This window comes from Nocardia sp. NPDC050793, from assembly GCF_040654065.1.
Classification (GTDB): Bacteria; Actinomycetota; Actinomycetes; order Mycobacteriales; family Mycobacteriaceae; genus Nocardia.
Window position 1 is genome coordinate 971,547 of record NZ_JBFAHG010000001.1, and the last position, 54,255, is coordinate 1,025,801.

60 protein-coding genes and 1 pseudogene (2 of these 61 running past the window's edge) are annotated in these 54,255 nt (G+C 69.7%); 32 read left to right on the top strand and 29 right to left on the bottom strand.

Annotation, left to right across the window (positions count from 1 at the left end):
• Positions 1–985, bottom strand: the 5' portion of a protein-coding gene (gene moaA / locus AB0H50_RS04440; protein WP_357446535.1) for a GTP 3',8-cyclase MoaA. Its footprint begins 74 nt before the window's first position; the window shows 985 of its 1,059 coding nt (coding positions 1–985); its start codon is at positions 983–985; its stop codon lies off the left edge, out of view.
• Between the two features lie 114 nt (positions 986–1,099).
• Between moaA and glp the strand changes: the two genes are divergently transcribed.
• From glp to AB0H50_RS04460, 4 genes are all read left to right on the top strand, one after another.
• Positions 1,100–2,305 (top strand): gephyrin-like molybdotransferase Glp, encoded by a 1,206-nt coding sequence (glp, locus tag AB0H50_RS04445; protein WP_357446538.1) that lies wholly within the window; start codon positions 1,100–1,102, stop codon positions 2,303–2,305.
• 120 nt (positions 2,306–2,425) lie between these two features.
• Positions 2,426–3,445, top strand: coding sequence for a bifunctional molybdenum cofactor biosynthesis protein MoaC/MoaB (moaCB, locus tag AB0H50_RS04450; RefSeq protein WP_357446541.1), 1,020 nt, complete (start codon positions 2,426–2,428; stop codon positions 3,443–3,445).
• Positions 3,432–3,866, top strand: coding sequence for a molybdenum cofactor biosynthesis protein MoaE (locus AB0H50_RS04455; protein ID WP_357446544.1), 435 nt, complete (start codon positions 3,432–3,434; stop codon positions 3,864–3,866). The genes moaCB and AB0H50_RS04455 overlap by 14 nt, the downstream gene beginning before the upstream one ends.
• 94 nt (positions 3,867–3,960) lie before the next feature.
• The gene (locus AB0H50_RS04460) at positions 3,961–4,968 is read left to right on the top strand and encodes an AraC family transcriptional regulator ligand-binding domain-containing protein (RefSeq protein ID WP_357446547.1); all 1,008 of its coding nucleotides are present in this window, start codon (positions 3,961–3,963) and stop codon (positions 4,966–4,968) included.
• 4 nt (positions 4,969–4,972) lie between these two features.
• Here the strand turns inward: AB0H50_RS04460 and AB0H50_RS04465 are convergent, their stop codons facing one another.
• The 5 genes from AB0H50_RS04465 to AB0H50_RS04485 form a co-directional block, all read right to left on the bottom strand.
• Positions 4,973–5,164: a hypothetical protein gene (locus AB0H50_RS04465; RefSeq protein WP_357446550.1), complete on the bottom strand. Its 192-nt coding sequence runs from the start codon at positions 5,162–5,164 to the stop codon at positions 4,973–4,975.
• A gap of 180 nt (positions 5,165–5,344) precedes the next feature.
• Complete coding sequence (locus tag AB0H50_RS04470; RefSeq protein WP_357446553.1) at positions 5,345–6,379, bottom strand: CobW family GTP-binding protein; 1,035 nt, start codon at positions 6,377–6,379, stop codon at positions 5,345–5,347.
• Positions 6,380–6,464: 85 nt separating this feature from the next.
• On the bottom strand, positions 6,465–7,853 hold the full coding sequence (locus AB0H50_RS04475) for an N-acetylmuramoyl-L-alanine amidase (protein ID WP_357446555.1): 1,389 nt from the start codon (positions 7,851–7,853) through the stop codon (positions 6,465–6,467).
• Positions 7,854–8,062: 209 nt separating this feature from the next.
• The gene (locus tag AB0H50_RS04480; protein WP_357446558.1) at positions 8,063–8,473 is read right to left on the bottom strand and encodes a Rieske (2Fe-2S) protein; all 411 of its coding nucleotides are present in this window, start codon (positions 8,471–8,473) and stop codon (positions 8,063–8,065) included.
• An 83-nt stretch (positions 8,474–8,556) separates the two neighbouring features.
• Positions 8,557–9,036, bottom strand: coding sequence for a sigma-70 family RNA polymerase sigma factor (locus tag AB0H50_RS04485; protein WP_357446561.1), 480 nt, complete (start codon positions 9,034–9,036; stop codon positions 8,557–8,559).
• 301 nt (positions 9,037–9,337) lie between these two features.
• On the opposite strand from AB0H50_RS04485, the gene AB0H50_RS04490 reads away from it, so the two are divergent.
• Both AB0H50_RS04490 and AB0H50_RS04495 read left to right on the top strand, forming a co-directional pair.
• Positions 9,338–9,703: a hypothetical protein gene (locus AB0H50_RS04490; RefSeq protein ID WP_357446564.1), complete on the top strand. Its 366-nt coding sequence runs from the start codon at positions 9,338–9,340 to the stop codon at positions 9,701–9,703.
• Positions 9,704–9,804: 101 nt separating this feature from the next.
• The gene (locus AB0H50_RS04495) at positions 9,805–10,206 is read left to right on the top strand and encodes a PaaI family thioesterase (protein ID WP_357446567.1); all 402 of its coding nucleotides are present in this window, start codon (positions 9,805–9,807) and stop codon (positions 10,204–10,206) included.
• On the opposite strand, the gene AB0H50_RS04500 is transcribed toward AB0H50_RS04495, so the two are convergent.
• Positions 10,201–11,067 (bottom strand): cyclopropane mycolic acid synthase family methyltransferase, encoded by an 867-nt coding sequence (locus tag AB0H50_RS04500; protein ID WP_357446570.1) that lies wholly within the window; start codon positions 11,065–11,067, stop codon positions 10,201–10,203. The two genes, AB0H50_RS04495 and AB0H50_RS04500, sit on opposite strands and share 6 nt — an antisense overlap.
• Before the next feature lie 349 nt (positions 11,068–11,416).
• On the opposite strand from AB0H50_RS04500, the pseudogene AB0H50_RS04505 reads away from it, so the two are divergent.
• Positions 11,417–12,520: pseudogene (locus AB0H50_RS04505) on the top strand (transcription termination factor Rho, short form); the annotation flags it as partial.
• 450 nt (positions 12,521–12,970) lie between these two features.
• Here AB0H50_RS04505 and AB0H50_RS04510 read toward each other — a convergent pair.
• The gene (locus tag AB0H50_RS04510) at positions 12,971–13,408 is read right to left on the bottom strand and encodes a DoxX family protein (RefSeq protein WP_357446573.1); all 438 of its coding nucleotides are present in this window, start codon (positions 13,406–13,408) and stop codon (positions 12,971–12,973) included.
• A 102-nt stretch (positions 13,409–13,510) separates the two neighbouring features.
• Here AB0H50_RS04510 and AB0H50_RS04515 point away from each other — a divergent pair, with 102 nt between their 5' ends.
• Both AB0H50_RS04515 and AB0H50_RS04520 read left to right on the top strand, forming a co-directional pair.
• Complete coding sequence (locus tag AB0H50_RS04515) at positions 13,511–14,080, top strand: TetR/AcrR family transcriptional regulator (RefSeq protein ID WP_357446576.1); 570 nt, start codon at positions 13,511–13,513, stop codon at positions 14,078–14,080.
• A gap of 80 nt (positions 14,081–14,160) precedes the next feature.
• Entirely contained in the window at positions 14,161–14,538 is a 378-nt protein-coding gene (locus tag AB0H50_RS04520) for a hypothetical protein (RefSeq protein WP_357446579.1), read from the top strand.
• A 23-nt stretch (positions 14,539–14,561) separates the two neighbouring features.
• Here the strand turns inward: AB0H50_RS04520 and AB0H50_RS04525 are convergent, their stop codons facing one another.
• From AB0H50_RS04525 to AB0H50_RS04560, 8 genes are all read right to left on the bottom strand, one after another.
• Positions 14,562–16,949, bottom strand: a complete 2,388-nt coding sequence (locus AB0H50_RS04525) for an NACHT domain-containing protein (protein WP_357446582.1) — start codon at positions 16,947–16,949, stop codon at positions 14,562–14,564.
• Between the two features lie 355 nt (positions 16,950–17,304).
• Positions 17,305–18,633, bottom strand: coding sequence for an MFS transporter (locus tag AB0H50_RS04530; RefSeq protein ID WP_357446585.1), 1,329 nt, complete (start codon positions 18,631–18,633; stop codon positions 17,305–17,307).
• Positions 18,634–18,906: 273 nt separating this feature from the next.
• Positions 18,907–19,671: a 3-oxoacyl-ACP reductase gene (locus AB0H50_RS04535; RefSeq protein WP_357400158.1), complete on the bottom strand. Its 765-nt coding sequence runs from the start codon at positions 19,669–19,671 to the stop codon at positions 18,907–18,909.
• 38 nt (positions 19,672–19,709) lie between these two features.
• Positions 19,710–21,071, bottom strand: a complete 1,362-nt coding sequence (locus AB0H50_RS04540) for an aldehyde dehydrogenase family protein (RefSeq protein ID WP_357446588.1) — start codon at positions 21,069–21,071, stop codon at positions 19,710–19,712.
• A gap of 14 nt (positions 21,072–21,085) precedes the next feature.
• Positions 21,086–21,835 carry a gamma-glutamyl-gamma-aminobutyrate hydrolase family protein gene (locus AB0H50_RS04545; protein ID WP_357446591.1) on the bottom strand — a complete coding sequence of 250 codons (750 nt, stop codon included), beginning with the start codon at positions 21,833–21,835 and terminating at the stop codon, positions 21,086–21,088.
• Entirely contained in the window at positions 21,816–23,180 is a 1,365-nt protein-coding gene (locus AB0H50_RS04550; protein WP_357446594.1) for a glutamine synthetase family protein, read from the bottom strand. Before AB0H50_RS04550 ends, AB0H50_RS04545 begins: the two co-directional genes overlap by 20 nt.
• 92 nt (positions 23,181–23,272) lie before the next feature.
• Entirely contained in the window at positions 23,273–24,760 is a 1,488-nt protein-coding gene (locus AB0H50_RS04555; RefSeq protein ID WP_357446597.1) for a phosphatase PAP2 family protein, read from the bottom strand.
• 24 nt (positions 24,761–24,784) lie between these two features.
• A complete protein-coding gene (locus tag AB0H50_RS04560) occupies positions 24,785–25,690 on the bottom strand; it encodes an NADP-dependent oxidoreductase (RefSeq protein ID WP_357446600.1) in 906 nt (301 codons plus the stop codon).
• Positions 25,691–25,720: 30 nt separating this feature from the next.
• On the opposite strand from AB0H50_RS04560, the gene AB0H50_RS04565 reads away from it, so the two are divergent.
• From AB0H50_RS04565 to AB0H50_RS04575, 3 genes are read left to right on the top strand one after another with little or no spacing between them, the layout of a single operon-like run.
• Positions 25,721–26,179, top strand: a complete 459-nt coding sequence (locus AB0H50_RS04565) for a hypothetical protein (RefSeq protein ID WP_357446603.1) — start codon at positions 25,721–25,723, stop codon at positions 26,177–26,179.
• A gap of 9 nt (positions 26,180–26,188) precedes the next feature.
• The gene (locus tag AB0H50_RS04570; protein WP_357446606.1) at positions 26,189–26,503 is read left to right on the top strand and encodes a hypothetical protein; all 315 of its coding nucleotides are present in this window, start codon (positions 26,189–26,191) and stop codon (positions 26,501–26,503) included.
• Entirely contained in the window at positions 26,443–27,090 is a 648-nt protein-coding gene (locus AB0H50_RS04575; protein ID WP_357446609.1) for a discoidin domain-containing protein, read from the top strand. Before AB0H50_RS04570 ends, AB0H50_RS04575 begins: the two co-directional genes overlap by 61 nt.
• 7 nt (positions 27,091–27,097) lie before the next feature.
• Here the strand turns inward: AB0H50_RS04575 and AB0H50_RS04580 are convergent, their stop codons facing one another.
• Positions 27,098–27,997, bottom strand: coding sequence for a bile acid:sodium symporter family protein (locus AB0H50_RS04580; protein ID WP_357446612.1), 900 nt, complete (start codon positions 27,995–27,997; stop codon positions 27,098–27,100).
• Between the two features lie 211 nt (positions 27,998–28,208).
• Between AB0H50_RS04580 and AB0H50_RS04585 the strand changes: the two genes are divergently transcribed.
• The 6 genes from AB0H50_RS04585 to AB0H50_RS04610 all read left to right on the top strand — a co-directional run bounded on the left by AB0H50_RS04585 (position 28,209) and on the right by AB0H50_RS04610 (position 31,855).
• On the top strand, positions 28,209–29,375 hold the full coding sequence (locus AB0H50_RS04585) for a thiolase family protein (RefSeq protein WP_357446615.1): 1,167 nt from the start codon (positions 28,209–28,211) through the stop codon (positions 29,373–29,375).
• Positions 29,375–29,512, top strand: coding sequence for a hypothetical protein (locus AB0H50_RS04590; RefSeq protein WP_357446619.1), 138 nt, complete (start codon positions 29,375–29,377; stop codon positions 29,510–29,512). Before AB0H50_RS04585 ends, AB0H50_RS04590 begins: the two co-directional genes overlap by 1 nt.
• 145 nt (positions 29,513–29,657) lie before the next feature.
• The gene (locus AB0H50_RS04595) at positions 29,658–30,182 is read left to right on the top strand and encodes a YbaB/EbfC family nucleoid-associated protein (RefSeq protein WP_357446622.1); all 525 of its coding nucleotides are present in this window, start codon (positions 29,658–29,660) and stop codon (positions 30,180–30,182) included.
• On the top strand, positions 30,172–30,513 hold the full coding sequence (locus AB0H50_RS04600; protein WP_357446625.1) for a WXG100 family type VII secretion target: 342 nt from the start codon (positions 30,172–30,174) through the stop codon (positions 30,511–30,513). The genes AB0H50_RS04595 and AB0H50_RS04600 overlap by 11 nt, the downstream gene beginning before the upstream one ends.
• Positions 30,514–30,519: 6 nt before the next feature.
• Positions 30,520–31,473 (top strand): hypothetical protein, encoded by a 954-nt coding sequence (locus AB0H50_RS04605; protein WP_357446628.1) that lies wholly within the window; start codon positions 30,520–30,522, stop codon positions 31,471–31,473.
• Between the two features lie 136 nt (positions 31,474–31,609).
• Positions 31,610–31,855, top strand: a complete 246-nt coding sequence (locus AB0H50_RS04610) for a CsbD family protein (protein ID WP_357446631.1) — start codon at positions 31,610–31,612, stop codon at positions 31,853–31,855.
• A gap of 105 nt (positions 31,856–31,960) precedes the next feature.
• Here AB0H50_RS04610 and AB0H50_RS04615 read toward each other — a convergent pair whose 3' ends face one another.
• Entirely contained in the window at positions 31,961–32,350 is a 390-nt protein-coding gene (locus AB0H50_RS04615; RefSeq protein ID WP_357446634.1) for a MarR family transcriptional regulator, read from the bottom strand.
• Between the two features lie 80 nt (positions 32,351–32,430).
• Between AB0H50_RS04615 and AB0H50_RS04620 the strand changes: the two genes are divergently transcribed.
• The 3 genes from AB0H50_RS04620 to AB0H50_RS04630 all read left to right on the top strand — a co-directional run bounded on the left by AB0H50_RS04620 (position 32,431) and on the right by AB0H50_RS04630 (position 34,693).
• Positions 32,431–32,958 (top strand): DoxX family protein, encoded by a 528-nt coding sequence (locus AB0H50_RS04620; RefSeq protein ID WP_357446637.1) that lies wholly within the window; start codon positions 32,431–32,433, stop codon positions 32,956–32,958.
• A 153-nt stretch (positions 32,959–33,111) separates the two neighbouring features.
• Complete coding sequence (locus AB0H50_RS04625; RefSeq protein ID WP_357446640.1) at positions 33,112–33,699, top strand: helix-turn-helix domain-containing protein; 588 nt, start codon at positions 33,112–33,114, stop codon at positions 33,697–33,699.
• Positions 33,700–33,820: 121 nt separating this feature from the next.
• The gene (locus AB0H50_RS04630) at positions 33,821–34,693 is read left to right on the top strand and encodes an NAD-dependent protein deacetylase (protein WP_357446643.1); all 873 of its coding nucleotides are present in this window, start codon (positions 33,821–33,823) and stop codon (positions 34,691–34,693) included.
• A gap of 100 nt (positions 34,694–34,793) precedes the next feature.
• Here the strand turns inward: AB0H50_RS04630 and AB0H50_RS04635 are convergent, their stop codons facing one another.
• Positions 34,794–35,342 carry an SRPBCC family protein gene (locus AB0H50_RS04635; RefSeq protein ID WP_357446646.1) on the bottom strand — a complete coding sequence of 183 codons (549 nt, stop codon included), beginning with the start codon at positions 35,340–35,342 and terminating at the stop codon, positions 34,794–34,796.
• A gap of 111 nt (positions 35,343–35,453) precedes the next feature.
• Between AB0H50_RS04635 and AB0H50_RS04640 the strand changes: the two genes are divergently transcribed.
• Positions 35,454–36,041 carry a TetR/AcrR family transcriptional regulator gene (locus tag AB0H50_RS04640; protein ID WP_357446649.1) on the top strand — a complete coding sequence of 196 codons (588 nt, stop codon included), beginning with the start codon at positions 35,454–35,456 and terminating at the stop codon, positions 36,039–36,041.
• On the opposite strand, the gene AB0H50_RS04645 is transcribed toward AB0H50_RS04640, so the two are convergent.
• Complete coding sequence (locus AB0H50_RS04645) at positions 36,038–36,364, bottom strand: plasmid stabilization protein (RefSeq protein ID WP_357446652.1); 327 nt, start codon at positions 36,362–36,364, stop codon at positions 36,038–36,040. The genes AB0H50_RS04640 and AB0H50_RS04645 overlap by 4 nt on opposite strands.
• A gap of 233 nt (positions 36,365–36,597) precedes the next feature.
• Between AB0H50_RS04645 and AB0H50_RS04650 the strand changes: the two genes are divergently transcribed.
• Both AB0H50_RS04650 and AB0H50_RS04655 read left to right on the top strand, forming a co-directional pair.
• Complete coding sequence (locus tag AB0H50_RS04650) at positions 36,598–37,686, top strand: AI-2E family transporter (RefSeq protein ID WP_357447289.1); 1,089 nt, start codon at positions 36,598–36,600, stop codon at positions 37,684–37,686.
• A gap of 37 nt (positions 37,687–37,723) precedes the next feature.
• Complete coding sequence (locus AB0H50_RS04655) at positions 37,724–38,560, top strand: SDR family oxidoreductase (protein WP_357446655.1); 837 nt, start codon at positions 37,724–37,726, stop codon at positions 38,558–38,560.
• A 50-nt stretch (positions 38,561–38,610) separates the two neighbouring features.
• On the opposite strand, the gene AB0H50_RS04660 is transcribed toward AB0H50_RS04655, so the two are convergent.
• Positions 38,611–39,402 (bottom strand): ABC transporter permease, encoded by a 792-nt coding sequence (locus AB0H50_RS04660; RefSeq protein WP_357446658.1) that lies wholly within the window; start codon positions 39,400–39,402, stop codon positions 38,611–38,613.
• A 273-nt stretch (positions 39,403–39,675) separates the two neighbouring features.
• Between AB0H50_RS04660 and AB0H50_RS04665 the strand changes: the two genes are divergently transcribed.
• Complete coding sequence (locus AB0H50_RS04665) at positions 39,676–40,212, top strand: hypothetical protein (RefSeq protein WP_357446661.1); 537 nt, start codon at positions 39,676–39,678, stop codon at positions 40,210–40,212.
• Positions 40,213–40,233: 21 nt separating this feature from the next.
• Here the strand turns inward: AB0H50_RS04665 and AB0H50_RS04670 are convergent, their stop codons facing one another.
• The 4 genes from AB0H50_RS04670 to AB0H50_RS04685 form a co-directional block, all read right to left on the bottom strand.
• On the bottom strand, positions 40,234–40,782 hold the full coding sequence (locus AB0H50_RS04670; RefSeq protein WP_357447292.1) for a cytochrome P450: 549 nt from the start codon (positions 40,780–40,782) through the stop codon (positions 40,234–40,236).
• A gap of 24 nt (positions 40,783–40,806) precedes the next feature.
• Positions 40,807–41,586 (bottom strand): hypothetical protein, encoded by a 780-nt coding sequence (locus tag AB0H50_RS04675; protein ID WP_357446664.1) that lies wholly within the window; start codon positions 41,584–41,586, stop codon positions 40,807–40,809.
• A gap of 88 nt (positions 41,587–41,674) precedes the next feature.
• On the bottom strand, positions 41,675–42,229 hold the full coding sequence (locus AB0H50_RS04680) for a type 1 glutamine amidotransferase domain-containing protein (RefSeq protein WP_357446667.1): 555 nt from the start codon (positions 42,227–42,229) through the stop codon (positions 41,675–41,677).
• Between the two features lie 68 nt (positions 42,230–42,297).
• Entirely contained in the window at positions 42,298–43,338 is a 1,041-nt protein-coding gene (locus tag AB0H50_RS04685) for an Lrp/AsnC family transcriptional regulator (protein ID WP_357446670.1), read from the bottom strand.
• A 115-nt stretch (positions 43,339–43,453) separates the two neighbouring features.
• On the opposite strand from AB0H50_RS04685, the gene AB0H50_RS04690 reads away from it, so the two are divergent.
• From AB0H50_RS04690 to AB0H50_RS04700, 3 genes are all read left to right on the top strand, one after another.
• Positions 43,454–44,617, top strand: a complete 1,164-nt coding sequence (locus AB0H50_RS04690) for a lactate 2-monooxygenase (protein ID WP_357446673.1) — start codon at positions 43,454–43,456, stop codon at positions 44,615–44,617.
• Between the two features lie 65 nt (positions 44,618–44,682).
• Positions 44,683–45,267 (top strand): class I SAM-dependent methyltransferase, encoded by a 585-nt coding sequence (locus tag AB0H50_RS04695; protein ID WP_357446676.1) that lies wholly within the window; start codon positions 44,683–44,685, stop codon positions 45,265–45,267.
• Between the two features lie 24 nt (positions 45,268–45,291).
• Positions 45,292–45,741: a MerR family transcriptional regulator gene (locus AB0H50_RS04700; protein ID WP_357446679.1), complete on the top strand. Its 450-nt coding sequence runs from the start codon at positions 45,292–45,294 to the stop codon at positions 45,739–45,741.
• Here the strand turns inward: AB0H50_RS04700 and AB0H50_RS04705 are convergent.
• Positions 45,728–46,906 (bottom strand): cytochrome P450, encoded by a 1,179-nt coding sequence (locus tag AB0H50_RS04705; protein ID WP_357446682.1) that lies wholly within the window; start codon positions 46,904–46,906, stop codon positions 45,728–45,730. The genes AB0H50_RS04700 and AB0H50_RS04705 overlap by 14 nt on opposite strands.
• A gap of 98 nt (positions 46,907–47,004) precedes the next feature.
• Between AB0H50_RS04705 and AB0H50_RS04710 the strand changes: the two genes are divergently transcribed.
• A complete protein-coding gene (locus tag AB0H50_RS04710) occupies positions 47,005–47,817 on the top strand; it encodes an SAM-dependent methyltransferase (protein ID WP_357446685.1) in 813 nt (270 codons plus the stop codon).
• 69 nt (positions 47,818–47,886) lie between these two features.
• On the opposite strand, the gene AB0H50_RS04715 is transcribed toward AB0H50_RS04710, so the two are convergent.
• Together AB0H50_RS04715 and AB0H50_RS04720 are read right to left on the bottom strand one after the other, a co-directional pair.
• Positions 47,887–48,840: an ATP-dependent DNA ligase gene (locus tag AB0H50_RS04715; RefSeq protein WP_357446688.1), complete on the bottom strand. Its 954-nt coding sequence runs from the start codon at positions 48,838–48,840 to the stop codon at positions 47,887–47,889.
• Between the two features lie 394 nt (positions 48,841–49,234).
• Entirely contained in the window at positions 49,235–49,516 is a 282-nt protein-coding gene (locus tag AB0H50_RS04720) for a hypothetical protein (RefSeq protein WP_357446691.1), read from the bottom strand.
• A 388-nt stretch (positions 49,517–49,904) separates the two neighbouring features.
• Between AB0H50_RS04720 and AB0H50_RS04725 the strand changes: the two genes are divergently transcribed.
• Positions 49,905–51,458, top strand: coding sequence for an AIM24 family protein (locus tag AB0H50_RS04725; protein WP_357446694.1), 1,554 nt, complete (start codon positions 49,905–49,907; stop codon positions 51,456–51,458).
• 24 nt (positions 51,459–51,482) lie between these two features.
• On the opposite strand, the gene AB0H50_RS04730 is transcribed toward AB0H50_RS04725, so the two are convergent.
• Complete coding sequence (locus tag AB0H50_RS04730; protein WP_357446697.1) at positions 51,483–52,241, bottom strand: ATP-binding protein; 759 nt, start codon at positions 52,239–52,241, stop codon at positions 51,483–51,485.
• A 305-nt stretch (positions 52,242–52,546) separates the two neighbouring features.
• Here AB0H50_RS04730 and AB0H50_RS04735 point away from each other — a divergent pair, with 305 nt between their 5' ends.
• On the top strand, positions 52,547–52,801 hold the full coding sequence (locus AB0H50_RS04735) for a hypothetical protein (protein WP_357446700.1): 255 nt from the start codon (positions 52,547–52,549) through the stop codon (positions 52,799–52,801).
• A gap of 78 nt (positions 52,802–52,879) precedes the next feature.
• Positions 52,880–54,255: the 5' portion of an alkaline phosphatase D family protein gene (locus AB0H50_RS04740; RefSeq protein ID WP_357446703.1), read on the top strand. It continues 274 nt past the right edge of the window; 1,376 of the gene's 1,650 nt are visible here — the first part of the coding sequence; the start codon lies at positions 52,880–52,882; the stop codon falls past the right edge of the window.

Consider the following 54,255-nt stretch of genomic DNA (forward strand, 5'->3'; position numbering starts at 1 on the left):
TGTTCCACATCGCGCCGCGCCAGATGGTGGCCAGTTCGGCGTCGCCGGCGCCGGACCGCATGGCCTCGCGCAGATCGAATTCCTGGTCGCTGAACAGGCAGGAGCGCAGCATGCCGTCGGCGGTCAACCGGGTGCGGTCGCAGGTGTCGCAGAACTTGCGCGTCACCGTGGCGATGATGCCGACGGTGGCCGGGCCGCCGTCGACCAGCCACTTCTCGGCGGGCGCGGACGGGTCGGCGCGGCCGGCCTCGGTGAGGGCGAACCGGGCGCCGAGCACGTCGAGCAGTTCGGCGGCGGTCACCATGTTGGCGCGCGCCCACTCGTGGTCGGCGTCGAGCGGCATCTCCTCGATGAACCGCAGCTCGCACTCCTCTGCCAGGCACCACTCGAGCAGATCGGCTGCGCCGGAAAGGGTTTCGCGCATGAGCACGGCGTTCACCTTGAGCGGAGCCAGACCGGCGGTGCGAGCGGCGCGGATGCCGGCCAGCACCGAGTCCAGGCGGTCGCGGCGGGTCAGCTTCGCGAAGCCGTCGCGGTCGACGGTGTCCAGCGAGACGTTCACCCGGCTCAATCCGGCCGCCGCGAGCCCGCGAGCGCGGTGCTCGAGGCCAACGCCGTTGGTGGTCATGGCCAGCGGGATATCGGGCAGCCGCTCGTGGCAGCCCGCGAGGATCTGCTCCAGATCCCGGCGCAGCAGCGGCTCGCCGCCGGTGAACCGCACCTCGCGTACGCCGAGCTGTTCGACGGCGAGCACCACCAATCGCACGATCTCCGCGACGGTCAGCAGCTCGTCCTTCGGAATCGGCGGCAGCCCCTCCTCCGGCATGCAGTACGTGCAGCGCAGCGAGCACTTCTCGGTGATCGAGACCCGCAGATCGCGGGCCACCCGTCCGAAACGGTCGACCAACCAAGGCGTGTCGGGGCGTCCGTCGAGCGAGGGGCGCCCTGATCGCACGGCGGGCATTCCCATCTCGACCAACGTCACCCTTCCAGTATGACCGGTCGCGCACGCGGAACCACGGGCAGCGCCCGGTTCGGCGGATCTCACGAACGCGCATGTCAGGGCGTGAGATGGAAAACCCGCACTAAGCTCTGCGCTATGAGTTCTCGGCCAGCCAGCGTCTCGGCCCGGTCCGTCGACGAGTATCGCGACAGCATCGAACAGCTGCTGCGCCCTCTCGCGGCGCGTCCGGTCGAATCCGTTTCGGTGCCCGCCGCGCTCGGCCGCAAGCTGGCCGCCGACATCCCCTCGCCGATCGACCTGCCGGTGTTCCGCAATTCGGCGATGGACGGCTACGCGGTGCGCGCCGACGACGTGGCGGTCGCCCCGGTGACGCTGCCGCTGGCCGGTGTCGTCGCCGCTGGTCAGCCGGGACGGGCCCCGTTGCCCGCCGGAGCCGTGCTGAAGGTGATGACCGGCGCGCCGATCCCGCCGGGCGCGGACTGCGTCGTCCCAGTGGAGGACACGCAGAGCGACGGCGGCGTCGTCACCATCGAACGCGGCCGTGGCGCAGGCGAGTTCGTCCGCGAACCGGGCACCGACGTGCGCGCGGGCGCGCTGCTCGTGCCCGCGGGCGTCGCGCTGACGCCGCGGCACATCGCCGCGCTCGCGGCGGTCGGGGTGCCGACGGTGCCGGTCTTCCAGCCGGTGCGCGCCGCGGTGGTCACCACCGGCGACGAACTGGTCCCCGCGGGCAAACCGCTGCGTCCCGGGCAGATCTACGACTCCAACGGCATCGCGCTCGCCGCGGCGCTCGCGGCCAACGGGGCGACGGTCGTCTCGGTCGAGCACAGTACCGACGATCCCGCGGTCTTCCGCCGCTTGCTCTGCGCCGCAACGCGGTCCGCCGATCTGGTGTTCACCTCGGGCGGCGTGTCCAAGGGCGACTTCGAGGTGGTCAAGGACGTGCTCGCCGCGCAGGGCGGGCTGTTCGGTTCGGTCGCGGTGCAGCCTGGCGGCCCGCAGGGCCTGACGGTGCTGGACGGCGTCCCGGTACTCAGCTTCCCCGGCAATCCGGTGAGCACCATGGTGTCGTTCGAGGTGTTCGCCAGGCCGATGCTGCGGCATCTGTCCGGCCTGCCGCCGGTGCGTACCAGCGAGGTGCCGCTGCGCGCGGCGGTGCGCTCCCCCGCCGGTCGGCGGCAATTCCTGCGCGGACGACTCACCGAGGACGGCGTCGAACCCGCCGTCGGCGCAGGCTCCCACCTGATCGCAGGCATGGCCTGGGCCGACGTGCTGATCGACATTCCCGCCGAGACGACCGAGCTGGCGGCGGGCGCGCCGGTGCGGGTGCGCGAACTGTGAGCAGGTGCGCGCCGCGCCTCGGCGCTGTGCCAGGCTGGGTGATATGAGGGAGCGGAGCGAGCGAATCATGTGTCAGTGCGCCTCGCGCATGCCGGAGCCGAGCGCCAGCGAGGCTCGGGCATGAGTGAGTTGTCCCATGTCGACCGGGAAGGTCGCGCCCGCATGGTCGATGTGAGCGCGAAGGCCGACACCACCCGTGTCGCCGTGGCGGCGGGCGCGTTGCGGACCACCGCGGAGGTCGTCGCGCTGGTCAGGGCCGACGACCTGCCGAAGGCCGATGTGCTGTCCACCGCGCGGATCGCGGGGATCGCGGGCGCCAAGAAGACCTCCGAACTCATTCCGCTGTGCCATCAGCTGGCGCTGTCCTCGGTGAAGGTCGAGTTCGGTTTCACCGACACCGACATCACCATCGAGGCGACCGCGAAGACCAAGGGGCCGACCGGCGTGGAGATGGAGGCGCTGACCGCCGTCGCTGTCGCCGGGCTCACCTTGCACGACATGGTCAAGGCGGTCGACCCCGCTGCCATGCTCGACGGCGTCCGGTTGCTGACCAAGGAGGGCGGCAAGCGTGGTCACTGGGAGCGGCCCGGCACGCCGGAGCCGAAGCGAGAGAACGCCGTTCGCCCCGTGGAGCAACCCGAGAGCAACAACCTCGGGGCTGATCGATCCGCGGTCGTGCTGGTCGCCTCGACCCGTGCGGCGGCGGGCATCAGGGAGGACACCACAGGTCCCGTGCTCGCGGACTGGCTGACCGGACTGGGCTTTGCGGTGCGCGGACCGCTCGTCTACGCCGATGCCGAGATCGGCGTCGGACTGGCCGACGCGCTGCGTTTCGAGCCGTCACTGGTGATCAGCACCGGCGGCACCGGCGCGTCTCCCACCGACGGCACCCCCGAGGCGACGCTGGCCGTGCTCGACCGCGAACTGCCCGGCGTTGCCGAGGCGATCCGCCAGCGCGGCACCGCGAAGTTCCCGTTGGCCGCGCTCAGCCGCGGCGTCGCGGGGCTGGCGGGGCGGTCGGTCGTCGTGAATCTGCCCGGTTCGCCGGGCGGCGTGAAGGACGGTATCGCGGTGCTCGAACCGCTCCTCGATCATCTGCTCGCACAAGTAGCCGGAGGCGGCGATCATGACCACGTCTGAGACCGCGGTGCGGGTGGCCCGCATCAGCGAACAACCGCTCGACCCCGCCGAGGTGGAGGCCGCGGTCACCGGCCCGGAATACGGTGCGGTCGTGGTGTTCACCGGCAAGGTCCGCAATCACGATGGCGGCCAGGCCGTTTCGGCGCTGGAGTACTCGGCGCATCCGGAAGCCGAGCGTTTTCTGCGGAATTGCTGCGCCGCGGCGGCCGCGTCAACCGGTCTTCCGGTGGCCGCGGTGCACCGGGTCGGCCCGCTGACCGTCGGCGATCTCGCCATCGTGGTCGCGGTGGCCGCCCCGCACCGGGCCGAAGCCTTCACTGCCTGCGCGGAATTGGTGGATCGGATCAAGCACGAGGTGCCGATCTGGAAGCGGCAGTTGTTCGCCGACGGCATGTCGGAGTGGGTCAACGCCTGCGGGTAATCATCTCGTGATGTGAATCCGATGACGGTTCGAACAGGTCGCCGTTAGCGTTCTCGCCCAGAGTTGTTCATCCGGATCTGCGGCAGGAGGACGTGTGGGCACCGATCAGGTGTTGTTGCATCGTTTCGTCATCTCGCAGCTCACCGCTGCGGGAGCCGATCGGGAGAAGCTGATCCGGGAGACCGGGCTACCGGAATGGACGATGGCGGGCGACGACATGCACCTGCCGAGCCACACCTTCTCCCGGCTGTGGGAACTCGGCGCGCACGCGCTCGGCGATCCCGCGGTGGCGTTGCAGGTGGCCAGGCGCTACGAGCTCACGAGCCTCGGACTCTACGACTACCTGTTCTCCACCGCGCCCACCCTCGGCGCCGGGCTCGCGACCTGCGGACCGTACGTCTCCGCGGTCTCCACCAACCACCGGTTCGACCTGCGTGCCGAGAACGAGCACGAAACCACCCTCTATCTCGACATCATCGACGGCGAGGGCGTGGGACGCGACCTGACCCAGCTGTGGGGTCTGGGTGCGGTGCTGAGCCGGGCCCGCCGGGTGGTGCGCGAACCGCTCGCGCCGGTCCGGGTCGCGCTGCGCCAGCAGGCGCCCGCCGATCATCGCGCCTACGTCGAGGTATTCGGTACGGCCGCCATCGAATTCGACGCTGCGGTCGACTCGATGACCTTCCGCTCCTCCGATATGGATCTGCCGCTGACGACCGCCGACCCGGTGCTGGCGAAGATCCTGCGCCCCCTGGCCGACGCCCTGCCACCGCCACCGCCGCTGCCCTCGGCCTGGCCGCAGCGGGTGGCCGAGGCGCTGGCCGTCGCGCTCGACGCGGGCGACGCCTCGCTGAACCGCGTCGCCCGGCGGCTGGCCATCAGCCCGCGCACCTTGCAGCGCAGGCTCATGGAGGCCGGGACGACGTGGCGCAAGGAACTCGACCGGGCGCGCGACGCCCGGTTGCGGCAGGCGAGCGCGGCGGGTTCGCTGAGCAAGGCGCGGCAGGCGCAACTGCTCGGCTATTCCGACGCCGGTTCGATGCGCCGCGCGGCGCGCCGGTGGAGCGTCGCCGAGCACGCACACCGATGCGAGCTGTTCGACTGACGCCTCACACGCGCAGGAAGCTGGCCGCGATACGCCAGAAGGTGGCGTCCTCGATCGCCTGGAAATCCCAGCTCTCGGTGATGCCTCTGGTGGCGGCGACGATCGCCGGTACGTCGAAGTCGTCGCGGGTGGCGGTTCCCTTGGCCTCCAGCGCGGCGATTACATAAGCGGTGGCGCTCTCGCACGTCTCGGACACCGAAATTCTCCCCTCGGTCGCACAAAGATACGGTCGATCACGGTCATGGACCGACGCCGTGCGCGGCGCATGGCGCCGACCCCGACACGGCGGGCGTGCGGTCAGTCTTGCCGACAACGCGGTCGCCGCGAAAGCGCCGAACGCGCCACCTTCCGGCAAAACGCGCCACCTGTGGCGAGGTCAGTGCGGGGTGTAGCGCCACACCCCGAGCAGCGCCTGTTCGTCGAGGAAATCGTCGGCGGTGTGCACGGTCTCGCGCAGGCGCGACAGCGCGGCGTCGGCGGGCATGCCCGCCCCGATCAGCACCAGCCTGCTGGTGCGCGGTTCGCCGCGACGCCACGCGCCCGGCTCGAAGACGATGTGCCTGCCGACCATGTGCAGCACGAACTTCCTGCGCTCGGCCGCGACGCCGAACGCCGCGAAGCCCTTGGCGCGGAACAGGCCCGGCGGCGGATCCTCGAGGAAGCCGATCAGCCTGCGAGGATCCAATTCCCGTTCGCTGGTGAAAGAGACACTGGTGTAGTCGTCGTGCAGGTGGCGGTGCTCATGATCGCCGTCGTGGTCGTGATCGGCGAGCAATTCGTCGAAGCTCAACTGTTCGGCGACGCGCGAGATCTCGCGCAGCGGCTCGTCGAACAGCAGGCCGGGATCGATGCGTCCCCTGGTGGTCGCGTACACCGGCACCGTGCCGACCAGTTCGGCGATCTCGCCGCGCAACGCGTCCAGCTCGGCCGCGCCGACACGGTCGGCCTTGTTGACCACCACCAGATCGGCCAGCCGCAGGTGGGTGAGCAGCTCCGGATGCCGTTCGCTGGTTTCCGGGAACTGTTCGGCGTCGACCACCTCGACCAGACCGCCGTAGCGGATGCGCGGATTGTCGCTGCCTACCACCATCCGGATGAGGTTGCGCGGCTCGGCCAGCCCGCTGGCCTCGACCACGATGACGTCGATGTTCGCCCGCGGCTGCGCCAGCCGGGTGAACAGCTCGTCGAGCTCGGTGACGTCGACCGCGCAGCAGACGCAGCCGTTGCCGAGCGAGACCATCGCGTCGACCTGCCCGGCGACCAGCATCGAATCGATGTTGATGGCGCCGAAGTCGTTGACGACCACCCCGATTCGGGTGCCGCGATTGTTCCGCAGCAAGTGGTTGAGCATGGTGGTCTTTCCCGAACCGAGAAAGCCGGCGACGATCAGCACAGGAATCCGGTCAGCCACCCGGACCACCCTAGTGCGGCGCGCGACGGCGCGAAAACGGCCGGACGCCGCCCGACGGATCGGGCGGCGTCCGGTGGGGCGAGGGCTAGCGCGCGGGGCCGAACAGTTTGCCCGCCAGGGCGTAGGCCAGGTTGATCAGCTCCGTGGTGATCGCGGTGTTGTCCATACCGAGTGTCTGTGCCAGCGGCATGAGCAGCTCCAGCACGGTGGTCGCCAGGCTGCCGAGAGCGCCGGAATCCGTGTCGGACTGGGAATTCGGCGTCGACTGGGTACCGGGCGTCGACTGGGTACCGGGCAACGCGTAGTTTCCCGGCGTCGCCGGGTTGTTCGGCGACACCTGGTTACCCGGACTCGCCTGGGTGCCAGGGCTCGTCTGGGTGCCTGGCACCGGCTGAGTGCCGGGAGCGGACCTGCCGCCGGGCGACGTTCCCTCGAGGGTCTGCGCCTGCGGCGTCGCGGCGCCGGGAGCGCTTTGCGTCGAGCCGTTGGATGTGCCGGGAGTCGTTCCGTTCGGCGCGCTCTGCGCCGCGCCGTTCGGTGTCGAGCCGCCGTTCGCGGTCGAGCCGTCGGCGTTCGGGGCGGACTGCTGGGCTGATGTGGACGGTGCCGGAGCATTCTGCCCTGGCGTCGACTGCACGGGCGCCGATGCGGGCCGGTCGGTGGCCGATCCGCTCGCCGCGGGCGGAGCGCCGAGCAAGAAGCTCACCAGCCCGGTGGTGATCGCGACAGCGTGCTTCAGCTGTCCGTCCGGACTCTCCAGCAGCGCGGCGTCCTCCGCGTTCGCGCCGTTGCCCATTTCGACGAACACGTTCGGCACGGCGGTCAGCGCCGGTCCCGCGATATCGGATCGCGTCTGGAGTCCGTCCTGCACTCCGGCATACGTGGCCGCGGGGAAACCTGCCTGCAAGTACGCGTCGCGCACCGACTTCGTCGCGGCCAGGCCGGGTCCGGACTGGACCTGGTCGACCTTGGCGTCCGGCACCGGCAGCTGCGGGACGATCAGGTGGAAGCCGCGGGAGGCGGCCGGGGCGCTGTCCGCGTGGATGCTCACCGCCACCGCGGCGCCGGAGTCGTTGGCGGCGCGGGCCCGTTCATCGATGCAGCCGCCCCAGCCACTGTCGTCCTGGCGGCTGAGCACCACCCGCGCGCCGAGGGTCTCCAGCGAGGTCTTGATCAGCTGGGCGACATTCCAGTTGATGGTGTGTTCCGGTACGCCGTTGACGGAGGTCATGCCGGTGGTCTGGCAATCCTTGGTGCCGCCGCGCCCGTTGTCCACCTGCCTGGCGAGGTTCTCGGCGTGGTTCGATCCCTGGTGGCCGGGGTCGAGGAATATCGTTCTGCCCGCGAGCTTGTCCGCCATGTCCGGCGCGGCCGGAACGGCTGTCGCGGTGCCGGGAACGAACCCGGCGAGCGTCGCGGTCACCGCGGCCGTGACGGTGGTGGAGATACCGGCCTTGATGATGCCTGGCTTCATGTTCGGTCGGCGCCCCGGGACGGAGCACCCCTCCCTTCCCACTAGTAACACCAAACCCAGTGGCCCACTCTTGCAACGCGCCACTCAGCGAAGCAAGGCCAGTTACCGAACTGTTACCAAGACAGATCTATGTATCGCACCTGTTCAGAAGCAATCACCATAGCCGCGCGACCGCCCCTGAGACCGATATGGCTTCCGATCAGCGTTCGTCAGGCGGTGACGATGCGGTCGCCGTCGACGCGGACGGAGCGGGGTGCGAGGGGGCGTTCGGCCGGGCCGGTGGCCACCGTGCCGTCGAAGCGGAAAGCGCTGCCGTGGCAGCGGCAGACGATGGTGTCGCGCTCGATCTTCGACACCGAGCATCCGAGGTGCGTGCAGGCAGCCGAGAATCCTTGGTACACACCGGCTTGCGGTTGGGTCACCACGGTGCCGCTCGCGATCACCGCGCCGCCGACCGGCACGTCGGCCACCTTCGCGACCTCGGTACCCGGCGCGACCCCCTGCGCGGCCGGTTGGGCGGGCGCACAGGCGGCGACGGTGACGGCAGCGGCGGCCGCACCGGCGCCCGCCAGCGCGGTCCGTCTATCGATACGCGGTTCACGGCGGTCTTCGGATTTCATCGGTCGGCTCCCCACCTGGTTCGGGCACTGCCGAACACGGTAGAGGGACCGGTCGACCGATCGCGAACCGGACCGCCGCCTGGTCAGGCGCCCAGCGGGAGCTGCCGCATCGATCGCAGCGCGTAGTGCACGCGGGTTTTCACGGTGCCGACCGGAACACCGAAGTCGGCGGCCACCTCCCGGTACGCGCGGTCGCGCAGGATCACCTCGACGACGGCCTCGCGCTGGGCCTTGGGCAGCCGCGACAGCAGTTCGGCGACCAGCAGCCCGTCGACGAGTCCGTCCACGAAATCGGGGTCGGCGCCTGGCATGGCGGCGAGGTCGCCGACCTCGTCCCACGCCGTGTCGAACGGCCGCGCCGCGCGGGCACGGGCGATATCGATGATGACGTTGCGCTCGATCGCCAGCAGCCAGGTGCGCACGCTGCCGCGGCGCGCATCGAACTGGGAGCAGGAACGCCAGGCCCGCAGCAAGGTCTCCTGCACCGCGTGCTCGGCCAAACCCGCGTCTCCGAGACCATGGCGCGCGCGCCAGTGCAGCAGTCCGCGATCGGCGGCGAGCACCCGAGCCAATCCTTCCTCGGTGCACAGGCCCGCGCAGTGGGCGCCACACGTTCGCCGCCTCTCCGTGAGCGCGCCCAATGGCCGAGTACCTCTCACACCATCGATATCGCGGCCGCCCGGTCCGATGACACAAGCGATCACCGATTACGGCGGATTCGTGCGAACAGCGCGCATCTGTGACGGAAATCGCTCGAATACCCCTTCTCCGGCGGACGACTCTGGTAGATCTGGCCACGAAGACGCGGGGATCTTCGCAGGTCAGCCGTCCAGTCAGGGCGTTGATATCGAGGAGAAACAGCGCATGCGCATGCTGGTGATCGCGGGGGCGATGGCGTCGGCCGCGACCTTGTTCGGGGCAGGAACCGCGGCGGCCGAGCCCGCCGACGTGATGCCGGGCGACGGCCTCTACATGGTCGGCGTCGACATCCTCCCCGGCGTATGGGAAGCGCCGGGAACCCCCGACCCCGCCTACGGCTGCGATTGGCGCAGGCTGTGGAAAGTCGAGGGGGACAACACGAATATGCAGTACATCATCGGCAACAACTTCACCCGGCTGAGCCCGGTCCGCGCCGTGATCAAGCCGACCGACGTCGCGTTCAAGACGGTGAACTGCGGCGGGTGGCGGAGAGTGGCGCAGCCGCCTTCGACGGGTTCGGCCGGCTTCTGATCGAGAGCCCCAGCGCGGATTCCTGCCAAGCACACGCGGATCGACGCCGATTACCCCGGAGGTAATCGACCGACGCGCCACCGCCCGGCAGCATTGTCGCCATGATCGACGAGACCGGCACCAAGCTCTTCCACCAGTCCATGCCGTTCACCGAGCGCCTCGGCGTCGAGGTGCTCGAGCACGGCCCCGAGCTGGTGCGCAGCCGGATCGCGTGGGACGAGTCGCTGTGCACGCTCGGCGGGATGCTGCACGGCGGCGTGCTGATGTCGCTGGCCGACGCGACCGGCGCGGTGTGCGCGTTCCTCAATCTGCCCGAGGGCAAGCAGGGCACCACCACCGTGGAGTCGAAGTCCAACTTCTTGCGCGCCGTGCGCTCCGGCCACGCGGTCGCCACCGCGCGCCCGCTGCACGCGGGCCGCTCGTTCATCGTCGTCGAGACCGAGATCCGCGACGACGCGGACAAACTCGTCGCAAAGGTGACCCAGACTCAGGCCGTTCTATAAACCCAGTTTCACCATCGTGAACTGCATGACGTCGACATGCCCGCAGCGGAAATGCGCCCCGCAGCCGGTCAGGTACTTCAGGTAGCGGGCGTACACCTCCTCCGAGGTGAGCGCCACCGCGCGTTCGCGGTTGGCCACCAGCGCCGCCGCCCAGAGATCGAGGGTCTGCGCGTAGTGCTCCTGCAGTGGCTGGATCCGCTCGGTGCCGAGTCCGGCCTGCCCCGCGAATCGGGTGACCTCCGCCGGTCGCGGCAGCTGCCCGCCGGGGAAGATCTCCTTCTTGATGAACAGGCTGAACCGCGCGTCTTCTCGGGTGAAGGGAATATTCATCCGGCGCAGGTCGTTGAGCGTGTAGCCGACGATCGTATGCAGCAGCATCCGTCCCTCCTCCGGCAGTATCCGGTAACAGCGCTCGAAGAACGCCGCATACCGCTCCCGCCGGAAGTGTTCGAAGGCACCGATGCTGACGATCCGGTCCACCGGTTCTTCGAACTCCTCCCAGCCCTGTAGCCGGACCTGGACCTCGGGCAGTCCGAGTCGCTCGATCTCGGCCGCCACGTGCTCGTACTGATTGCGGCTCAGCGTCAACCCGGTGACCGCAACACCGTATTGCTGCGCCGCGCGGAACATTGTTGCGCCCCAACCGCATCCGATATCGAGCAGGTGCAGTCCCGGCCGCAGGCCGAGCTTGCCGAGCGCGAGATCGATCTTGGCCTGCTGCGCCTGCGCCAAGGTCATGCCGGGGCGCTCGAAGTAGGCGCAGCTGTAGGTCATCGAGGGGTCGAGGAACAGCCGGTAGAAATCGTCGGATACGTCGTAGTGCGATTGGACGTCCCGGTAGAACGGCTCGAGTGCGCGCATGAGGGAACTCCCGTTCTGTTGCTGGTCATGAACGGGTACGGACCGCGCGGCGGGCGGGTTCATCCTTGCGCCGATCGTGGCGCGGCAGGTAACCTCGGCGCTGTCGCCCAGTGGTTGTAGACAAACTCCTCCCACGGACGACTCGGAACTCCCCGCTTTCCGCGAACTCGGATTCGCGACGAACGGGACCCATCCATCGCTCCCGCGCCCATCGCGCCGATCGGTATCGCGGCCACCGGATCTCCGCCGCACTCATGGCATTCGCCACCGCATCACTTCATCCCGGTAAGGAAACATCATGAAAGACAACAGCTCTCAGCACTCGACAACCAGCGGCGACCAGGCTGAACGGCCGGTCTCCGGCATTCTCGACGTCGTCGGCTCCACCGCCACCTTGCGCGTCGACGGCTACCTCCCGAGCGACGACGACCTGTCCGTCCCACCCCGACTCGTCCGCGAAAGCCGTTTACGCCGAGGCGATTTCGTCACCGGCACGGCGCAGGCCGGGCAGCGCGGCGCGAAGCGGGACATGCTCGTCCGCGTCGATACCGTCAACGGCCAGAGACCTGACAGCGCGGGGCAGCGACCCGCCTTCGAGAACCTGGTACCCCTCTACCCGAATCAGCGCCTGCGCCTGGAAACCGAGCCGCACGAGCTGACCACCCGCGTCACCGACCTCGTCATGCCCATCGGCAAGGGTCAGCGCGCCCTCGTCGTCGCGCCGCCCAAGGCGGGCAAGACCTCGGTGCTGCAATCCATCGCGCACGGGATCGCCAAGAACCACCCCGAATGCGAGCTCATTCTCGTGCTCGTCGGCGAGCGGCCGGAAGAGGTCACCGACCTGGCCCGCACCGTCCCCGCCGACGTCGCCGCCGCCACCTTCGACCGGCCGCCCCGCGACCAGATCGCGCTGGCCGAACTCGCCGTCGAACGCGCCAAACGCCTCGCCGAAACCGGCCGCGACGTGGTCGTCCTGCTCGACTCGCTGACCCGCCTGGCCCGCGCCTACAACAACGCCGCCCCGACCTCGGGCCGCGTCCTCTCCGGTGGCGTCGACGCCGCCGCCCTCGCTCTCCCCAAGCGCTTCCTCGGGGCCGCCCGCAATTTCGAGAACGGCGGCTCGCTCACCATCGTCGCCACCACCCTGGTGGAAACGGGCTCGCTGGCCGACACGGTGATCTTCGAGGAGTACAAGGGCACCGGCAATGCCGAACTCAAACTCGACCGCGCCACCGCGGCTCGCCGCGTCTTCCCCGCCGTCGATATCGCCCAGTCCGGTACCCGCAAGGAAGAGCTCCTGCTCACCCCCGCCGAACTCGCCGCCACCCACCAGTTGCGCCGCACCCTCGCCGCGGTCGACGGCAACCACGCCACCGAGCTGCTGCTGGAAGGCCTGCGTCAGACCCAGACCAACGCCGAGTTCCTCACCCAACTCCCCCGCCCTCGCGGCTAACCCCCTTAAGTCCCCTTTAAGCCGCTGTCAAGACCCCCAAGGCATTGTCTATTTCAGCCCGGCCGGGCCTGTCCTAGGAGGGGGGGACAGGGTCGGCCGGGCTCCTTTGTTGGGTGGGCCTTCTCGAGGAGTGCATCCTCACCCACGCGCGAGACAGCTCACGCAGCTGCCGCAGACCGGCATCGAAGTCCTGCGCGGGAATCCCGAGTAGCGGTGCGCCCCTTGGGTTTCCGGGCTGTATGCCCGCCTTGCGTGCGGCGGTCGCCAGCGCCAGCCGATGAATCGAGCGAATTCACGGGGACCTCCGCGCGGGCCGTAGCCACCATTGTCGGCCGACGGCAGGTAGGGCCCAAGCGGACGCTGGCGCGCTCCTGCGGGCGGCATCTCCCGAATCTCGCCGGACATCGGCGACCGGTCGGCCAGAGGCGCGGCGCGGCAGTCGAATTCACACTATCCGGCGATCACCAAGACGGTCGCGCCGAGGAACACCACCTGCACGAGGGTCCGCAGCGGCAGCGGCATCGTCTTGATGCCGACACCCCGGCGCGCGGCCCACACATTGGCGGGGAACATCACCAGGAGCAAGGCGGCGAGACCCGCCGCCGCGAGGGCCGCGGTGGCCGGGATCAACAGGCCGACAGCGCCCGCGATCTCCAGCACGCCGGTGAGCGTGACCAGCGCCGGGGCGGCGGGCAGCCGGGGCGGCACCATCTCGATCAGCGCCGAGCGGCGCGGTTGCTGGAAGTGCGCGCCTGCGGTGAGCGCGAACATGGCCGCGAGACCGAGCCGAACGGCGTCGGACCACGAATCGAGCCATGCGATCTCGCCGAGCAGGCCGATGAGGCGGGCCAGCGCGGTGACGACGGCGAGGACGACGAGGGGGGCCATAAGTATCTCCCTGGAGGTGACGACGAACCAATCTTGACAGTGGCAAGATTAAGGACGACCACCGAACTTGTCAACGACAAGATTGTCGGCCACTATCGGGGTATGGCGAAGAGCGGTTATCACCACGGCGACCTCCGCACCGCGATCCTGACCGCGGCGGCCGAGCAGATCGCCGCCGACGGCGTCGACGCGATCTCGCTGCGCGGACTCGCGCGACGCGCGGGCGTCTCGCACGCGGCGCCCGCGCACCACTTCGGCGATCGCGCCGGGTTGCTCACCGCGTTGGCGACCGAGGGTTACGACCTGCTCGGAGCCGAACTCGACAGTGCCGGGCCGGATTTCCGCGAGGTCGCGGTCGCGTATGTCCGCTTCGCGCTGAACCATCCCGGACACTTCGACGTGATGTTCCGCCGCGACCTGCTGCGCGCCGACGATCCCGAGCTGCGCGCCGCGCGCACCCGCTCCGGCGCCGCGTTACGTTCCGGCGTCGCCGAGCTCCAACCTGAACGCACCGACGGGAGCGAACGCGCCATCCAGCTGGCGGCCTGGTCGCTGGTGCACGGTTTCGCCGCGCTGTGGCGGGAGGGCGCGCTCACGGATTCGACGCTGGCCGATTCGACGGACCCGGAGGAACTGGCTCGCGCCATGCTCGCCACGGTCCAGTTCGACTGAGACACCCGTGGGCGGCGTATCTTCTTGCACAGCAACGACGAAAGGAGCAGGCGATCGACGCTGGATCCCGCCGACGCACCATGGAAGTCCACGCCTACCCCACCCGAGCGACCACGCCGGTGGATCTCCCCGCGGCCGAGCACATCGCCGCCGAGTACCTGTCCTCTCCCGAAGAGCGCGCGACCGGAATCACCAACGTGGTCACCGAATTCGAGGGCGGCTTCGTCGTCGTCGCGATCCACGGCCCCGTGCCCGAGGGAGACTCCCCGCTGCCGCCACCGGTGATCGGCGGCTCGGTCAGCGTGATCGACAAGGCCACCGGCGCGGTCTCCTACTGGCCCACCTACCCGGCCGAGCTGGTCGCCGAGCACTACGACCAGATGCTGCGCACGGGTCGGCTGGTCATCGCCGACGACTGGCCGAACCTGGACGAGGACATCGACCCAACCCGCGAATAGCCGCCCGCGCTACCGATTCGGGTTCAAGCGGCGCTCCCGCGTGGCCCGCCATCACCGCGCAGAACCGACGGCACCTGTCGACTTGGACCGACCTTTCCCGGAACATCCGGATGATGCGCGAGGTGGTCCTGGAAGTCGGCGTGCCGGAATTGATAGACCGCACCGGTGGTCCGCAGTAGACCGAGCCGATGGGCGTCGTCGAGAAAACCCATTGTCTTCCAAGGAAGTTCGCCCTTCAGCGCCAGCCAGCGAGATGTCACGACGAATCCGAACCAGGCGGGCTCGTGAGTCGACGCGACCGCGAGTCCGACGGCAACCCAGATCCCCAGCCCGCCTGCGACCCACACCAGCAGCCACAGTGCCAGACCGGCTATGGGCACCGCGATCCCCACGATCGCCAGCCCGCTCGCCAGCGCGAAAGCCAGACCGAACGCCAAGCTGACGATCGCGGTGAGGTTGCGTGAATTCCGGTAGGCGGAGGTCGGAGTCCGGGATGGTTCCTCACTTCCCGGAGACCTCATCCACTTGGTCAGCCCGAATGCCAGCCCTCCGGCCGGTCCCAACGCCATCCCCAGCGCCAGTTCCCAACCCGTCACATCCAACGCCAGTTCGACTATCAGCCCGAACGTGAGCCCGAACACCAGTCCGCCCACAAGGTCCCTGGCGAGGGCTCGTCCCCGGTTCCGGAATCGCAGATCGGCATATCCGGGTTCCGGCGTGCCGCGCACTTGCCGACCCACCTCCAGACCGACGCCCAGTGTGAACACCAGGCCGACCACCGATCCGATCACCACCCCGGCAAGCTCCAAACTCGCGGTCTCCCCTGCCGCGAGGGTCGTCACCCCGTGCAGCCCTTCCACCGCCACGACCGTAAGGACGATCATCGCCCCGACGACCGGCACGAACACCATGACGAACGCCGCCGCGGTCGCCAGTCCGAACAACAGCTCACGACCCAGGTGACCCGGCATCGACGTTCTTCGTACTTTCCGCCCGCTCCACAGACCCAGCACCACCGCCCCCGCCAGGCTGAGGATCAAGGCGGCCAAGCCGCCGCCTGCGTCACCGTCCATGAGCCAGATCGCCTGACCGACCCCCAGCGCGACGGTAACTCCGAACACCGCCACGATCACAGATGTCGTAACGCGAGTGGGGACGGCCTCGGGCAGGGACCACCAACGCAGGTCACGTTCGCCGCCCAACACCACCGCCAAGTACGCCAGCCAGTGCCGGGTCTTATCGGGGTCCCAGAGCCGACAGGGGTGCGACGGATTGCCGCGCGCCGGACGCTTCTGCGCGATGACGGCGGGAATAAGCTCCTCGAACAGGTGAGCCATGATCGCACGGGCGTCCGGATAGCGATCACGATCGAGAAGAGGGGCCGGATCGTTCTTCTTCTCGATGTACACGGTGCGCAACAGCCACAGGCCCAGCGGAGTCGCACACACCCCGCCCACCGGTGTGTCGTGAAAACCACGCAGCTCGTCGCGCACCGGAGCCCAGCGCGGACACTGATTGGGCGGAAGGCAGCGTCCGAGATAGCTCGCCGCTTCTCGAGCGGTGAGCGGCTGCGCCTCGATCACGGCGGCCGCGGTGAGCACGTCCGCTTCCGCGACAGCGTCGGCGTATTCGTCGGTGCGGCTGGTCAACACCACCGGATCCTTGGCGCCGAGCGCGGCGTTGAGTGTGGTGAGAAGCGCCGCTCGCTGGCGGGGAGCGAGTTCGTCCAGTCCGTCGATCACCGGCAGCACCTTGCCGTGGGTGACCAGCTCTTCAGGCATGTCCCGAGCGATAGCACGCATCGCCGGGTAGTCCTGACCGAGCCGGGCAGCGAGCCAGTCGTGAAAGTGTGGGAAGGCCTTGGGGTTCCAGCTGTTAGCGGTCAGCAGTACCGGAACTGGATCCATTGATGTGCGGACTTCGAGCAGTCGTAGCACCAGTTGCACCGCCAGGGTGCTCTTACCGGACCCCTGCGCACCGAGAATCACAAGCCGACGACGAGCAAGGCGTTCGAGAAACCATTCGGCGAGAACGTCGACCCGGGCACCGTCCCCTTCGAGGACCGGCCTGCCGCGAAAAATGAGATGTCTGAGGTCGGAAATATCGCGCCCACGCAACTCCCAGCGCACCTGCATCGGATCCGGATCGTTCAGACCGAGGATCTTCGCTTCCTCCTGCCATCGGATCCGTACGAGCGCGGCCAGCCGCTGTACGGCGTCTTCCAGCGGCGGCAATTTCGAAGAGTGCCCGTCCGAAAGGTAAGACAGATACAGGCCCGCAGCTGCGACGAGTAGGGAGCCGACACTAATGGCTACCGAAAGGGTCAGCCGGTGGAGAATGACGGCGAGAATGGCGAAAACGAAGCCGGCGGCGACAACCGCCGCCGCGATGAGGCGTTCACGCCGCCGCATCGTCTCTCCGGACCTTCGACCGAGGGGCGCCATCTTTCTTCACCCAATCGCGAGTTGACCTTCATCTCGGACGCGGCGACCAGCCTGCCCGGCCGCGCTACCGTCTCGTACAGACATCCTGTAACCGGCACGGACGGATGGCCTGAGTAATCGACTACGCGAATAGCTGGCTACCTCGATCCTGTGGGCAGGTGAGCCGTCGCCATCGCGGCCTGCCGCAAATGCAGGTACCGGCTGCCGCCCGCGCTGCCATTGCGGTCTTGCTGACCAGCGCGGGTTGCGCCTTGGGCAGCAGCTTGGTGTCGGCCACCGTGGCGGCGGGTCAGAGTCCGGAAGCCGAGACCCGCGGGCCGGGTCAGGTCGCGGGCTGAGCCACTGCGGGGAGCGATGCGCGGTCGGCGTCGGGGACGGTGGTCCCGCGCAGCGAGGTGCCCGCGGTCTCGCGGAGGAAGACCCAGGCGACCAGGCCGATCAGTGACGCCACGACCGTGTACGCGGCGGGGAACAGCGACCAGCCGGTCGATTCGATCGCGGCCTCGTTCACCAGCGGCGCGGTGCCGCCGAAAACCGCGGTGGAGACGTTGTAGGCGAAGGCGAAACCGGCGTAGCGCACGTGCGTCGGGAAGATAGCCGGGAAGGTCGAGCTGATGGTGGACAGCTGTGGCACGTACAGCAGTCCGAGCACGATGAACCCGACGATCGCCCACGCGGTCCCCTGCCCCATCAGCCAGTACATGGGCAGCGCGAGCACGGTGAGGCCGATCAGCGAGAACAACCACACCGGCCGCCTGCCGACCTGATCGGAGAGCCTGCCGAAGAACGGCAGCGCCAGCATCATCACCAGCTGACCGGTCAGCATCATGGCGGTGGTGGCGGACTCCGACATCCCGATGGTCTTCTGCAGGTAGGTCGGCTGGTAGGTGAGCAGCGTGTAGTTGACCACGTTGAGTGCGATCACCAGCCCGCCGAGGGTGAGGATCTCGCGCCGGTAGCCGGTCAGCAGCTCGCGCAGCCCGGTGGGCGGATGCGGGTTCTCGGCGACCTCCTGGAACACCGGCGACTCGTCGAGCTTGGCGCGCAGGTACCAGCCGGTCAGGCCGAGCGGGACGGCGAGCAGGAACGGGATGCGCCAGCCCCAGTCGTGCATGGCGTCCGATCCGAGCGCCAGCTGGCAGGCGAGCACCACGGCCGAGCCGCCGACGAACCCGGCCATTGTGCCGACTTCCAGGAAGCTGCCGAAGAAACCGCGCCGCCGGTCGGTCGCGCACTCCGCCAAATACGTCGCTGCACCGCCGTATTCGCCGCCGGTCGAGAAGCCCTGCAACACCCGCAGCGCGATAAGCAGCAACGGGGCGAACACGCCGACCGAGGCGTGGGTCGGCAACAGGCCGATCGCGCCGGTCGCGGCCGACATGAGCAGAATCGTGGTGGCCAGCACCGCTTTTCGGCCGAGCCGGTCGCCGATCGGACCCCACACCATGCCGCCGAGCGGACGCAGCACGAACGAGATGGCGAAGCCGAGCATGGTGCCGAGCGTGCCGAGCTCGCCGGGAAAGAACGCGTCGGTGAGATAGGTGGCCGTCGCCGCGTACACGCCGTAGTCGAACCACTCGGTGGCGTTGCCCATGGCCGACGCGGCCACCGAGCGCCGTAGCCGCGTCGGATCCTGTCCGCGATCGGTCATGCCCGTCTCCTCACCGGCCCGTCCCCTCGGGCCTCGATTCGTCCGTCCGGCTCCCTGAAAAACAGGAGCCGGGCACGGAACAAACCGATACCCAGGTTTCACGCGGACCAAACGGCGGCGAACCCGAGCGGTCGTCCAGTGCGCACCCGGCCACCTGCACCGCGACCGGTGAATGTGATTTGCGCCATATAGGCGGCGAAGGGACGTGATCGAAGGGCTACACGGCTGAGCGCCCGGACCGGCTCGAAGACCCGTCCGGGCGGCGCCGAAGCGCTAGATCGGCGTGACGTAGGCCCCTGAGATGCCGCCGTCGACGAGGAATTGCGAGGCGGTGATGAAGGAGGCGTCGTCGCTGGCGAGGAAGGCGACCGCGGCCGCGATCTCCTCCGGCTGCGCGAAGCGGCCGAGCGGAATGTGCACCAGGCGGCGCGCGGCCCGCTCCGGATCCTTGGCGAAAAGCTCTTGCAGCAGCGGCGTGTTCACCGGGCCGGGGCACAGCGCGTTCACCCGGATGCCTTGCCTGGCGAACTGGACGCCCAGCTCCCGGCTCATGGACAGTACGCCGCCCTTGGACGCGGTGTAGGAGATCTGCGAGGTGGCCGCGCCGAGCACCGCCACGAAGGAGGCGGTGTTGATGATCGAGCCCTTGCCGCGCACCAGCATGTGCTCGATGGCGTACTTGCTGCACAGGTACACCGAGGTGAGGTTCACCTCCTGCACGCGGCGCCAGGCGTCGATGCCCGTGGTCAGGATGGAATCGTCCTCCGGCGGGGAGATTCCCGCGTTGTTGAAGGCGATGTCCAGCCCGCCGTACGCCGCGACCGCGGCCTCGAACATCTCCCTGACCTGGGTCTCGTCGGTGACGTCCACCTTCACGAACAGGCCGTCGACCTCCGCGGCGGCGGCCTCGCCCGCACCCGCGTCGATGTCGGCCACGACCACCTTGGCGCCCTCGGCCGCGAAGCGGCGCACCGTGGCCAGCCCGATCCCGCTGCCGCCGCCGGTGACGACGGCTACTCGATCCTGTAAGCGCTGCAACGCATCTCCTTCTCGGTGGATCACTGGGTGTCGATGGTTCACTGCGTGGCGATGAAGACGTTCTTGGTCTCGGTGAAGGCCAGCGCGGCGTCGGGGCCGAGTTCGCGCCCGAGACCGGACTGTTTGAATCCGCCGAACGGAGTCCAGTACCGCACCGAGGAGTGCGAGTTCACCGACAGGTTCCCGGCCTCGACGCCGCGACAGACCCGCAGCGCCCTGCCGAGGTCGTTGGTCCAGAGGGAACCGGACAACCCATATACGGTGTCGTTCGCGAGGCGCACCGCGTCGGCCTCGTCGTCGAACGGCAGCACCGCGACCACCGGGCCGAACACCTCCTCGGTGAGCACCCGATCGGCGGGCCCGGTGGGCAGCACGACCGTCGGCGGATACCAGAACCCTGGGCCCTCGGGGCGGTGACCGGTGAAGGCCACCTTCGTCGACGGCTCCACGAATCCGGCGACCCGCTCGCGGTGCGCGGCCGAGATGAGCGGGCCCATCTCGGTGTCCTCCGCACCGGGATCGCCCACCCGCACCCCGCGCACCGCCGGCTCCAGCAATTCCAGGAAGCGATCGAACACGCTGCGCTGCACCAGGATTCGCGAGCGTGCGCAGCAGTCCTGCCCGGCGTTGTCGAACACGCCGTACGGCGCGGTGGCTGCGGCCCGCTCCAGGTCGGCGTCGGCGAACACGATGTTCGCGCTCTTGCCGCCCAGTTCCAGGGTCACCCGCTTCACCTGTTCGGCGCAGCCCGCCATGATCTGCTTGCCGACCTCGGTCGACCCGGTGAACACCACCTTGCGCACCGCGGGATGGGTGACGAACCGCTGTCCCACCACCGACCCCTTGCCCGGCAGCACCTGGAACACGCCCTCGGGCAGTCCCGCCTCCCTGGCGAGTTCGCCGAGCCGCAGCGCGGTCAGCGGCGTCAGCTCGGCGGGCTTGAGCACCACCGCGTTTCCCGCGGCGAGTGCGGGCGCGAAGCCCCACGCCGCGATAGGCATCGGGAAGTTCCACGGCACGATGACGCCCACCACGCCGAGCGGCTCGTGGAACGTGACGTCGAGGCCGCCCGCCACCGGAATCTGCTTGCCGGACAGGCGTTCCGGCATACCGGCGGCGAAATGCAGTACGTCCCGGACGTTTCCGGCTTCCCAGCGGGCGTTGCCGATGGTGTGCCCGGCGTTGTCCACCTCCAGACGCGCCAGCCGCTCCAGATCCGCGTCGACCGCCTCGGCGAAGCGGCGCAGCAGCCGGGCCCGGTCACCCGGCGCGACCTCGCGCCAGTGCGCCGCCGCTCGTCGCGCGCGCTCGATGGCGGCGTCGGTCCCCGCCACGTCCATCGGTTCGACCGTCGCCACGACCTGCTCGGTCGCGGGATTCACCACCTGGGTTACCGCCATGTCGTCCGCTCCTCTCACCCGACTCGTGCTCGCCGGTAGGCCGCGGCCGCGACCACCAGTGCTCGCATCAGACGATCATCGGCCGGATCGGCCTCGGGATGCCACTGCACGCCGATCAGGAACGGCCCGCCGGGGAACTCCGCCGCCTCGATCGACCCGTCGCGCGAGCGCGCGCTCACCACGAGACCCGGCGCGAGCGCGTCGATCGCCTGGTGGTGATGGCAGTGCACGCGCAGCTCCGGCCCGGCCAGGGCGTCGACCTGGGTGTCCGGCTCGGTCAGCACCTTGGTGATCCCGAACGAACCGCTGCCGCCCGAGTGCTCCTCGTGACCGACCACGTCGGGCAGGTGCTGAATCAGCGTGCCGCCCAGCGCCACGTTGACCAGTTGCAGTCCGCGGCACACCGCGAGAATCGGCACACCGGCCGCCCGAGCCAGCCCGAACAGGCCGAACTCCGACTCGTCCCGGTCGAGCCTGGTGTAGCCGAGCGCTGCGTCGCCGAGTCGCGCGCCGTAGCGGGCCGGGTCGACGTCCGCGCCGCCGGTGAGCACCAGCCCGTCCAGCCGCTCCACCAGTTCCGGTCGCGCGACACCGGCGGGCGGCAGCAGCACCGGGATGCCGCCCGCCCGGTCGACCATGTCGATGTAGTCGTGTTGCAGCACCGCGCTTCGCGTGTCCCAGGTTCCGAATCGGGCCTGCTCCACGTAGGTCGGCAGGCCGATGACGGGGCGCGCCGCGCCGGGGTCAGAGTCGTTCGAATCCACGGGTTCGCTCCCAATCGGTGACGGCGGCGTCGAAGGCGTCCAGCTCCACCTGCGCCGCGTTCCGATAGTGTTCCACCACTTCCGCGCCGAAGGCGGCGCGGGCCACGGCGCTCTCACCGAACAGCTGCGCCGCTTCCCGCAGCGTCTTGGGCACTCGCGGGCGCTGCGAGCGATAGGCGTTGCCGTGGAACTCCGGCTCCAGCGGCAGCCGCCGCTCGATGCCGTGCAGCCCGGCCGCGAGCGAAGCCGCCACGGCGAGATAGGGATTCACGTCGCCGCCGGGGACCCGGTTCTCCACCCGTAGCGAAGGGCCATCGCCGACGACCCGTAGCGCGCAGGTGCGGTTGTCCCGGCCCCAGGCCAGCGCGGTCGGCGCGAAGCTGCCCGAGACGAATCGCTTGTAGGAGTTGATATTCGGCGCCAGCAGGTAGGTGAACTCGCGCAGGCAGTCCAGTTGCCCCGCCACGAAGTGCCGCATCAGTGCGGACGTGCCGTCCTTGCCGTCGCCCGCGAAGACCGGCTCGCCTTCCTCGTCACGCAGACTCAGGTGGATGTGGCACGAGTTGCCTTCGCGCTCATTGTATTTCGCCATGAAGGTGATGCTGCGGCCCTCCTGGGCGGCGATCTCCTTGGCGCCGGTCTTGTAGATGCTGTGGTTGTCGCAGGTCACCATGGCCTCGTCGAAGCGGAAGGCGATCTCGTGCTGGCCGGGATTGCATTCGCCCTTGGCGGACTCGACATACATTCCGGCCCCGGCCATCTCGTTGCGGATCCGCCGCAGCAGGGGTTCCACCCTGGACGTGCCGAGCATCGAGTAGTCGACGTTGTACTGGTTGGCGGGCCGCAGGTCGCGGTAGCTTCGGTCCCACGCGGATTCGTAACTCTCGTCGAAGATCAGGAATTCGAGTTCGGTGCCGACGTAGGCGCGCAATCCGTGCTCGGCCAGCCGGTCCAGCTGCTTGCGCAACACCTGGCGCGGCGAGGCGGCCACGGGCTCGCCTTCCGGATGCACCTGCTCGACGTCGCAGAGCACCAGCGCGGTGCCGGGCAGCCACGGCGCCAGCCGCAGCGTGCTCAGGTCGGGGCGCAGCACGAAGTCGCCGTAACCGGTGTCCCAGGACGACATGGCGTATCCGTCGACGGTCGTCATCTCGACGTCGACCGCCAGCAGGTAGTTGCACGCCTCGGTCGCGTTGTCGAGCACCTCGTCGACGAAATACCGTGCCGCGCAGCGCTTTCCTTGCAATCGCCCCTGCATGTCGGTCATCGCGACCAGCACCGTGTCGAGTTCCCCCGTCTCGACCCGCTCCCGCAACTCCGCCAGCCCCAGCATCCCCGTTCGCATCCCACGGCCCCTCTCGGCGTCGACCCGTGCTCACGCTAGAACAAAAACCGACCGCGCGTGCGGGGACACGCAAACCGATGACGCGGCAGCGCCTACGCTTCCGGCGGACGGAACAGGGCCAAGGCGGACGGGCGGCTGGCGAAGGCGAAATCGGTTCCGCGGAGATCGACTTCGCCGTCGGTGGCCAGCGATACCGAGTCCTCGCCGACGCGCACCGCGAGCGCGGGGACCTCCCTGCGCACATAGGTGGCCGAGTTGCCGAGGGTGCCGGTCAGCGCGGCCCAGATCAGGCGGGTACGGGAGAAGCGAACGTCGGCGCGCAGGTAGCGGACGTCGAGGGTCCCGCGATGCAGCTCGGGGCGCGACATCGGGACCTGATCGGCGGGGTGGTAGCGGCCGTTGCCGACGAACAGCATCCAGATGGCCGTCGGAACGCGGTCGATGACGGTGTGCAGCGGCTGCGCGCCGAGCAGGACCCGGGTCATCGCGACGGCCGCCGCGGGCCATTTGCCCAGCCGCGGCTCCCACCGCTCCCGCATCCGGACGAAGTCGGGGTAGCCGCCGAGGCTGGCGGTGTTGACGAAGATCCGCGAACCGCCGCCGAACCGCACCTCCGCCGCGTCGACCCGGACGACCGTGCCGCGCTCGAGCGCGGCGAAAGTGGGCTCGGCCGCGTCGACGCCCGCGTCCCTGGCGAAGTGGTTGAGGGTGCCGTCGGCGAAGACCGCAAGCGGCACCCCGCGCCGGACCGCCACCTCGGCCACCGAGGAGACCGTTCCGTCGCCACCGGAGACGCCGAGCGCGGTGACGTCGGCGCGGTCGAGCCACGCGTCCAATTGCGCGCCCAGATCGCGCTCCGGGTCGATCTTCAGTATCTGCGCCGCGGGCAGCCCGGCGCGCAGCTGCGCGGAGGCCAGTTCACCGTTACCGCTGCCCGCCAGCGGATTGGTCACCAGCAGCAGGCCGCGCCCGTGCGGGACCGGATCGACCTGCTCGGCGCGGCCGAGCAGCGCGGGTTCGTCGGCGCGCGCCGCCCACCACCGGTGCGTGACCAGCGCGACCGCCGAGCCGAGCAGCGCGCCCGCCACCACATCCGATGGCCAGTGCACGCCGATATGGACGCGGGAATAGGCGACGGCGAGTGCGAGCGGAGTGATCGCGGTGGCCGCCTCCGGACTCTCCAGCGCGACACCGGTCGCGAAGGCGGCCGCCGAGGCGGCGTGGCCGGAGGGAAACGACGACGAGACCGGTGGCCGGACCAGACGGCGGACGAACGGCACCGACTCGTCGGGCGGCCTGCGGCGCGGGAACACCGGCTTGGCGATGCCGTTGGCGATGCCACTGGCCAGACTCACCGAGAGCAGGCCCCGTACGCCCGCCCGTCGCAGCGGCCGGTTCCCGAGCAGGATCAAGCCTGCGCCGATGCCGATCCAGAGCCGACTGTGATTGGCGCTCGTGCTCAGGCTCCGCAGCAGCCGGTCGGCGGGCGTGGGCCGCACCCGCGCGCTCCTGCCGATCAGCCAGACATCGAGATCGCTGGCCAGTCCGGGCGGCGGCTTGCGGATCCGAGGCGGTCCCATCGCTCCAGCCTAGGACGGGCCGCCTCACTCGACGGTCAATACGACCTTGCCCGGTCCACGGCCGTGCTGCATTTCCCGCTGCGCCGCGGCCGCCTCCGCCAGCGGAAAGACCCGCGCCGCGCCGGGGAGACGGAATTCGCCGCGCGCGACACGCTCGGCGATCGCACCGAGCAGGGTGGCCGAACGCGGTCCGGGACCGGCCGAAAACAGGATGCCGAGTTCGGCCGCCGCACCGTCGGCAATGGTGACGATGCGATCGGTGCCGCCGCGCAGTTCGATCGCGGCGGGCAGCACCCCGTGCCCCGCGGCGTCGAACACGGCGTCGACACCGTTGGGAGCCAGTGCGCGCACCCGTTCGACCAGTCCGTCGCCGTACGGGGTCGGGATCGCGCCGAGCGCGCGCACCAGCTCCTGGTTGGCGGGCGCGGCCGTGCCGATGACGGTGGCGCCCTCGGCGCGGGCCAGCTGCACCGCCATCGAGCCGACCGCCCCCGACGCGCCGTTGACCAGCAGCGTCTCGCCCGCCCGCGGCCGCAGCAGATCCAGCACCTTCGCCGCCGTGCTCACCGCGACCGGGAGCGCGGCGGCGTCCGCCCAGGCCAGGCCCGCGGGCTTGGGCGCCACTTCGGCGCTCACCGCGTACTCGGCATAGCCGCCGCGCGTCCAGCCGATCACCTCGTCGCCGACCGCGACGCCGGTCGCGTCCGGTCCGAGCGCGTCCACCACGCCCGCCACCTCGGCGCCGGGGTACTGCGGAAAGCTCGGCTCACCGAAAACCAATGCACCCGAACGGATCTTCCAGTCGGCGGGATTGACCCCCGCGGCGCGCACCGCGATTCGCACCTGGGCGCCGGTCGGCTCCGGCACGTCGATGTCCACGACCCGCAGCACGTCGGGTTCGCCGAACTCGTAGAACGCGATGGCGCGCATCCGGCCTGCCTTCCCCGGCCCGATGCGGCCGTGGTCGATGGAGAGACGAACAACAGCCGCCAGGATATGCCCGCCGGAACCGAAGTCGCCGGTGCGGTGGTGTCCGTTCTGGACGCCGGTCCCGATGCGGTGACCGCTCCGTCGCCGCCGCGGGACGACCTCAGCGCGAGCCAGCAGGCGCGAATCACGGTGCGGGAAGGCCAGTCCTACACCGCCGCCAAGTTCGTCGGCGTCGACACCGCGCGCACCGCTGCCGATCCCGCAGCCTCCGCGCTGGCCGAGGCGCGGCGGGCAGCGGACGCGGGCTGGGCAGCGCTACTGACCGAGACCACCGCGACGTGGGCAGACCTGTGGCGCGGGGACGTCGAGATCCCCGGCGAACCCGACGTGCAGTCCTGGGCGCGCGGCGCGCTGTATTCGTTGTATTCGGCGAGCAATCCGGCCCAGGACAACAGTCTTTCGCCGGTAGGGCTCAGCAGCGACAACTAGGCGGGGTCGGTGTTCTGGGACGCCGACATCTGGATGTTTCCCGCCCTCCTGCATTTCGCGCCGGAGCTGGCGAGATCCGTTGTGGAATACCGGTACAAGACGCTGCCCGCTGCGAAGGACAACGCCCGGCGCCTCGGCTTCCCCGGCGCGTTCTACCCCTGGACCAGCGCGACGGACGGCGATCTCGAGGAATGCCACAGCTGGGATCCGCCGCACTGCCTCAACCAGATTCACCTCCAAGGCGACGTGTCGCTGGCGGCTTCTTGCAGTCGCTCACCAGCGGACTGCTCGGGCTGCGGCTGCGCGCCGACGCCGTCGAGGTGAATCCGACGCTGCCGCCGCAGTTCGAACACGGCGTGACGCTGCGCGGCATGCACTGGCGGGGACGGACTTTCGACGCGGAGATCGGCGCTGAGCGAACGACGGTGATGGTGACCGGCGGCGACCCGATGCCGCTGCGGACGCCGAGCGGGACGCGCACCGCCGCGCCCGGCGATCCCGTGACGATCGAGACCCGCCGCCCCGACCGCGCCCCCACCGGCAACCTCGCCCGCTGCCGTCCGGTCACCGGTTCGTCCGCCGAGGCGGGCCGCTATCCGGACGCCGCGGTCGACGGCGACACCGCCACCGGGTGGGCGCCCGACGGCTCGCACGGCAGCCTCACCGTGGATCTGGGCGACTCGGCCCGGGTCGAGCGGGTCTCGCCGCGCTGGGGCGAACCCGCGCCCGCGACATCGTCGCTCGCGGTGTCCGAGGACGGGCACGCGTGGTCCGCCGTCGCCGCCGACCCTTCGACCGGTGCGCTCACCGAACCGGTCGCCGCGCGATTCGTCCGGCTGGAGGTGACCGGGGCGAATCCGGCCGCGCCGCCGAATGTCCGGGAGCTGGAGATCTCCGGCTCCCGCGACTGAGCCGCGCTCAGTCGCGCGCGGCCCCCGCGGTCGCCAACGGCCTCTCGTCCCGCCGGATCCTGCGGCTGATCGCCGTACCGGCCAGATAGGCGATGGGCAGCATGACGATGCCGTAGACGCCCGCGGGCACCGCCATCCTGATATCGCCGAGCACGCTGATGGCGATGGTCATCGCCAACGCGCTGTTGTGGATGCCGACCTCCATCGAGCACGCGATGGCCTGGGTGCGCGTGACGCCGAAAGCCTTCGGCACGAAATAGCCGATGCTGAGGCTGGTCACGCACAGCAGCGCGACCACTAGACCGACCGCGGCGAGATAGTCGAGCACGTTGCCCCGCTCGGCCACCAGCGCCGCCAGCGTGACCACCGCGAGGAACACCACCGACACCACCCGCACCGGCCGGTCCATGCGGTCCGCGAATCCTGGCCGCAGCCGCCTGGTCGTCATGCCCGCGGCGACCGGAATCAGCACCAGCGCGAAGACCTGGGCCACCTTGCCGAACTGCAGGCCGATGCCTTCGGTGCCGGGCGGTTCGAAGAAGCCGAGGGCGAAGTTGGCGACCATCGGCATGGTGACCACGGAGAGCACCGAATTCACCGCCGTGAGAGTCACATTCAACGCGACGTCGCCGCGGAACAGATGGCTGAGCAGATTCGCCGTCGCCCCGCCCGGCGAGGCCATCAGCAGCATCACCCCCACCGCGAGCTCCGCGCTCAGCCCCACCGCGAGCACCAGCCCGAACGCGAGCGCGGGCAGCACAACGAGCTGGCAGCTCAGCGCGACCGCCACCGCGCGCGGATACCGCACCACCCTGGTGAAATCGCCCGCCGTCAGGGCGAGCCCGAGCCCGAACATGATGAGCGTCAGCACCATCGGCAGCGCGACGGTGACCGGCCAGCTGTCCACGAACACCTCGTCATGTCGATGCGGCCCACCACCCCGCCGGCCACCGGATCTGTGTAGCCCGATGCTACGGCCGGTCACGGCGCCGCGCCGACTCGGGCGTCCTCGCTCCACGGCCCCGTTCGCGCCGATCGGCGGTCTCCGTTCCATACCGAGGTGAATTCGTGTTAACTTAGCCAAGAATGGCAGTTAACTTAATTGATCGGAGACAGCTATGAGGTCCGCCGTCGTCGTGGACGCCGTCCGCACCCCCTCGGGCAAGGGCAAGGCCGGTGGCGGTCTGTCGGAGGTGCATCCGGCGACGCTGCTCGCGGGCGTGCTCGCCGAGCTCGTCTCGCGCAACGATCTGGATCCGGCGCTCGTCGACGACGTGGTGGGCGGCTGTGTCACCCAGTCCGGGGAACAGGCGTTCAACATCTCGCGCACCGCAGTCCTCGCCGCGGGCTTCCCCGAGTCGGTGCCCGCCACCACCGTCGACCGCCAGTGCGGGTCCTCGCAGCAGGCCGCGCACTTCGCCGCGCAGGGCGTCATCGCCGGGGCCTACGACATCGCCATCGCCTGCGGCGTGGAGTCGATGAGCAGGGCGCCGATGTTCTCGAACGCGCATGGCAAGGACGCCAACCGCGGACCCATCGCCCATCGGTACCCGGAAGGTCTTGTCCAGCAGGGCATTTCCGCCGAGGTGATCGCGGCGCGGTGGAAGTTCGACCGCGCCGCACTGGACGCGTTCGCGGCGCGTTCGCACCGGCTGGCCGCCGAGACCGCGGCCGCAGGCGGGTTCGACAACGAACTGGTCGCGGCGGGCACGCTGACCGCCGATGAGACCATTCGCGCCACCACCACCGCCGATGGCCTGGCCGCGCTGCGCCCCGCCTTCGTCGACGAGCAGTACAAGGCGCGCTTCCCCGAGATCGAATGGTCGATCACCCCGGGCAACTCCTCGCCGCTCACCGACGGCGCCTCGGCCGCGCTGATCATGAGCGAGCAGGCGGCGACCGAGCTCGGCCTGCGCCCGCGCGCCCGCTTCCACTCGTTCGCGGTGCTCGGCGACGATCCGCTGCTGATGCTCACCGCCGTCGTTCCCGCCACCCGCAAGGTCCTCGACCGGGCCGGGCTCGGCATCGACGACATCGACGCCTACGAGGTGAACGAGGCATTCGCGCCGGTGCCGCTGGTCTGGCGGCACGAACTCGGCGCGGACGCCGACAAGCTGAACCCGCGCGGCGGCGCGATCGCCCTCGGCCACCCGCTCGGCGCGTCCGGCACCCGGATCCTGGCCACCCTGGTCAACCACCTCGAGCAGACCGAGGGCCGCTACGGCCTGATGACCATGTGCGAGGCGGGCGGCTTGGCCAACGCGACCATCATCGAGCGCCTCTGATGGAGCTGGACCCCTCCGCCATGCTCAGCACCGGCGACATCGCCGAGATGGTGCTGGCCGTGACCCGGCTGTCGCGCAACGCGGTGGTGCCCAACATCGTGCTGACCCGCGCGGGTGACGGAATCTGGCGGGCGTGACGCCTCGCGCTCGAGATCCCCGAGGAGGTCGCACAACTGGAGGCGTGGGTGAATCCGTAGTGGCCCCAAAGGATTCGATGGAACCGATGTCGCGCTTGTAGCGTCATACCAGTGACGCGACAACTTCGGATCTGAGGACTTCGGTGTGAATTCATTCGAGCAGGAGCAGCTCCGCGCGCGCACTGATGCGCTGCAGGGCCAGGTCGACAACGTGCTTGCCACCTACGAGCAACAGTTGCGGGATATCGCGAACGCGCGAGATGTGCTTGCCGCCTCGACTTCCCAGGGCTGGTCCGACGACAACCTGGTCCGGGTGACCACCAACGCGGCCGGTGTTCCTGTCGACGTGTGGGTAGACCCGGCTGCTTTCAAGCGCTCCGCACCGGAGAAGCTGGCGGCCTCGTTCCTCCAGGCGGCCCAGTTCGCGGCGCGCTCGGCCAAATCCGAGATGGACGCACTGTTGGCGCCGATCACCGCGGCGGCCGCGGAGTTCGCTCCGCCGGAACAGCTCTACGAGGAACTGCCCTTCATCGGTAGGCAGATCGGCGACATTCTGCCCGCCCCGCCCGAACCCGAAGCATCGGCGCCCGCTCCGGAATCGGTGCCACCCGCCGATGACGAGGACGAAGGACCGCATTGGAAGGGACTGGGGGCCAGTCATGGCTGGTAACAACAACTTCAGTATCGATCCCGACGCTGTCAAGGCACAAGCGCCGAAGCTCGCCGAGCTGGCAACCGAACTCGCCAGCGGGCTGTCGTCGCTGAAGTCCGGACTCGACAGCATCGGCCAGGCGTGGGGCGACGACGAATTCGGCGATCGGTTCGCACAGAACTACACCGGTAAGGCCGAAGAGGCGCTGACGGCCATCGATGGCGCCGTGCAGTTGCTTCAGTTTCTCGGCCGGGGCGTCGATGCGACAGGAACAACGTTCCAGAATCTCGATCAGGACTTCAAGGACGCCCTGACGAAGGTCACCGATTACCTGGATGGCGAGGGCTGAGCGACCATGGGACTGGAAATACCCGACGCCCTGAAACCGGTTGCCGCCGTGGTTGTCTACAAATGGCCGGAGACCGACGAGACCGGTCTCCGGGCGGCGGCTGATCGATGGGATCAGATCGCCGACCTCCTGGACCAGGTGAACGATCTCGGCGATGACGTCGTCAAGGTCGTACTGGCGAACACCGAAGGCGAAACCCACGACGCTATCGAGGCGTTCTGGAAGACCGTCGGCGGCGACGGCGGAACGTTGCAGAGTACCGCCGAGTTCTGCAGGGAGCTGGCTTTCGTCCTCCGGGTGATGGCGATGCTCGTCCTCGCGGTGAAGCTGTACATCATCTCGATGCTGGTGTTCCTCGCGATCCAGCTGGCGGCGGCGGCCGCGGCGGCGGCACCGACGTTAGGAGCAAGCCTGGCCGAGGGCGCCGCGGTCCAGGTCGCCGTCCGCACGGCGATCACACAGGCGCTGAAGAAACTGATCCAGGAAATCGGCGTCAAAACGATCGTCATCGGCGCTGCGATGGGGGCGGGTATCAAAGGGGGAATGGAAGTCGGATTCCAGTCGCTCGAGATCAAGCTCGGAGTCCGCGATGGTTACGACGGCTTCTCCATCGCCTCGAAGAGCATCCACGGTGCGATCTCCGGTGCCGTCGCGGCCCCGGTCAAGAAGTTGCTGAACGACAGGGGCGTCAGTCTCACGGGTAACCCCCTGGGCGACAAGGTGGTGAACTCCCTGATCGGCAGGAAGGTCGGCAAAACAGTTGCCAACATGACTTGGGGCGAGCAGGAAGGCATCGGGGAGCGGGCAACGGATGACGCGATCGACTACACCCGGAATGAGATCGTCGAGTCGCTGACGGAACCGTCGAACGATTCGCAGCCCGGCAACGGACAGAACCCGAGCTCCCCGAAACCCTCGACCGCGGATCAGGGCTCGAGCCTCGATCTGCCGGTTCAGTAGATCGGTGTAGTCGTCCGCCGAATCCGGGCTGGGCAGTCGCCGGAATCTGGCGGGCTCGGTGCCTCGCGATTGAGGCTCTCGGGACCGGGTATGCGGCCAGTGTCAGCCGATAACCGAGATTTCGGAGGTAGACATCGTGTCGAAGCACGAAAGCGGACCCCGCGAAGGTGTCAAGGGCGTCGTCGAAGACGCCAAGGGCAAGGTCAAGGAGGCCGCGGGCGTCGTCACCGGCAACGAAAACCTGGAACAAGAAGGCCGCGCTCAGCAGAGCAAGGCCGAGTCGCAGCGTGAGGCCGCCCAGAAGGAGGCCGCCGCGGAGAAGGCGCGGGCGGAAGCCGGCATCGACGAGGCGCGCCAGAAGGCGCACCAGCGCGGCGACTGATTACTGACGTATCACGAGCGGGCGGGTTCTTCGGACCCGCCCGCTTTCGTGTGCGCCGCGCTCAGCGCGCGGTGAGCCGGTCGGCGACCGCGCCGAGCCCATCGGCTATCGGGCCGGAGTGAGGACATCGAACAGCGCTCGGCGTACGGTGGCGAGGTGCCCTGGAGCAACCTGCTCCAATCGGCGCCGTCCCGCGCGGGTGCGGACGGCGACCGCGCCGCGTTCGTCGCATCGGGCGGCAGCGCGGCGGACGAATCCGGCCTTTTCCAACTGCGCGACCTGATAGGTCAGCCCGGTCTTCGACGTGTAGAGCGCGTCGGCGAGATCGGTCGTGCGCCGTCCGCCGTTCGGCGCGGCGGACGACCGGACCAGCGTCTCGTACTGCGTGCGCGATGGACCCTCCCGCCTCAGATGCTGCTCGATCTCGCGGTTGACCAGGGCCCCGGCCGCCAGGAATCCGTGCCACGCGCGCCGCGGAATTCGACGACGTTCCATCGAGCTCGGCTCAGCACCGACAACCCGGTCCGGCAACCGAATCCACGTCAGCAGATCGGCTTCACAGAGAGGACCCCGACATGACGACCACAACAGCACCGATCAGGGCAGCCGCCGTGAGCACGCTTCCCACCGACCTCGGCCTGCTGGTGCTACGCCTGACGGTCGGCCTGACCATGGCCGTGCACGGTTCGCAGAAGCTCTTCGGCTGGTTCGACGGAGCCGGGCTCGACCGCACCTCCAAGTTCTTCGCCTCGCAGGGCTACCCGGCGAGCGATTTCTTCGCGGTCGTCGCAGGCATTACCGAAGGCTTCGGCGGCCTCGCGCTGGCCCTCGGCTTCCTCACGCCGCTCTCCGCGGCCGCCGTACTCGGGACCTTGCTCAACGCGCTCGCCGTCCGGTGGGGCGACGGGTTCTTCGCCCCCCAGGGCGTCGAGTACGAGCTGCTGCTCATCTTCTCCACGGTCACCGTCGCGCTGGCCGGTCCCGGCCGCTTCGCCGTCGACAGCCTGCTGCCCTACCTGCGGCCCTACCGGCTGGCGTACGGCATCGCATCGATCGCGCTCGCCCTGATCACCGCGGGTGTGGTGCTACTGATCCGCAACTGATCCGTGCCGCGTTCGCGAAAACGCCCGGCGTACAAGGCCGGACGCGCCAGCCTCGGGATACAGCTGTATCGGAAGCGGTGCGATGACGCGGCCGACGTACTACTCGTCGTAGAATCGCCGCCACCGATTCCAGGAACGACGAGGCGAGGGTACATGGTTGATCCGCGGGCGACCAACGAGGATCTGACCGCGAAGGCGCGGATCAGGAACGCCGCCATGGACCTGTACGCCCAGTACGGCGCGGAACGGGTGTCGTTGCGCGCGGTCGCGGCCGAGGCGGGTGTCACGCTCGGGCTCGTCCAGCACCATTTCAAGACGAAGGCGGGCTTGGAGGCCGCGGTCGACCAGTTGGTCGTCGACTACTTCGGGCACGCCGTCGCGTCCGCGCCGGTGTCGGGCACCACCGCGCAGGTCGCCGCCGCGCGGGACGAGGCGGTGCGGCGGATGCTGGCCGACAACCCCGCGGTGGTGAACTACGTCCGGCGCTCGGTGCTCGAGCCCTCCGGAACGCGGATCGACCTGCTCGAGTCGCTGGTCGAGCTGACCCGCAGGGAGGTGGTCGGGCTGCGCGAGACGGGCGTGGCATCCACCGACCGGCGCGAGTCGACGCAGGTCGTCTCGGTCCTCATCCGCCAACTCGGCGAGCTGCTGCTCGCGCCGTTGATCGAGGCGGTGTGGGAGCGGGTCGCCGGGCCGGGCGAGGCCGGGCCACCCCGGTTGAGCATCACGGTCGAGGACTGAACGCTCCACCTCCGCTCCGGACGGACTCGCGCGGCCGCGACTCCGCTGCGACCTCCACCTTCCCCGCGGCCATGCGCGGGTGTCGGGCGTACCCCGTCCTGCTGCGCCTACGATGCGTGTCATGTCGCGCAGCACGTCGCACGATGCGGAGCTGGAGCGGTTGTCCGGGGTGCTGGCCGGCCGCCGGGTCGCCGTGCTGACCGGCGCGGGGATCTCCACCGACAGCGGCATCCCCGATTATCGCGGCCCCGATTCCCCGCCCCGCAATCCCATGACCTACCAGCAGTTCGTCGGGGATGCCGTTTTCCGGCAACGGTATTGGGCGCGCAACCACGTCGGGTGGCGCCGGATGGACGCCGCCCGCCCCAATCGGGGGCACCGCGCACTCGCCCGGCTGGAACGCCTCGGCGTCGTCACCGGGTTGATCACCCAGAACGTGGATCTGCTGCACACGAAGGCGGGCCACCGCGAGGTGATCGACCTGCACGGCGTCTACGCCCGCGTGCGCTGCCTCGAATGTTCCGCGCTGATCTCTCGGATGACGCTGGCCGACCGGCTGGAGGCGGCCAATCCCGGCTTCGCGGAGTCGGCCACCGCCACCGGCGTCGAGGTGGCGCCCGACGCCGACGCCGTGGTCGCCGACACCGGCAGCTTCCGCATGGTCGACTGCGCCCGCTGCGGCGGCATGCTCAAGCCGGACATCGTCTACTTCGGCGAGAACGTCCCGAAGGACCGCGTCGCCGCCGCTTTCGACCTCGTCGACGCCGCCGACGCCCTCCTCGTCGCCGGATCCTCGCTCACCGTGATGTCCGGTCTGCGCTTCGTCCGCCGCGCGGCCGCCCACGGCCGTCCCGTGGTAATCCTCAACCGCGGCCGGACCCGCGGCGACGATCTCGCCACGCTGCGCATCGACGCGGGGTGCTCCGAAATTCTCGAAGCATTGGCTCGCCACTACGCGAACGAGCCCGCACCCATGGCGACCGAGTCGAGGTAGCGGCCGCGTCGGCTATGCGGCAGGCGCAAACCGTTGCCACCGAGGGTGACTCGGAGATCGGCACGCCCCCGATCACCAACCCCGGAGCGCCTTGGTTCGGCTAACCAGCGGCAGAAGCCGTTGTCACCGAGACGGACTCGGAGGTCGGCGCGTCGGACCCCATCGCGCGATCGGCGACCCAGCGGAGCAAGCGCACCGCAGGACTCCAGCGTGCGGGCCGCCGGACCGACCCGGTGAGGGCGTGTTCGGCGCGGTCGAAGCCGTCCTCGAGGCACGCGTCGTGCATCCAGCGGTAGGCGAGCGGCCAGGTCAGCCGGGCTGGGCCGCGGGCGTGCATGGCGAGCAGGTGGATCATGTCGACGCCGCCGTCGGGAGTCGGCCGCACGGTGAGTTCGTGGAAGCCGTCGAAGCCGCGCGGACCGGTGAACCGGAAACGGACCCACCGACCGGGCTCGTAGTGCTCCACCCGATAGCGGACCGGGCCGTGCCCGCCGTCCGCGCCGACACCCAGCGGGCGGTCGAAGCGCATGGGTGGCCACGCCGGGGCGGGCCAGAGCCGGTCGTCCTCGCTCGCCAGCGAGTCGAGCAGCGAGCCGGCCTCGGCCGCCGACGCGGCGAGGTGGCGGACGTGAATGTTGATGACGGCCATGGTTTTTCGCTCCTTGTTCAGCCGTATGTGGCGTCCGGGATCGCGGTGGCGACGCCGATGGCATTTTAGAGAATTGTCTCTAAAACAGAATTAGAGCATATCCTCCAATACATGGGAAGACCACCGAAGCACGACGCCGATCGGCTGCTGGACGCGGCCGCGGAACTGCTCGCCGCGGGCGGGCCCGCCGCGGTCACCATGTCGGCGGTGGCCAAGGCGGTCGGCGCGCCGAGCGGGTCGGTGTATCACCGTTTTCCGGACCGGCCCGCGCTGCTCGCCGCGCTGTGGTCACGCACGCTGCGCCGCTTCCACGAGGAACTGCTCGCGGTGTTGACCATCGAGCGACCCGAGGAGGCGATCCGCCGCAGCGCGCGGGCGACCCTCGACTGGGCACGACGAAACCCCCGCGATGCGGCCGTGCTGCTCGCGGGGGCTGGGGAGTTGGGTGAACGGGACTGGAGCAGGCAGGCGCGGGACGACAACGCGCGGGCCAACGCCGCGATCCAAGACGCGGTGACCGACCTGATCGCGCGCACCGGTGACACCGGCGCGCAAGCGACCGACCAAGTGCTGCTTGCCGTCGTCGACCTGCCCTACGCCCTGGTCAGACGGTATCTACTTGCCGGGCAACAGATCCCGCCGCACGCCGCCGATCTCGCCGAGCAGGCCGCGGCGGCGCTGATCGGCGCGACCGGCTAACGACCGAGAGCGCTCTCCAGTTGCTTCTTCGTCATATGGGAGCGGCCCTTGATGTTGCGCTTCTTGGCCTCGTTGTAGAGCTGATCCCTGGTCGGCCCCTTCGGCCCGCTGCGGCCGGAGCGCTGCCCGCCGCGCCGCTGCGGCGACATGTCCTCGAGCGACGAGCGGCTCGCGGTCTTGCTCTGGCCCGCCTGGGCGCGGTTCTTGTTGACGGTGCGGGCCGCGATCTCCTTGGCGCGCTTGGTACTCGCGCCACGGTCCTGCGCGGAATCCTTGATGTGCTCGTACTGCCGTTCCTGTTTGCCGGTCCATTCCTTCGGCATGACACACACCTCCTCTGTCGATCGGATATCCGGGAAACGCGTCGGAAACCGGAAGAGGCCGCTTCGTCGCCACCGCGACCCGTAGGCGACCGGCCTCGTCCGCCGCGTCGTGCGAGACTGGGCCGGTGAGCGCGTCAGCGAGTGGAAGGCAAGTCGTGAGCGAGCAGGACAAGCCCACCGCCGGGGACGACACCGGCAAGAAAGAGGCGATCGCGCTGCGCGAGCGCGGGGGCATGATCGGGATCGGATTGCTCTGGCTGGCGAAGTGGTCGCTGTGCCTGGTCGCGATCGCCGCGGGCGCCTGGGTGCTCGGCTGGATCGTCGCGCGGCTGTGGGTGGTGATCCTGCCGATGGCGCTGGCCGTCGTCGTCGCGACCGTGCTGTGGCCGCCCACGCGGTGGCTCACCAAACACGGTCTGCGGCCGGGCTTTGCCGCCTCGTTATCACTGCTCGGCTTCCTCGGTCTGCTCGCCGGTGTGATCGCACTGATCGTGCCCTCGGTGGTGGATCAGGCACCCGAGCTCGCCGATAAGGCGACTGAGGGCGTCAACCGAGTGCGCGAATGGCTGCAGGGCCCGCCGCTGAACATCCGCGACGAACAGCTCGATTCCGCGGTAGACGCCATCGTGTCGCGGTTGCAGTCCAGCGCCGAGCAGATCGCGACCGGCGTTTTCAGCGGAGTCACCACCGCCACTTCGGCGCTGGTCACGCTGTTCCTGGTGCTGGTGCTCGCGTTCTTCTTCATCAAGGACGGGCCGCGCTTCCTGCCTTGGCTGCACAGCGTGACCGGGACCCGCGGTGGCAGGCACTTCGAGGAGGTGCTGCGCCGGATCTGGTTCACCCTCGGCGGTTTCATTCGCACCCAGGCGCTGGTCAGCCTGATCGACGCGGTATTGATCGGCGCGGGCCTGGTGATTCTCGGCGTCCCGCTGGCCGCGGTGCTCGCCGTGCTGACGTTCATCGGCGGCTTCATCCCGATCGTCGGCGCCGTCGTCGCGGGCGCGCTCGCGGTGCTCGTCGCGCTGGTCGCCAACGGCCTGACCACCGCACTGATCGTGCTCGGCATCATCCTGGCGGTGCAGCAACTGGAAGGCAATGTGCTGCAACCGGTGTTGCAGAGCCGCACCATGAAGTTGCACGCGGTGGTGGTGCTGCTCGCGGTGACCGCGGGCGGCTCGCTGTACGGCATCATCGGCGCGTTCCTCGCCGTGCCGGTCGCCGCCATCGTCGCGGTGGTGCTGCGGTACGTGGGCGAGCAGATCGACGAAGCCTGCGCGCCGCCGCCGGAACCGGAAGACGACGCGGCCGAACCCGCGCGGTGACGCCCGCGCCGCACATGGTTGTGGCACCGTTGGTCGCATGAAGACGATCCTGATCACGGGGGCGACGTCGGGCATCGGTCTGGAAGCCGCGCGGCAACTGGGCGAAGCAGGCGATCACCTGATACTCGTCGGACGCAATCCCGAGAAACTCGACCGTGCCGCGCGACTGGTCCGCGAGGCGGGCGCGGGGCGGGTGGACACGCTGGTGTGCGATTTCGCGAGTCAGGCCGCGGTACGCGAGCTGGCCGCGACGGTGCTCGCCCGCTACGACCACCTAGACGTGCTAGCCAACAACGCGGGCGGCTACTACCCGCAGCGTGTGATGACCGACGACGAGGTCGAAGCCACCTTCGCGGTCAACCATCTCGGCGGCTACCTGCTCACCGAGATGCTGCTCGACCTGCTGCGGCGCAGCGCCCCCGCGCGCATCCTGTTCACCTCGTCGGTGATGCACTACGGCGCCAGCCTGGATGTCGACGACCTGAGCCTGGCGCGCGGCTACTCCGGTGAGAAGGCCTACAGCCAGTCCAAGCTGGCCAACATCCTGTACGTCCGCACGCTCGCGCGGCGGCTGGAAGGCACCGGCGTGACCGTCAACGCCTTCCACCCCGGCGCGGTGGCCACCGGAATCTGGGACACGATGCCGTGGTGGGGCAGGCCATTCGCGGCGGTCGCCAAGCGTGTGTTCATGATTCCCGCCGCGGAGGGCGGGCGCAGGCTCACCTATCTGGCCTCCGCGCCGGAGCCCGCCGAGCACAGCGGACGCTACTTCCAGGACAACGAATTGAAGACGCCGTCGCGCCGCGCGCAGGACGACGTGCTCGCCCATCGGCTGGACGTGGTGAGCGCGCGGCTGGTCGGGCTCTCCGGCTAGGCCCTGTCCCGGCCGTGCGGCTGTTCGGTGCGGCGATTCACCGGCGTCGGCTACGAGAAGCCCGGCGGCTTCGACGCCGACGCGTCGCCTCGATCGCCCGCCCGCCGTCGTGTGACGCGGCGGCGGGCCACGAGTTCGATGGTGACCGCGACGGCGCACGACTGGGCGAGCAGCAGACCCGAGAGCACCAGGATCTGGACGGCGCCTGCCTGGATGGCCGAGCCGCTCGCGATCAGCACGCCGACGAACGTGCCGGGCAGCGTGACCAGTCCGACCGTGCGGGTCTGATCCACCCCGGGCAACAGCGCGTCGGTGGCGGTCGGATGGATCACCTCCAGCCGCGCGTCGCGCTCGGTGAAGCCCAGGCTGAGCGCCGCTTCGACCTCGCCCCAACGCTGTTCGACGGCATCGAGGGCGCGGCGCGCCGCCAGCGAGGTCGCGGTCATGGCGCCGCCGAGGACGATCCCGCCGACCGGCACCAGCGCCACACCTGCCATCGGGACCACACCGCTGAGCAGCATGGGCGGCAGCACCGCACCGACACCCGCGCCCAGCGCCAGCGCCAGCCACGGAGCGGACTTCACCGCGCCCGAGCGCCGCGCCGAGGTCACCACCGCGGCGACGAACATGACGGCGAGCACCAGGATCGCCGACCACAGGCGCGCCAAGGCGGCCGCCAAGACGAGCGCGACAGCCGCCAGCTGCAACGCGCCCCGCACCGCCGCGCGGGGCGCCACGAACGGCGAACCGAGCACCGCCACCCGGTACACCACGGCCGCCGCGACCGCCATCGCGACGCACAGCACCGCCAGACCTAGATCGGGGCGTATCTCCGCGTTCATCGACAGTGGTCCGTGTCGAAGGGATCGGCGCTCACCATCCGACGATCACACCACGACGCGGCCGAAGTGCACGCGCCGAACGAGGGCGCGCGGGCCCCTGCCACCGGCCGTCGCCGCGGATTACCATGCAGTGAGTGCTCGAAGAGCACGCGCTGACACTCGATCGCCCCGGACGTCCGCCGCACGGGCAACGGGGTTCCGTCGATCGGCGTCCGGACCTGGGCAGCGTCGCCCCTCGCCGATCGTTTCGTCCCCGCATCCGGAGGAGGACGCATGTCCTACCCGCTCCCCGCGAAGGTCTGTCTCACCGGCCAGGGTTGCCGCTGCCCTTCGGTCACCCTGTTCCTCGTCCCGGAACCGCTGATGCCGGGCGGGAACATCCTGCACCTGCTGGAACAGGCGACCGTCGACGATCCCGACGCGCCGCCGAGGCCCGACGTCCCGCTGGTCGAGTCGCTCGAGACGCCCACTGTGCCCGGCCGCTCCGAACCGCCGATCCACGCCGAACTGCGCCGGTGCACCACGCACCTGCCCGACCCCGAACGGCTGCACGCGATCCTGCACGACCACCTGATCATCGATCCCTTCGGACTCGATCTCGGCGACCGCGCCGAGGTGACCCGGCTGGCGCTGCTCCCCGAGCGCCGCATCGGCTTCCGCCGCGGCGAGGACTTCCAGGCCGATTCCATCCGCCAAGCCATGCTCGCGGTCTACCGGCACTTCGATCTCGACCAGCGAACGCCCCTCGTCTACCACGGCTTCGCGGACCCGACCACCGGCTGGTTCGAGCTGCGCACCGCGGCCGCCTGACCCCGCCGCGGGCTTGCGCGGTCACCTGGCGCGGGTAACCGCGGGCGTGATCGCGAAGTCGAGTCCGAAGTGGTTGAGTGTCAACGGCAATGGGCTGTGCGGCGACAGCTCCGGGGTGCAGCGGAGGTGGCAGTCGGCGGCCTCCACGAGGTGCGCGAGCAGGGTGCTGGTGGTGAACAACACCAGGTTGCGCCCCGGGCATCCGGCCGGGCCCGCGCTGAACGGAACGAGCTGCGGATACTGCCGCTCGAGTCCTTCCAACCAGAGATCCGGGACGAACCGGTCGGCGAACGGCAAGGATTCCTGATCACGGTGGAACGCGGGCACGACGATCATCAGGGCCGCGCCGCCCTCGATGGTGAACCGATCGGCGCCCGTCCGCCAGAGGGTGTCCTCGGTGATGTCACGCAGGATGACCGGCGTAGTCGGCCAGAGCCGCACCGACTCCAGCACACAGGCGCGCAGATAGTCGCGGGTCTGCGGAGTGTGCGGATCGACCGCGTCGGCGGTCGCGCGGGCGTGCTGATCGGGGTGGGTGGCCAGCAGCGCGAGGGCCCGGCTCGCGGCGATGCCCGCCGCGTCGAAGGCGAAGAGTCAGTGCGGAATCTGGCCGACCGGGTCGACCGCGGCGCCGGCTTCGGTCGCGGCCAGCGCGCCGACGAGACTGTCCGGATCGGCCGCCTCGGCGTAGCGGTAGAGCCGCTCGGTGAAGCGGTCCCTCCGCTTGCGGAGCGGTAGCGCAAGGAACGACCAGTTGGCGGCCGAGCGCAGCTTCCACAGCTCGTCGGTGATCACCTCGTCGTCGCGTCCGCGCCTGCCGAGCACCAGGCGACGGACCAGCCGCCACCAGTCGGCGGTGAACTGGTCCGCGTCGAGATGTCCGCGGCGCAGCGCGGCCGCCGTCAGGTCGCGCGCCTCGTCGGCGATGATCTCGGCGAACGGTCCGGCGAGGCGATGCAGCGGCGCCGAGGTGTCCAGCGCCGCCTCGTTCACCGCGCGTCGCTGCGCGCGCACCGGCCCCTCCGAGAGCAGCACGCCGTGCGGCTGGAATTGGCGCAGCGCGGCCCGCTTCTCCCGATTGGCCGGATCGAACGGCCGCGGCGCGCCGTCCAGCACCATGCCGACGTCACCAGGGTCGAGCACGACCACCACGCGACGTCCCGGCAGCACCAATTCCACTGGACCCGCGCCGAATTCGTCACGCAACCGACGCATGCGCGCCACCGCGCGACGGTCGGCCTTAACCCGCTCCAGCACCTCCATAACGCCGCGTCTGCGAGCGATCACCCCCGAGGCGATCGATGCGAAACCCAGATCGGCCAGCGTCGCGAGCGCTCGCGCGCCCACCAGCCGATTGCCGTGATTGCCTGCCATACAGCCTCCTCCCGCGTCACTGCCCTCGTCAGGGCCGATGTCGTGCGCGTACCCGGCGCCGCACGGCCGAAACGAGCAGGCCGCCGCCCTACCCGCGCAGCTCGGTGGAGATCGCGCCGACGAAATCCGCCAGATCGCCGGGATTGCGCGAGGTGATCAGCGTCCAGCCGCCGTCGGACGAGCGCACCGCCGGCTCGTCGACCCATGCGCCGCCCGCGTTGCCGACATCGGTGCGCATCGAGTGGTACGAGGTCAGTGTCTTGCCCCGCACCAAGTCGGCCTCGACGAGCAGCCACGGTCCGTGGCAGATCGCGGCGATCGGCTTGCCCGCACCCGCGAAATCCTTGGCCAGTGCGACGGCGCGATCGTCGACGCGCAGTTTGTCCGCGTTCACGGTGCCGCCGGGCACCACGAGCACGTCGAAGTCGTTCACGTCCACCGCGTCCAGCGCGGCATCCGGCGAGATCGCCTCGTCCTTGTCCACGTCGTGCCGGAAGGTTTGCACCGGTTCCGATTTCGGCGCCGCGTGCGTGACCTGAGCGCCGCGTTTGCGTAGTTCGTCGCGCGGCACCAGCAGTTCGTCGTGCTCGACGCCGGTATTGGAGGTCAGCACCAGCACCCTGGCGTCGTCCAGTTCAGGCATGGGCAACTCCTCTCTCGATTCGACAAGCCCTCCCCCGGTCGCATGCCGCGATTCGCCTCAGGTAAACCTCACGCGGTGGCGGCGGGCTCGCTCCAGATGTCCGCGCGCACCACGCGCCTGCTGCGGCCGCGCGGGTCGAGCAGGTGCCCGAAGAGTTTGTCGTGGCGCAGGGTGACGGTGCGTTCCGCGATGCTCAGGGCGGGGTGCGCGGCCGCGAGCCCGGCCTCGAAGCGCGGGATGTCGGCCAGGCTGTGCAGGTTGGCCTGGATCAGCAGGTTGTGACCGCCGCTGATCGCGGCGCAGTTGCGCGTCTGCGGGAGCCGGATGATCGCGTCGCCGATCTCGGCCAGCTGATCCGGCGGCGCGTCGAGCCACAGCGTCACCGCGACCGGCCACCCGCCGAGCGGACGCGCGAAATCGCAGCGGAACTGGAGCAGTCCGAGCCGGGTCAGCCGCTCCAGCCTGCGCTTGACGGTCGAGGCGGAGGAACCGACGGCGGTCGCCAAGGACTGGTGCGAGGCCCGGCCGTCCAGCGCGAGCTGAGCGAGCAGCGCCCGGTCGGCGTCGTCGATGCGCACCGCGCGCACCGGAACCGTCGGCTGCGGCGGCGGAAGGTCGAGTTCGGCGCGCTGGTCCGGTGCGAGCGCGTCGATGCGCCAGCGGCCGCCCTCGGTGAACATGTGCGTGACGATCCTGGCCCGCACCGCCGCGACGTGCGGGACGGCGGGCAGCACGTCCAAGGTGTAGCGCGACATGTCGGCCAGGTCGCGGGCGGCGACCGTGGCCAGCAGGTTGTAGGTGCCTGCGCAGCGCTCGACGGTGACCATGTGCGGGTGCTCGCACAGGCTGCGGCTCACCGCGGCCGCCGCGTCGGCGGTGCAGCCGATCTCGACGTAGGCGATGGTGATCTGGTCGAGCAGCCGCGGGCCCGGCGAGGGACTCACCCAGGCCGCGCCGCGCCGCGTGAGCCGTTGCCAGCGGCGGGCCACCGTCACCGGGTCGACCCCGAGCGCGTGCCCGAGCTCCGACCAGGAACCGCGCGGCCGCAGCTGCAACGCGTTGATCAGGGCGAGCTCGTCTTCGCTCAGCAGTGCGGCGTCATCCTGCATTCGCGCATCCCATCGTGCCTGATTCCTGCATTCTAGTGTCTTCGAGTGAACGGCGACCCATGCTTTTCTCCCGGTGGCGCGGTGCGGCGCCGTAGACGAAAGGGCAACCGAATCCATGGCTTTCGCCGATTACCAGAGCGAGATCTACCTGCGCGGGCTCGGCGGCGTGCAGCCCGCGCTGCCCATGTCGTTCGCCGAGCTGGAGGAAAGGGCTCGCGCGGCGCTGCCGCCTTCGGTGTGGTCGTACGTGGCGGGCGGGGCCGGTGACGAACGCACGCAGCGCGCCAACGTGACCGCGTTCGACCGGTGGGGACTGATCCCGCGGATGTTCGTCGGCGCCGCCGAGCGCGACCTGTCGGTCGATCTGTTCGGGCTGACGTTGCCCGCGCCGGTCTTCCTCGCCCCGATCGGGGTCATCGGGCTGTGCGCCCAGGACGGGCACGGTGATCTGGCGACCGCACGCGCCGCGGCGCGCACCGGCATCCCGATGGTGGCGTCCACGCTGTCGGTGGATCCGCTGGAGCAGGTGGCAGCCGAAATGGGCGATACGCCAGGCTTTTTCCAGCTGTACACGCCCACCGACCGCGACCTGGCCGCGAGCTTGGTGAAGCGCGCGGAGCAGGCGGGCTACAAGGGCATCGTGGTCACGCTGGACACCTGGATCACCGGTTGGCGCCCGCGCGATCTCGGCGTCTCGAACTTCCCGCAGCTGCGCGGCCACTGCCTGGCGAACTACTTCACCGATCCGGTGTTCCGCGCCGGACTGCCCGGCCCGCCGGAGGAGCACCTCCAGGCCGCGGTGCTGCGCTGGGTCCAGCTCTTCGGCAACCCGCTCACCTGGGCCGACCTGCCGTGGCTTCGGGAACTCACCACGCTGCCGCTGATCGTGAAGGGCATCTGCCATCCCGACGACGCGCGGCGCGCGAAAGACGCAGGCGTGGACGGCATCTACTGCTCCAACCACGGCGGCCGCCAGGCCAACGGCGGCCTGCCCGCCCTCGACATGCTGGCCGAGGTGGTCGACGCGGCCGACGGCCTTCCCGTGCTGTTCGATTCCGGCGTCCGCGGCGGCGACCACATCGTGAAGGCGCTGGCCCTCGGCGCGACGGCGGTCGGCATCGGCAGACCCTACGCCTACGGTCTCGCGCTCGGCGGCGCCGACGGAATCGTGCACGTGCTACGGGCACTGCTCGCCGAGGCGGACCTGATCCTGGCCGTCGACGGCTATCGGGGTCTCGCCGAGCTGACCAGAGACGCCCTGCGTCAGGTCTCGGTCTGAGCGGCCCTTGACTTCAGGTCCACCTGAACTCGCAGTCTGAGGGTCGACCTGGAGAAAGGGACGAGATGACTGGGTTCGGAGAACAGGAAAGCCGCGGCTACGACCGGCGTGCCAGCAAGCTGCTCGGCGGTCTGTACCGGCACATCGCCGACGAGGTGGCCGCCTCGACCGGGACGGGTGCAGCGGTGCTCGACGTCGGGACGGGACCGGGATTGCTGCTGGCCCACCTCGGCCGCAGGCGACCGGATCTGCTGCTGCACGGGGTGGATCTCTCGCCGCACATGATCGCGCTGGCCCGCAACAATCTGGCCGAGCACGCCGCCGAACTCTCGGTGGGCGACGTGGGCGCACTTCCCTACCCGGACAACAGTTTCGACCTCGTCGTGTCGAGCCTGAGCATGCACGAGTGGCCGGATCCGGTCGCCGCCGCGGCCGAGCTCGAGCGGGTGCTGCGCCCGCGCGGGACGCTGGCCCTCTACGACTTCCGGTTCGTGCGCGACGCGTCGATGCGGTCGGCGTTGGGAGCGCGTTTCGCGGCGCCGACGGTGCGCAGGAAGGTCGTGCGTCCGCGCGGGTACCCGATCGGGTTGTACGCCCAGTGGACGGCGCGCGCCGCTCGAGCGACGCGGCCGTGCGGCGACGCAACCTGATCGAGTGACGCATAGGGTGCTGGCATGTCCGAATCCGCGTTGACGATCGGCGAACTGGCCGCGCGGTTCGGCCTGGCCACCCACGTGCTGCGTCACTGGGAAGACCTCGGCCTGCTCGCGCCGCGCCGCGATTCCGGAGGCCGCCGCGTCTACCGCGCCGACGACGCGGAAACGGTGGCCGTGATCCTGCTGGGCAAGCGGGTCGGGCTGTCGCTGACCGAGATCGCCCGGCTGTTCGCGAGCGCCGCGGATCGCGAAACGCGCCGCGAGTTGCTGCGCGCGCACCGCGATCAGCTGGCCGCGCGGATCGCGCGCGCCACCGCGGCGCTGGACACCATCGAGCACGCATTGGATTGCGGTGCACCGGATTTCCGCTCGTGTCCGCATTTCCGCGCGAAGGTCGACGAGGCGCTGCGGCTCGGCGTCGACGGGGTGGCGGCCCACCCCGTCGACGTTCCGCTCAGCGAGCGGTGACCGTGGTCGGCAGGCTGGCGAAACCGCGGTTGTTGGAGGAGTGGATGCGGCGCAGGTTCGCGGCGTCGATGTCGTAGTCGGCGATCGTGCCGACGATCTCCTCCAGCGCGACACGCAATTCCAGCTGGGCCAGGTTCGCACCGAGGCAGTGGTGGCGGCCGCTGCCGAAGACCAGCGCGGCGCCGGTGTCGCGATCCAGGTCGAAGGCGTCGGGGTCGGCGAAGACCTCGGGATCGCGGTTCGCCGAGCCGGTCAGCAGCAGCATGCGCGCGCCCGCCGGAATGTCGACGCCGTGCAGGGTGATCGGTTCGGTGGTGCTGCGCAGCTGGGACTGGGTGGCGGGTTCGTAGCGCATACCCTCGGCGATCCACTCGTCGATGCGTCCGCCGAACGCCTCGCGGCGCTGGTCGGGGTGCTGCCACGCGGCGTGCCAGAGGTTGCCCAGCGTCAGCATGGTGGTCTCGATCCCCGCGCCGACCAGCAGGATCAGCACCCCGACGATCTCCTCGGGCGTCAGCCGGTCGTCGCCGTCGGCGGCGTCGAGCAGGCCGGAGAGCAGGTCGTCGCGGCGGGTCCTGCCGCGTTCGATGGTGAGCTCGGTGTAGTAGCCGACCAGGGTGCCGATGGCCTGCATCGCCTCCGGGCGCAGATCGGTGGATTCCTCGTCGGTGTACATGATCTCCATGCCCAGCTTGCGGAGCATGTCGCGGTCCGCCTCCGGGACGCCGACCAGTTCGGAGATCACGTCGGTGGGGAACGGACCCGCGAAATCGGCCATCAGATCGAAACTTTCGCGTTCCAGCAGCGGCCGCCACAGCCCACGCGCGATGTCGCGCAGTCGCGGCTGCAATTCCTGCACCCGCCGATTGGTGAACGCGCGGGCGACGAGACCGCGCAGCCGGGTGTGCTTGGGCGGGTCCATGGCGACGAAGGAAAAGAAACGCTCGGCCTGCGGACCCCAGAACGCCGGCTCCATCCGCAATCCGTTGACACTCGAGTACCGATCCGAATCACGCAGTGCGGCAACGATATCGGCGTGCCGGGAAAGCGCGTAGAAATCGTCGGCCGGGTTGTGGAAGACAGGCGCCTCCGCGCGTAGCCTTGCGTAATACGGATAGGGATCGCGGTGGACGTCGAAATCGTATGGGCTGTACTGCAACTGCATGACGGAGCCTTCCGGAGGCCGTGCGAGTTCTCACCCTCGCTACCGGTTCGCAACTCGAGCTGACATGATGAGCGTAGTCGAAATGAATTGAGGGCAGGGTGGACTCGGAATCGGCAGCTGCCAGGGTGGATGTCAGCAAACCGCACCCGGCGCGCCGGTACGACTACTGGCTCGGCGGGAAGGACAACTTTCCGGCGGACCGGGATTCGGCCGACGCGGTGGCCGAGGCTTTTCCGACCGTGCGCCTCGCCGCGGTGGAGAACCGCAATTTCCTGCGCCGCGCGGTGACCTACCTGGCCGCCGAGGCGGGCATCCGGCAGTTCCTCGACATCGGCACCGGCCTGCCCACCGCGGGCAACGTGCACGAGATCGCGCAGGGCATCGCACCGGAATCGCGGATCGTGTACGTGGACAACGACCCGATCGTGCTGGTGCACGCCCGCACGCTGCTGGACAGCTCACCCGAGGGCGCGACCGCCTATCTCGACGCCGATTTGCGCGACCCGGACCGGATCCTGACCCACCCGGATCTCACCGGCACGCTCGATCCGACCGAGCCGGTCGCGCTGATGCTGGTGGCCGTCATGCACTTCATCACCGACGACGAGGCGCCCTACGGCCTGGTGCGCCAGCTCTGCGAAGCGCTGCCCTCCGGCAGCTACCTGGTGATGACCCACGCCACCAACGACCATCTCACCGACGAGGATCTCGCCGAGACCAAGCAGGCCAACAAGCGCAGTGGCGTGCCATTCCAACTGCGCTCCACCGCCGAGTTCCGGCAGTTCTTCGCCGGTTTCGACCTCATCGCGCCCGGCATCACCTCGGTGATGACCTGGCGCCCCGAAGTCTGGCGCCCCCACCCCCGCCCCGAGGCGGTCTCCATGCTCGCCGGCGTCGCCCGCATTCCCTGACCGCTCCCACACAGCGTTTCGCCGCCCCACAGCGCCACCGGCCTTGTGCGCCAGCTGTGTGGGACGAGCTCAGGAGGTGCGACGGGCTTTGGCGCGGCGTTTGCCTTCGTGCATGGCTTGGACGCGGGCGACAGGAATGGTGTGGCCTTCGGCGATCAGGTCAGCCGGAAGTTGTTGAGGGGCAGGCATTTCCTCGACCCACGGGTCGCGGTCGCCGAGGCGATCGGGGGCGGTGCGGAGTGTGAAATCGGCCGGCTTCGCGTCGGCGAGATCGGCCCAGCCGACCGGGAAGGAGACCGGAACGCCGGGGCGGATGCGCGGGCTGTAGGCCGCGACCACCGTCGCGCCGCCTGCGCGGGTGGAGTCGAGGAAGACCTTGCCCTCGCGGTCCTCGCGAATGAACGCGGTGGTGGCCAGGCCGGGGTCGAGGCGTTCGGCGCGGGCGGCGATCGCGCGGGTGGCGGCCGCGGCGTCCTCGACAGCGGTGCCCGCGGCGACCGGAACGAAGACGTGCACCCCTTTGGCGCCGCTGGTTTTCACCGCACCCGAGAGCCCGTCGGCGGCCAGCGCGGCACGGATCAGTTCGGCGGCGAGCACGGCGTGGCGGAAGGTCTGGCCGGGTGAGGGGTCGAGATCGAGGACCAAATGGGTCGGCCCGGCGGAATAGTCGGTGAGCAGCAGCGTCGGGTGGTACTCGACGGCGCGCTGATTGCCGAACCACAGCAGGGTACGCACGTCGTCGCACAGGGCGTAGGTCACCTCGCGGCGGGAGCTCTCGGCCCACAGCGTGGTCCGCGGCACCCACTCGGGGGAGTATTTGGGCAGGTTCTTCTGCATGAACGGCTCCTGCCCCGGCCGGATCCGCACCACCGACAGCGGACGGTCGCGCAGCTGGTTCACCAGACGGTCGCCGACGAAATCCAGGTAGTCGACGAGATCCCGTTTGGTCGCCTCCGCCCCGTCGAAGAGCGGCTTGTCCAGATTCGTCAGCGTGACGCCCGCGCGCACCTCTTCGCTGCCCATCGCCCCACCTTGCCCGGCGACCTCGGCGCGGTCAACCCTGCGGGCGGGCGCGACAGGCGTCGCCGAGCGGGTCGTTCGCGTCCCGCGGCACTGCCGCCGCGACGGTTGGCGTTTCGAACTCCCCCGGAAAACAGTTGTGCCGTCCGGCGGTTCGCCGGACGGCACGAAACTGGTATTGAAGGAAGCTCCACACTCACAGCGCGGAGAGCTGTTTCCTTGACGGGCAAACGGAATCAAGAGAGTTCACCCGCCGCGGCTACTCCGGCACGGCGGACGACAAGATCAATTGTGGCAAATTCACCGCAATAGCGCACACTTGCTGATTGTCAGTGGCACGAAGGAAATTCGGCCCCAAGGGGCAAGGCCGACGAAGCGGTGATCTGCCGAGACCGAATCAGGCGGCGGGCTCGGGCTGAGTCAGCTCCTTGACGCCGGTGATCGCGTCGATGATGTTGACGATCGCGGAGGTGCCGCCGTCGAGGGCCGAGCTGCCGGAGTCCAGCATGCTGGAGCCGGAGGACGAGCCGGCCGAACCGGTGAACGAACCGGTGTCGGCGGAGCCCGAGGCGGAGCCGGTGGCGGCGGAGTCGGCGGCGGAGGCCACCGCGACGGGGCCGAAGAACAGGGCGGCGGCGGAGACGGCACCGGCGGCGGCGAGGGCCTTGCGAGAGAACATGTACGAGCTTCCTTTCACGGATGGATAACGACGCCATAACGGCGCGCACCAGCAACGTTAGGAAAAAGAAACCTATAAATCCACTTCTCTCATTGTGGCGATAATCACCGTTAATAACGCGCTAACGGCGCATTGTCTCGAGGTAACACAATTTGATCTTCATTTCGGACGCCTATTTCATGATCGAATTCGGTTGATTTATCCGACCACGCCGCTATCGGCTTGCGGCGGAGCGGATCTCGCAGCGGACCTTCGATCCCGGCACGGCGCGATCCAAGCCGACGACGCGCTCGGGGCCGCCGACACGACGGCGATCCGGCGTGAGTTACCAGGCGAGGTGGCGCGTCGCGCGACGGCGCGACACACTCGAGACCATGGTTTCGATGTCATGGCGACGCGGCGCGACGGAGGGCCGGGCGTGACCGCGCTGGCCCGCGGCGAGAACCGGCCCGCACCCGGTGACCTGATGACAGTCACCGTCACCTGCACAGCGGCCGTCGACGTGTCCGCCCTGCTGCTGAACGCGGCGGGCCGGGTGCGCTCGGACGGCGATTTCGTGTTCTTCAACCAGCCGGTCGGCCCCGGCGTCACCTACCGGCACGGGCGTGGCGCGGGCGACATGGTCGACGTGCGGACCTCCGCGCTGCCCGCCGACGTGGACAAGGTCGTGGTCACCGCCAGCCTGGACGGCAGCGGCCCGCGCACCTTCGCGGGCGTCGGCTCGCTCACCGCGACCATCGGATCCGATTCCGATGCGGTCACTTTCCCGGTGACCGGGCTGAGCACCGAGGCCGCTGTGGTGTGCGTGGAGATCTATCGCCGCGGCGGAGGTTGGAAGATCCGCGCCGTCGGCCAGGGATACGACGACGGGCTCGCCGGCATCGCCAGGGCGTTCGGCGTGAACGTCGACGACCCCGGACCGGCGCAATCCGCGCCACCGCCCGCCGCGCCACCGCCGTACCCCGCAGCGCCACCGGCGTACCCGTCCGCACCGCCACCGGCGCATCCGGCACCGCCACCGGTGCACCACCCGAGCGGCGGCGCCGCGCCCGGCGGATACAACGTCCCGGCCCCTCCCGCCTACCCCGGCACCCCCCAGGCCGGGTACGGAGCGCCGTCCGCGCCGGGATATCCCGCTACCGGCCATTCGTCCGGCGCCTTTCCACCCCCGCAGATGTCGACACCCCAGCAAGGAGCGCTGCCGATGCAGAGCGATCTGTTCAACCCGAGCCACGCCGAGGTCAGCGGCGTGGGGATCCAGAAACAGGGCGGCAAGATGGTCAAGGTCGGCCTCGCGGGCGAGGTCATGGCGCGCGCCGGATCGATGGTGGCCTACCAGGGCGAATTGCAGTTCCAGGCGCTGGGCTCCGGCGGCATCGGCCGCGCCATTCAGCAACGGCTGACCGGTGAGGGCGTGCCGCTGATGAAGGTGTCCGGCCGCGGTGATCTGTTCCTCGCCAACTCCGCCGCCGATGTGCACCTCATCGATCTGGACGGCAGCGACGGGTTGACCATCAACGGCTCGAACGTGCTGGCCTTCGACTCCACGCTGCGCTACGACATCAAGATGGTCCAGGGCGCGGCCGGGTACGCCAGCAACGCGGGACTCTTCAACTGCGTGTTCACCGGGCGCGGCCGGATCGCGATCACCACCCACGGCACACCGGTGGTGCTGAACGTCGACCAGCCGACCTACGCCGACCCGCAGGCCGCGGTGGCGTGGTCGTCCAGCTTGCAGACCGGCATCAAGCGCAACGACTCTTTCGGGCTCGGCAGGCTCATCGGCCGCAGCACCGGCGAGGGCATGACGCTGGCCTTCTCCGGCCGCGGTTTCGTCATCGTGCAGCCCTCGGAGCTGCCGCCCGGCGGGATGCTCGGCGGCACCGGCGGCGGCCAGCAGGCGGGGCACAGCGGCGGTGTGCTCGGCGGCCTGTTGGGCTAGACGTCCACCGGCGACCGGACGACCTCACGACAGCAGCGGACGCCCCTGATCCACGAGCGTCGCCCACACCACCTTGCCGACCGGCCAGCGCGGCGCACACCCCCATGCCCGCGCCAGCGAGGCGACTACGTGCAAGCCGAACCGGGCCGGGTGCCCGGCGGCAGGCTCGCGCAACATCGCCTCGTGCGGATCGTCGTCGGCTACCACGATCGTGAGCAGCCCGCCATGGGATTCGAGTGACAGCCGCAGTTCGCCGAAAGCGTGCATGAGCGCGTTCTCCACCAGTTCTGTCGCCACCAGCAGCGCGTCGGTGCGCACGGGACCGACGTGCCAGCGATCGCACATGCGGGTCACGAATCGCCGGGCATTCATCGAGGAGATCGTGCTCGGCGCCAGCTCGATCGACGCCTCCTGCCGCGGAGGCGCGGTGGGCAACGAACGCAGGGCCGCCTCGACGGATTCGAAAGCAGGCACCCGGTGCCTGGACGCGACGGTGGCCGTCGGATTCGCGACTCCGTCGGCGACCAGCACGATCGGCACGTGCGGCCAGTCGCTGACCCGCACCCGCGCGGACGCGCAGGCTGTCGCCACCGCATCCTCGACCAGGTCGAGGTCGTCCACCGCCACGATCACCGCGCGCGGGCGGTCGACGGCGTAACGCACCAGATCGTCGCCGAATCGGCGACAACCGTCCCAGCCCAGGACGCCGCTGGGCCGGAGCACGGTGCAACCGGCCAGTTCGGAAGGGCGCCACAGCAGCGCGCCACGACGGAACCCGGACATTCGCTCTCCGCCCACACCGTGCCGCTCGGCGGCGCGCGGGCGGTGGCCTATCCCGCTCACGCCGTCGCCGGCTGCGCCCGCCGCATCGGGTGCGGCTGGTCGAGGCGCTCGGCGATCTCGACGAACAGGTTCCGAGTCGTGCTGGGCTGAATCATCGCGCACGCCTTTCTCGTCGTCGGTCCGTGTCACAGACGGACTACCCAGCTTCGGACCGTCGAATCGGAAGCCGCGTGTGTCACTCCGCCCCGATGAGCCTCGCTCGTCATCCGGGGTTTCCTGCCGAGTCCCCAGGGCACACGGTGGGCATGGACGACCACAACGAGAAGCGCCCCCACTCCACGGTCACCGAGGACGATGTGCGGGATCTGCTCGCCGCCGGTCCGGAAGCGTGCCTGGTCTTGCTCGCGGGGCGCGTCCAGATAGCCGAGGTCGCCGGGGACGGTCTGACCATCGCCACCCGTGACGAGGTGGCGGGCCGCACCGGAGCCGAGCCGGACAGGACCCGGCTGAGCGAGGTGGCGGCGGAACTCTCCAGCGAGATCCGGCTCCAGGGCGCCTGAGGCCGCGGCACTTCCAGCCGAGCGCGCACCGCGCGGTCGGCGGACTGGCGCCGCTCCGGATCCGATGTACCGTGACGTATGGGCCTGTCTCGTCGGCAGCTGTTGAGATTCGGCGCAGCGGGATCGGCAGCGGTCCTCGTCGGCGCGTCGGCGGCGAGCAGCGGGCGGTTCCGCACGCCGCGCTGGTCGGACGATCCGTTCACGCTAGGCGTCGCCTCGGGGGATCCGACGCCGGACGGCGTCGTCTTGTGGACCCGGCTTGCGCCGGACCCGTTCGCCCCCGACGGCCACGGCGGCATGATGAATCACCCGGTGACCGTCGACTACGAGGTCGCCGACGACGAACTCTTCCGCCGGGTGGTTGTCCGTGGCTCCGCCGTCGCGAGCCGCGACCTCGCGCACAGCGTGCACCCGGAGATCAACGGACTCGCACCGGATCGCTGGTACTACTACCGTTTCCGCGCGGGCTCGGTGATCTCGCCGGTGGGGCGCACGCGGACCGCGCCGCCGCCGGGGCTGCCGACGGCGCGCATGCGATTCGGCTTCGCCTCCTGTCAGTCGTGGAGTTCCGGCTACTACACCGCCTACGAGCACCTGGCCCGCGAAGACCTGGATCTGGTCGTGCACCTCGGCGACTACATCTACGAGCGCGCGTGGATCCAAGGCCGCCAAGGGCTTTCGACGGGTCCTGAGTTCCAGGACGAAACCGTCGACTTGCCCACCTATCGGCTGCGCTACGCGCTGTACAAGGCCGAGCAGCCGCTGCGTGACGCGCACGCCGCGTTTCCGTGGCTGGTCACCATGGACGATCACGAGGTCGACAACAACTGGGCGGCCGACTCGCCCGGCCTCGGCATCGACATCCACCTCGTCCCCGCGCTGTTTCGCCGCCGCCGCGCCGCCGCCTTCCAGGCGATGTACGAACATCAGCCGTTGCGGATCGCCCAACTGCCGCGCGGTTCCGGCATGCACCTACACCGCCGCTATCGTTTCGGCGACCTCGCGGAGATCACCATGCTCGACACCAGGCAGTATCGGACGCCGCAGGCGTGCGGCGGCAACGTCACCGCGGGCTGCGACGGTCGCTTCGATCCTGATCGTACGATTCTCGGTGCCAGGCAACGGGATTGGCTGCTGGACGGTTTCGCCGCGTCACCCGCCCGCTGGCAGATCCTGGGCAATCAGGTCGGAATGAGCCAGACCGACATCGATCCCGGGCCCGGCCTGACCGTGTCGACGGACTCGTGGGACGGGTACGTGGCGGACCGCAACACCGTGCTCGGCGCGGCCGCCGACCGCGGCGTACGCAACCTGGTGGTGATCACCGGCGACCGGCACCAGAACCACGCCGCCCGGCTGCGCCGCGATTACGCCGATCCCGAATCACCGGTGGTAGCAGCGGAATTCACCGGCACCTCGATCACCAGCGGCGGCGACGGCGCGGACATGAACGA

Bases quoted from the DNA above. Each gene is read 5' to 3' on its own strand.
- glp (WP_357446538.1), top strand. From the start codon at position 1,100: ATGAGTTCTCGGCCAGCCAGCGTCTCGGCCCGGTCCGTCGACGAGTAT.
- moaCB (WP_357446541.1), top strand. From the start codon at position 2,426: ATGAGTGAGTTGTCCCATGTCGACCGGGAAGGTCGCGCCCGCATGGTC.
- AB0H50_RS04455 (WP_357446544.1), top strand. From the start codon at position 3,432: ATGACCACGTCTGAGACCGCGGTGCGGGTGGCCCGCATCAGCGAACAA.
- AB0H50_RS04475 (WP_357446555.1), bottom strand. From the start codon at position 7,853: ATGAAGCCAGGCATCATCAAGGCCGGTATCTCCACCACCGTCACGGCC.
- AB0H50_RS04480 (WP_357446558.1), bottom strand. From the start codon at position 8,473: ATGAAATCCGAAGACCGCCGTGAACCGCGTATCGATAGACGGACCGCG.
- AB0H50_RS04490 (WP_357446564.1), top strand. From the start codon at position 9,338: ATGCGCATGCTGGTGATCGCGGGGGCGATGGCGTCGGCCGCGACCTTG.
- AB0H50_RS04495 (WP_357446567.1), top strand. From the start codon at position 9,805: ATGATCGACGAGACCGGCACCAAGCTCTTCCACCAGTCCATGCCGTTC.
- AB0H50_RS04500 (WP_357446570.1), bottom strand. From the start codon at position 11,067: ATGCGCGCACTCGAGCCGTTCTACCGGGACGTCCAATCGCACTACGAC.
- AB0H50_RS04510 (WP_357446573.1), bottom strand. From the start codon at position 13,408: ATGGCCCCCCTCGTCGTCCTCGCCGTCGTCACCGCGCTGGCCCGCCTC.
- AB0H50_RS04515 (WP_357446576.1), top strand. From the start codon at position 13,511: ATGGCGAAGAGCGGTTATCACCACGGCGACCTCCGCACCGCGATCCTG.
- AB0H50_RS04520 (WP_357446579.1), top strand. From the start codon at position 14,161: ATGGAAGTCCACGCCTACCCCACCCGAGCGACCACGCCGGTGGATCTC.
- AB0H50_RS04525 (WP_357446582.1), bottom strand. From the start codon at position 16,949: ATGCGGCGGCGTGAACGCCTCATCGCGGCGGCGGTTGTCGCCGCCGGC.
- AB0H50_RS04530 (WP_357446585.1), bottom strand. From the start codon at position 18,633: ATGACCGATCGCGGACAGGATCCGACGCGGCTACGGCGCTCGGTGGCC.
- AB0H50_RS04540 (WP_357446588.1), bottom strand. From the start codon at position 21,071: ATGGCGGTAACCCAGGTGGTGAATCCCGCGACCGAGCAGGTCGTGGCG.
- AB0H50_RS04550 (WP_357446594.1), bottom strand. From the start codon at position 23,180: ATGCGAACGGGGATGCTGGGGCTGGCGGAGTTGCGGGAGCGGGTCGAG.
- AB0H50_RS04555 (WP_357446597.1), bottom strand. From the start codon at position 24,760: ATGGGACCGCCTCGGATCCGCAAGCCGCCGCCCGGACTGGCCAGCGAT.
- AB0H50_RS04560 (WP_357446600.1), bottom strand. From the start codon at position 25,690: ATGCGCGCCATCGCGTTCTACGAGTTCGGCGAACCCGACGTGCTGCGG.
- AB0H50_RS04585 (WP_357446615.1), top strand. From the start codon at position 28,209: ATGAGGTCCGCCGTCGTCGTGGACGCCGTCCGCACCCCCTCGGGCAAG.
- AB0H50_RS04590 (WP_357446619.1), top strand. From the start codon at position 29,375: ATGGAGCTGGACCCCTCCGCCATGCTCAGCACCGGCGACATCGCCGAG.
- AB0H50_RS04600 (WP_357446625.1), top strand. From the start codon at position 30,172: ATGGCTGGTAACAACAACTTCAGTATCGATCCCGACGCTGTCAAGGCA.
- AB0H50_RS04605 (WP_357446628.1), top strand. From the start codon at position 30,520: ATGGGACTGGAAATACCCGACGCCCTGAAACCGGTTGCCGCCGTGGTT.
- AB0H50_RS04615 (WP_357446634.1), bottom strand. From the start codon at position 32,350: ATGGAACGTCGTCGAATTCCGCGGCGCGCGTGGCACGGATTCCTGGCG.
- AB0H50_RS04620 (WP_357446637.1), top strand. From the start codon at position 32,431: ATGACGACCACAACAGCACCGATCAGGGCAGCCGCCGTGAGCACGCTT.
- AB0H50_RS04625 (WP_357446640.1), top strand. From the start codon at position 33,112: ATGGTTGATCCGCGGGCGACCAACGAGGATCTGACCGCGAAGGCGCGG.
- AB0H50_RS04630 (WP_357446643.1), top strand. From the start codon at position 33,821: ATGTCGCGCAGCACGTCGCACGATGCGGAGCTGGAGCGGTTGTCCGGG.
- AB0H50_RS04635 (WP_357446646.1), bottom strand. From the start codon at position 35,342: ATGGCCGTCATCAACATTCACGTCCGCCACCTCGCCGCGTCGGCGGCC.
- AB0H50_RS04640 (WP_357446649.1), top strand. From the start codon at position 35,454: ATGGGAAGACCACCGAAGCACGACGCCGATCGGCTGCTGGACGCGGCC.
- AB0H50_RS04645 (WP_357446652.1), bottom strand. From the start codon at position 36,364: ATGCCGAAGGAATGGACCGGCAAACAGGAACGGCAGTACGAGCACATC.
- AB0H50_RS04650 (WP_357447289.1), top strand. From the start codon at position 36,598: ATGATCGGGATCGGATTGCTCTGGCTGGCGAAGTGGTCGCTGTGCCTG.
- AB0H50_RS04655 (WP_357446655.1), top strand. From the start codon at position 37,724: ATGAAGACGATCCTGATCACGGGGGCGACGTCGGGCATCGGTCTGGAA.
- AB0H50_RS04660 (WP_357446658.1), bottom strand. From the start codon at position 39,402: ATGAACGCGGAGATACGCCCCGATCTAGGTCTGGCGGTGCTGTGCGTC.
- AB0H50_RS04665 (WP_357446661.1), top strand. From the start codon at position 39,676: ATGTCCTACCCGCTCCCCGCGAAGGTCTGTCTCACCGGCCAGGGTTGC.
- AB0H50_RS04675 (WP_357446664.1), bottom strand. From the start codon at position 41,586: ATGGCAGGCAATCACGGCAATCGGCTGGTGGGCGCGCGAGCGCTCGCG.
- AB0H50_RS04680 (WP_357446667.1), bottom strand. From the start codon at position 42,229: ATGCCTGAACTGGACGACGCCAGGGTGCTGGTGCTGACCTCCAATACC.
- AB0H50_RS04685 (WP_357446670.1), bottom strand. From the start codon at position 43,338: ATGCAGGATGACGCCGCACTGCTGAGCGAAGACGAGCTCGCCCTGATC.
- AB0H50_RS04690 (WP_357446673.1), top strand. From the start codon at position 43,454: ATGGCTTTCGCCGATTACCAGAGCGAGATCTACCTGCGCGGGCTCGGC.
- AB0H50_RS04695 (WP_357446676.1), top strand. From the start codon at position 44,683: ATGACTGGGTTCGGAGAACAGGAAAGCCGCGGCTACGACCGGCGTGCC.
- AB0H50_RS04700 (WP_357446679.1), top strand. From the start codon at position 45,292: ATGTCCGAATCCGCGTTGACGATCGGCGAACTGGCCGCGCGGTTCGGC.
- AB0H50_RS04705 (WP_357446682.1), bottom strand. From the start codon at position 46,906: ATGCAGTTGCAGTACAGCCCATACGATTTCGACGTCCACCGCGATCCC.
- AB0H50_RS04715 (WP_357446688.1), bottom strand. From the start codon at position 48,840: ATGGGCAGCGAAGAGGTGCGCGCGGGCGTCACGCTGACGAATCTGGAC.
- AB0H50_RS04720 (WP_357446691.1), bottom strand. From the start codon at position 49,516: ATGTTCTCTCGCAAGGCCCTCGCCGCCGCCGGTGCCGTCTCCGCCGCC.
- AB0H50_RS04725 (WP_357446694.1), top strand. From the start codon at position 49,905: ATGGCGACGCGGCGCGACGGAGGGCCGGGCGTGACCGCGCTGGCCCGC.
- AB0H50_RS04730 (WP_357446697.1), bottom strand. From the start codon at position 52,241: ATGTCCGGGTTCCGTCGTGGCGCGCTGCTGTGGCGCCCTTCCGAACTG.
- AB0H50_RS04735 (WP_357446700.1), top strand. From the start codon at position 52,547: ATGGACGACCACAACGAGAAGCGCCCCCACTCCACGGTCACCGAGGAC.